Annotated in this window: 54 protein-coding genes, 1 tRNA gene and 3 pseudogenes (1 of these 58 only partly in view); 31 read left to right on the top strand and 27 right to left on the bottom strand. The window is 62.1% G+C overall.

Annotated features, from left to right (window positions below):
• Positions 1-188: hypothetical protein (locus NCHOL11_RS18245; RefSeq protein WP_176502315.1), on the bottom strand; the 188-nt coding region annotated here is incomplete at its 3' end.
• A gap of 400 nt (positions 189-588) precedes the next feature.
• Between NCHOL11_RS18245 and groL the strand changes: the two are divergent.
• From groL to NCHOL11_RS15475, 9 genes and pseudogenes are all read left to right on the top strand, one after another.
• Positions 589-1,935 (top strand): annotated as a pseudogene (gene groL / locus NCHOL11_RS15440) (chaperonin GroEL); the annotation flags it as partial.
• A 107-nt stretch (positions 1,936-2,042) separates the two neighbouring features.
• Positions 2,043-2,402, top strand: coding sequence for a hypothetical protein (locus NCHOL11_RS15445; RefSeq protein ID WP_097093473.1), 360 nt, complete (start codon positions 2,043-2,045; stop codon positions 2,400-2,402).
• Complete coding sequence (locus tag NCHOL11_RS18670) at positions 2,402-2,536, top strand: hypothetical protein (RefSeq protein WP_255254870.1); 135 nt, start codon at positions 2,402-2,404, stop codon at positions 2,534-2,536. The genes NCHOL11_RS15445 and NCHOL11_RS18670 overlap by 1 nt, the downstream gene beginning before the upstream one ends.
• 145 nt (positions 2,537-2,681) lie before the next feature.
• A complete protein-coding gene (locus tag NCHOL11_RS18675; RefSeq protein ID WP_255254886.1) occupies positions 2,682-2,801 on the top strand; it encodes a DUF2924 domain-containing protein in 120 nt (39 codons plus the stop codon).
• Positions 2,798-3,342 (top strand): annotated as a pseudogene (locus NCHOL11_RS15455) (recombinase family protein). Before NCHOL11_RS18675 ends, NCHOL11_RS15455 begins: the two are co-directional and overlap by 4 nt.
• 862 nt (positions 3,343-4,204) lie before the next feature.
• The gene (locus NCHOL11_RS15460; protein ID WP_097093474.1) at positions 4,205-4,678 is read left to right on the top strand and encodes a hypothetical protein; all 474 of its coding nucleotides are present in this window, start codon (positions 4,205-4,207) and stop codon (positions 4,676-4,678) included.
• 7 nt (positions 4,679-4,685) lie between these two features.
• Positions 4,686-5,147, top strand: a complete 462-nt coding sequence (locus NCHOL11_RS15465; protein WP_097093475.1) for a DNA methyltransferase — start codon at positions 4,686-4,688, stop codon at positions 5,145-5,147.
• A gap of 2 nt (positions 5,148-5,149) precedes the next feature.
• Positions 5,150-5,389, top strand: a complete 240-nt coding sequence (locus NCHOL11_RS15470; protein ID WP_176502316.1) for a DNA methyltransferase — start codon at positions 5,150-5,152, stop codon at positions 5,387-5,389.
• A gap of 50 nt (positions 5,390-5,439) precedes the next feature.
• Positions 5,440-5,781, top strand: a complete 342-nt coding sequence (locus NCHOL11_RS15475) for a DUF5681 domain-containing protein (protein ID WP_097093477.1) — start codon at positions 5,440-5,442, stop codon at positions 5,779-5,781.
• Between the two features lie 710 nt (positions 5,782-6,491).
• Here the strand turns inward: NCHOL11_RS15475 and NCHOL11_RS15480 are convergent.
• From NCHOL11_RS15480 to NCHOL11_RS15505, 6 genes are all read right to left on the bottom strand, one after another.
• Positions 6,492-7,577, bottom strand: a complete 1,086-nt coding sequence (locus NCHOL11_RS15480) for a PepSY-associated TM helix domain-containing protein (protein ID WP_097093478.1) — start codon at positions 7,575-7,577, stop codon at positions 6,492-6,494.
• Positions 7,574-9,784, bottom strand: coding sequence for a TonB-dependent receptor (locus NCHOL11_RS15485; RefSeq protein WP_097093479.1), 2,211 nt, complete (start codon positions 9,782-9,784; stop codon positions 7,574-7,576). Before NCHOL11_RS15485 ends, NCHOL11_RS15480 begins: the two co-directional genes overlap by 4 nt.
• A 159-nt stretch (positions 9,785-9,943) precedes the next feature.
• Positions 9,944-10,960 (bottom strand): sugar phosphate isomerase/epimerase family protein, encoded by a 1,017-nt coding sequence (locus tag NCHOL11_RS15490; RefSeq protein WP_097093480.1) that lies wholly within the window; start codon positions 10,958-10,960, stop codon positions 9,944-9,946.
• 10 nt (positions 10,961-10,970) lie between these two features.
• Complete coding sequence (locus NCHOL11_RS15495) at positions 10,971-12,104, bottom strand: Gfo/Idh/MocA family protein (RefSeq protein WP_097093481.1); 1,134 nt, start codon at positions 12,102-12,104, stop codon at positions 10,971-10,973.
• Positions 12,105-12,107: 3 nt separating this feature from the next.
• The gene (locus tag NCHOL11_RS15500; protein ID WP_097093482.1) at positions 12,108-12,944 is read right to left on the bottom strand and encodes a 3-keto-disaccharide hydrolase; all 837 of its coding nucleotides are present in this window, start codon (positions 12,942-12,944) and stop codon (positions 12,108-12,110) included.
• A complete protein-coding gene (locus NCHOL11_RS15505; protein ID WP_097093483.1) occupies positions 12,941-13,528 on the bottom strand; it encodes a TetR/AcrR family transcriptional regulator in 588 nt (195 codons plus the stop codon). The genes NCHOL11_RS15500 and NCHOL11_RS15505 overlap by 4 nt, the downstream gene beginning before the upstream one ends.
• A 102-nt stretch (positions 13,529-13,630) precedes the next feature.
• On the opposite strand from NCHOL11_RS15505, the gene NCHOL11_RS15510 reads away from it, so the two are divergent.
• Genes NCHOL11_RS15510 through NCHOL11_RS15525 form a run of 4 tightly spaced genes read left to right on the top strand, consistent with a single transcriptional unit; the run spans position 13,631 to position 17,606 of the window.
• Entirely contained in the window at positions 13,631-14,515 is an 885-nt protein-coding gene (locus NCHOL11_RS15510; RefSeq protein WP_217991103.1) for a sugar phosphate isomerase/epimerase family protein, read from the top strand.
• Positions 14,512-15,582, top strand: coding sequence for a Gfo/Idh/MocA family protein (locus NCHOL11_RS15515; protein ID WP_097093485.1), 1,071 nt, complete (start codon positions 14,512-14,514; stop codon positions 15,580-15,582). Before NCHOL11_RS15510 ends, NCHOL11_RS15515 begins: the two co-directional genes overlap by 4 nt.
• Positions 15,567-16,361: a hypothetical protein gene (locus NCHOL11_RS15520; RefSeq protein ID WP_097093486.1), complete on the top strand. Its 795-nt coding sequence runs from the start codon at positions 15,567-15,569 to the stop codon at positions 16,359-16,361. Before NCHOL11_RS15515 ends, NCHOL11_RS15520 begins: the two co-directional genes overlap by 16 nt.
• Complete coding sequence (locus NCHOL11_RS15525) at positions 16,362-17,606, top strand: MFS transporter (RefSeq protein ID WP_097093487.1); 1,245 nt, start codon at positions 16,362-16,364, stop codon at positions 17,604-17,606.
• Between the two features lie 733 nt (positions 17,607-18,339).
• Here the strand turns inward: NCHOL11_RS15525 and NCHOL11_RS15530 are convergent.
• The 4 genes and pseudogenes from NCHOL11_RS15530 to NCHOL11_RS15545 form a co-directional block, all read right to left on the bottom strand.
• Positions 18,340-18,792 (bottom strand): hypothetical protein, encoded by a 453-nt coding sequence (locus NCHOL11_RS15530; RefSeq protein ID WP_141397889.1) that lies wholly within the window; start codon positions 18,790-18,792, stop codon positions 18,340-18,342.
• Positions 18,793-19,452: 660 nt separating this feature from the next.
• Positions 19,453-19,839: a hypothetical protein gene (locus NCHOL11_RS15535; RefSeq protein WP_141397890.1), complete on the bottom strand. Its 387-nt coding sequence runs from the start codon at positions 19,837-19,839 to the stop codon at positions 19,453-19,455.
• A 115-nt stretch (positions 19,840-19,954) separates the two neighbouring features.
• Positions 19,955-20,095: pseudogene (locus tag NCHOL11_RS15540) on the bottom strand (BRO-N domain-containing protein); the annotation flags it as partial.
• 326 nt (positions 20,096-20,421) lie between these two features.
• Positions 20,422-20,496: transfer RNA gene (locus tag NCHOL11_RS15545), tRNA-Gln, on the bottom strand.
• Between the two features lie 125 nt (positions 20,497-20,621).
• Between NCHOL11_RS15545 and NCHOL11_RS15550 the strand changes: the two genes are divergently transcribed.
• Entirely contained in the window at positions 20,622-21,143 is a 522-nt protein-coding gene (locus NCHOL11_RS15550) for a MarR family winged helix-turn-helix transcriptional regulator (RefSeq protein ID WP_097093491.1), read from the top strand.
• A gap of 67 nt (positions 21,144-21,210) precedes the next feature.
• On the top strand, positions 21,211-21,525 hold the full coding sequence (locus NCHOL11_RS15555) for a hypothetical protein (protein WP_097093658.1): 315 nt from the start codon (positions 21,211-21,213) through the stop codon (positions 21,523-21,525).
• A 19-nt stretch (positions 21,526-21,544) separates the two neighbouring features.
• Here the strand turns inward: NCHOL11_RS15555 and NCHOL11_RS15560 are convergent, their stop codons facing one another.
• The 4 genes from NCHOL11_RS15560 to NCHOL11_RS15575 form a co-directional block, all read right to left on the bottom strand.
• A complete protein-coding gene (locus NCHOL11_RS15560; RefSeq protein WP_097093492.1) occupies positions 21,545-22,372 on the bottom strand; it encodes a transglutaminase-like domain-containing protein in 828 nt (275 codons plus the stop codon).
• A 147-nt stretch (positions 22,373-22,519) separates the two neighbouring features.
• The gene (locus tag NCHOL11_RS15565) at positions 22,520-24,361 is read right to left on the bottom strand and encodes a response regulator (protein WP_097093493.1); all 1,842 of its coding nucleotides are present in this window, start codon (positions 24,359-24,361) and stop codon (positions 22,520-22,522) included.
• Positions 24,351-25,214, bottom strand: coding sequence for a CheR family methyltransferase (locus NCHOL11_RS15570; protein ID WP_176502317.1), 864 nt, complete (start codon positions 25,212-25,214; stop codon positions 24,351-24,353). The genes NCHOL11_RS15565 and NCHOL11_RS15570 overlap by 11 nt, the downstream gene beginning before the upstream one ends.
• Positions 25,211-28,309, bottom strand: coding sequence for a response regulator (locus tag NCHOL11_RS15575; RefSeq protein ID WP_097093495.1), 3,099 nt, complete (start codon positions 28,307-28,309; stop codon positions 25,211-25,213). The genes NCHOL11_RS15570 and NCHOL11_RS15575 overlap by 4 nt, the downstream gene beginning before the upstream one ends.
• 244 nt (positions 28,310-28,553) lie before the next feature.
• Between NCHOL11_RS15575 and NCHOL11_RS15580 the strand changes: the two genes are divergently transcribed.
• The gene (locus NCHOL11_RS15580; RefSeq protein ID WP_255254871.1) at positions 28,554-29,867 is read left to right on the top strand and encodes an MFS transporter; all 1,314 of its coding nucleotides are present in this window, start codon (positions 28,554-28,556) and stop codon (positions 29,865-29,867) included.
• 189 nt (positions 29,868-30,056) lie between these two features.
• A complete protein-coding gene (locus tag NCHOL11_RS15585) occupies positions 30,057-30,347 on the top strand; it encodes a hypothetical protein (protein ID WP_097093496.1) in 291 nt (96 codons plus the stop codon).
• 109 nt (positions 30,348-30,456) lie between these two features.
• Here the strand turns inward: NCHOL11_RS15585 and NCHOL11_RS15590 are convergent, their stop codons facing one another.
• From NCHOL11_RS15590 to NCHOL11_RS15605, 4 genes are read right to left on the bottom strand one after another with little or no spacing between them, the layout of a single operon-like run.
• The gene (locus NCHOL11_RS15590; protein ID WP_097093497.1) at positions 30,457-31,245 is read right to left on the bottom strand and encodes a DeoR/GlpR family DNA-binding transcription regulator; all 789 of its coding nucleotides are present in this window, start codon (positions 31,243-31,245) and stop codon (positions 30,457-30,459) included.
• 19 nt (positions 31,246-31,264) lie between these two features.
• The gene (locus tag NCHOL11_RS15595) at positions 31,265-32,509 is read right to left on the bottom strand and encodes an MFS transporter (protein WP_097093498.1); all 1,245 of its coding nucleotides are present in this window, start codon (positions 32,507-32,509) and stop codon (positions 31,265-31,267) included.
• Positions 32,506-33,660: an FMN-dependent L-lactate dehydrogenase LldD gene (lldD, locus tag NCHOL11_RS15600; protein WP_097093499.1), complete on the bottom strand. Its 1,155-nt coding sequence runs from the start codon at positions 33,658-33,660 to the stop codon at positions 32,506-32,508. Before lldD ends, NCHOL11_RS15595 begins: the two co-directional genes overlap by 4 nt.
• A 12-nt stretch (positions 33,661-33,672) precedes the next feature.
• Positions 33,673-35,091 carry an FGGY-family carbohydrate kinase gene (locus tag NCHOL11_RS15605; RefSeq protein WP_097093500.1) on the bottom strand — a complete coding sequence of 473 codons (1,419 nt, stop codon included), beginning with the start codon at positions 35,089-35,091 and terminating at the stop codon, positions 33,673-33,675.
• 89 nt (positions 35,092-35,180) lie between these two features.
• Between NCHOL11_RS15605 and NCHOL11_RS15610 the strand changes: the two genes are divergently transcribed.
• On the top strand, positions 35,181-37,292 hold the full coding sequence (locus NCHOL11_RS15610) for a bifunctional rhamnulose-1-phosphate aldolase/short-chain dehydrogenase (RefSeq protein ID WP_097093501.1): 2,112 nt from the start codon (positions 35,181-35,183) through the stop codon (positions 37,290-37,292).
• Between the two features lie 23 nt (positions 37,293-37,315).
• Positions 37,316-38,608 (top strand): L-rhamnose catabolism isomerase, encoded by a 1,293-nt coding sequence (gene rhaI, locus NCHOL11_RS15615; RefSeq protein WP_097093502.1) that lies wholly within the window; start codon positions 37,316-37,318, stop codon positions 38,606-38,608.
• Between the two features lie 117 nt (positions 38,609-38,725).
• On the opposite strand, the gene NCHOL11_RS15620 is transcribed toward rhaI, so the two are convergent.
• A complete protein-coding gene (locus NCHOL11_RS15620; protein ID WP_097093503.1) occupies positions 38,726-39,076 on the bottom strand; it encodes a winged helix-turn-helix transcriptional regulator in 351 nt (116 codons plus the stop codon).
• Between the two features lie 101 nt (positions 39,077-39,177).
• On the opposite strand from NCHOL11_RS15620, the gene NCHOL11_RS15625 reads away from it, so the two are divergent.
• The 6 genes from NCHOL11_RS15625 (at position 39,178) to NCHOL11_RS15650 (ending at position 44,407) form a co-directional block, all read left to right on the top strand.
• Positions 39,178-40,086: an NAD-dependent epimerase/dehydratase family protein gene (locus NCHOL11_RS15625; protein ID WP_097093504.1), complete on the top strand. Its 909-nt coding sequence runs from the start codon at positions 39,178-39,180 to the stop codon at positions 40,084-40,086.
• A complete protein-coding gene (locus NCHOL11_RS15630) occupies positions 40,083-40,868 on the top strand; it encodes an SDR family NAD(P)-dependent oxidoreductase (RefSeq protein WP_097093505.1) in 786 nt (261 codons plus the stop codon). The genes NCHOL11_RS15625 and NCHOL11_RS15630 overlap by 4 nt, the downstream gene beginning before the upstream one ends.
• Before the next feature lie 7 nt (positions 40,869-40,875).
• Positions 40,876-41,712, top strand: coding sequence for an SDR family NAD(P)-dependent oxidoreductase (locus tag NCHOL11_RS15635; protein ID WP_255254872.1), 837 nt, complete (start codon positions 40,876-40,878; stop codon positions 41,710-41,712).
• 8 nt (positions 41,713-41,720) lie between these two features.
• Positions 41,721-42,143 carry a nuclear transport factor 2 family protein gene (locus tag NCHOL11_RS15640; protein ID WP_097093661.1) on the top strand — a complete coding sequence of 141 codons (423 nt, stop codon included), beginning with the start codon at positions 41,721-41,723 and terminating at the stop codon, positions 42,141-42,143.
• Between the two features lie 114 nt (positions 42,144-42,257).
• Positions 42,258-43,328 carry a type III polyketide synthase gene (locus NCHOL11_RS15645; protein WP_097093506.1) on the top strand — a complete coding sequence of 357 codons (1,071 nt, stop codon included), beginning with the start codon at positions 42,258-42,260 and terminating at the stop codon, positions 43,326-43,328.
• The gene (locus NCHOL11_RS15650; protein WP_097093507.1) at positions 43,328-44,407 is read left to right on the top strand and encodes an NAD(P)/FAD-dependent oxidoreductase; all 1,080 of its coding nucleotides are present in this window, start codon (positions 43,328-43,330) and stop codon (positions 44,405-44,407) included. Before NCHOL11_RS15645 ends, NCHOL11_RS15650 begins: the two co-directional genes overlap by 1 nt.
• Here NCHOL11_RS15650 and NCHOL11_RS15655 read toward each other — a convergent pair.
• Positions 44,394-45,110: a methyltransferase domain-containing protein gene (locus NCHOL11_RS15655; protein WP_097093508.1), complete on the bottom strand. Its 717-nt coding sequence runs from the start codon at positions 45,108-45,110 to the stop codon at positions 44,394-44,396. The genes NCHOL11_RS15650 and NCHOL11_RS15655 overlap by 14 nt on opposite strands.
• Here NCHOL11_RS15655 and NCHOL11_RS15660 point away from each other — a divergent pair.
• On the top strand, positions 45,109-45,609 hold the full coding sequence (locus NCHOL11_RS15660; protein WP_255254873.1) for a DUF2147 domain-containing protein: 501 nt from the start codon (positions 45,109-45,111) through the stop codon (positions 45,607-45,609). The two genes, NCHOL11_RS15655 and NCHOL11_RS15660, sit on opposite strands and share 2 nt — an antisense overlap.
• Here NCHOL11_RS15660 and NCHOL11_RS15665 read toward each other — a convergent pair.
• A complete protein-coding gene (locus NCHOL11_RS15665; RefSeq protein ID WP_097093509.1) occupies positions 45,606-46,442 on the bottom strand; it encodes an SAM-dependent methyltransferase in 837 nt (278 codons plus the stop codon). The genes NCHOL11_RS15660 and NCHOL11_RS15665 overlap by 4 nt on opposite strands.
• A gap of 5 nt (positions 46,443-46,447) precedes the next feature.
• Positions 46,448-46,648 carry a hypothetical protein gene (locus tag NCHOL11_RS15670; protein WP_097093510.1) on the bottom strand — a complete coding sequence of 67 codons (201 nt, stop codon included), beginning with the start codon at positions 46,646-46,648 and terminating at the stop codon, positions 46,448-46,450.
• A gap of 412 nt (positions 46,649-47,060) precedes the next feature.
• On the opposite strand from NCHOL11_RS15670, the gene NCHOL11_RS15675 reads away from it, so the two are divergent.
• Positions 47,061-47,564 carry a hypothetical protein gene (locus tag NCHOL11_RS15675; RefSeq protein ID WP_255254874.1) on the top strand — a complete coding sequence of 168 codons (504 nt, stop codon included), beginning with the start codon at positions 47,061-47,063 and terminating at the stop codon, positions 47,562-47,564.
• A gap of 146 nt (positions 47,565-47,710) precedes the next feature.
• Complete coding sequence (locus NCHOL11_RS15680; RefSeq protein WP_097093512.1) at positions 47,711-49,735, top strand: elongation factor G; 2,025 nt, start codon at positions 47,711-47,713, stop codon at positions 49,733-49,735.
• Here NCHOL11_RS15680 and trxC read toward each other — a convergent pair whose 3' ends face one another.
• The 4 genes from trxC to NCHOL11_RS15700 all read right to left on the bottom strand — a co-directional run bounded on the left by trxC (position 49,736) and on the right by NCHOL11_RS15700 (position 54,532).
• A complete protein-coding gene (trxC, locus tag NCHOL11_RS15685) occupies positions 49,736-50,173 on the bottom strand; it encodes a thioredoxin TrxC (RefSeq protein WP_097093513.1) in 438 nt (145 codons plus the stop codon).
• 17 nt (positions 50,174-50,190) lie between these two features.
• Complete coding sequence (locus tag NCHOL11_RS15690; RefSeq protein ID WP_097093514.1) at positions 50,191-52,227, bottom strand: M3 family metallopeptidase; 2,037 nt, start codon at positions 52,225-52,227, stop codon at positions 50,191-50,193.
• A gap of 94 nt (positions 52,228-52,321) precedes the next feature.
• Positions 52,322-53,653, bottom strand: coding sequence for an amidohydrolase (locus tag NCHOL11_RS15695; RefSeq protein ID WP_097093515.1), 1,332 nt, complete (start codon positions 53,651-53,653; stop codon positions 52,322-52,324).
• A 78-nt stretch (positions 53,654-53,731) separates the two neighbouring features.
• Positions 53,732-54,532 carry an SDR family NAD(P)-dependent oxidoreductase gene (locus NCHOL11_RS15700; RefSeq protein WP_097093663.1) on the bottom strand — a complete coding sequence of 267 codons (801 nt, stop codon included), beginning with the start codon at positions 54,530-54,532 and terminating at the stop codon, positions 53,732-53,734.
• A gap of 112 nt (positions 54,533-54,644) precedes the next feature.
• On the opposite strand from NCHOL11_RS15700, the gene NCHOL11_RS18445 reads away from it, so the two are divergent.
• The 3 genes from NCHOL11_RS18445 to NCHOL11_RS15715 all read left to right on the top strand — a co-directional run.
• A complete protein-coding gene (locus NCHOL11_RS18445) occupies positions 54,645-55,454 on the top strand; it encodes an SDR family NAD(P)-dependent oxidoreductase (protein ID WP_217991104.1) in 810 nt (269 codons plus the stop codon).
• Positions 55,455-55,651: 197 nt separating this feature from the next.
• Positions 55,652-56,116, top strand: coding sequence for a hypothetical protein (locus NCHOL11_RS15710; RefSeq protein WP_097093517.1), 465 nt, complete (start codon positions 55,652-55,654; stop codon positions 56,114-56,116).
• Positions 56,116-56,182: the beginning of a phage holin family protein gene (locus tag NCHOL11_RS15715; protein WP_097093518.1), read on the top strand. The gene runs 389 nt beyond the window's last position; only the first 67 of its 456 coding nucleotides appear in the window; its start codon is at positions 56,116-56,118; its stop codon lies off the right edge, out of view. The genes NCHOL11_RS15710 and NCHOL11_RS15715 overlap by 1 nt, the downstream gene beginning before the upstream one ends.

The raw sequence follows: 56,182 nt of genomic DNA on the forward strand, positions 1-56,182 counted from the left end.
CAAGACCTATCCGTCCAAGGCAGCCAACTCAGCGATGCATCGGCCCTTTTCGAGGAAAGCAAGTCGAAGATCTGATCACCGATAGTGCCCGCGGCGGCCGGATGCTTGCGGCGTGCCGGCTCACTGATCGCGTCGGCGGCGTGCATGAGCAAAATCTGATGATCGAAATAAAGCTGATTGAGATCCATGTGTCACTCCCTGGGTAAGCGGGAGCGCGATGGTCTCTCAGTCAAGAGCGCCTACGTTGCTATGCACTTGATGACTTCCATATAGGCTTAATCGACAATCATACAACATGACGTGCCCTCAAAAATTCGAGAGAAACATCCCTGCTGGAAGTGCCTACTATTCCATCTGCGACACAAAATTATTTCTGCTCATGGCAGTGATGGCGTCACCCATTCTAACGGATCGCTGATCGGCGCCGACATAGCGGGTCCAGCTTGTCTTCGATTGCCGCTGGGCGCATAGCAGGGTCATCGGCGGCCTGCATTTAGGCCTGCCAGTTCGCTATTTGGTAGCGCTGGCTTCCGCTTGTGAAAGCGACATTCCGTCGCGGACCAGCGCCAGGAAAGTCGGACTCAAACCATGACTGCCAAGGACCTGAAATTCGCGCACGAGGCCCGCGAAGGCATCGCGCGTGGCGTCGATATTCTCGCCAATGCCGTGCGCGTGACCTTGGGGCCCAAGGGGCGCAATGTCCTCATCGACAGGAGCTTTGGAGCGCCGCGGATCACAAAAGACGGCGTCACCGTCGCAAAGGAAATGGAATTCAAGGACAAGTTCGAGAATATGGGCGCGCAGATGATCCGTGCCGTGGCGTCCAGAGCGCATGATCTTGCCGGGGACGGCACCACGACAGCGACCGTCCTTGCGCAGGCGATCGTTTGGGAAGGGACGAAGTCGGTATCGGCGGGCATCGATCCGATGGACCTCAAACGCGGCATCGACCTGGCCGTTGCCGCCGTCGTCGCCGAGCTCAAGGCGCGGTCCAAGCCGGTATCGAACAATCAGGAAATAGCCCAGGTCGGCATCGTTTCGGCCAATGGCGACGAGGTGGTGGGCAACCGGATCGCCGAGGCGATGGAGAAGGTCGGCAAGGAAGGCGTCATCACCATCGAGGAAGGAGCGAGCGTCGAGTTCGAACTGGACGTAGTCGAGGGCATGCAGTTCGATCGAGGCTATCTGTCGCCCCATTTCGTCACCAACAGCGAGAAGATGACGGTCGAGCTGGAGTACCCGGTCATCCTGATCCACGAGAAGAAGATGGGCAATGTGCAGGCCATGCTGCCGCTATTGGAAGCAGTTGCGAAATCAGGCCGTTCGCTGCTCATCATCGCCGAGGATGTCGAGGGGGATGCGCTGTCGACGCTGGTCGTCAACAAGCTGCGCGGCGGGCTGAAGGTCGCCGCGGTCAAGGCGCCGGGCTTTGGCGATCGGCGCAAGGCGATGCTGGAGGACATCGCCATATTGACGGCAAGCGACGTTGTAACGGAGGATCTTGGCATCAAATTGGAGGATGTCACGCTGGACGGGCTGGGCACCGCCAAGCGCGTGACGATCACGAAGGATACCAGCACGATTGTCGACGGTGCCGGCAGCGCGGAAGCCATCAAGGCGCGCGTCGCCGCGCTCCAGGCGCAGATCGAGACCAGCAGCAGCGACTATGATCGCGAAAAGCTCCAGGAACGTCTTGCCAAGCTGGCCGGCGGCGTTGCCGTCATCAAGGTCGGCGGATCTTCGGAGCTGGAGGTCAAGGAACGCAAGGATCGGGTGGAGGACGCTCTGCATGCGACCCGGGCCGCAGTGGAGGAAGGCATTTTACCCGGCGGCGGCACCGCCCTTCTTTATGCTTCGAAGGCATTGGACGGCCTTGATCCCGTCAAGGACGACCAGCGGCGGGGCATCGACATCATCCGCCGAGCCACCGCCGCCCAGCGTGACGATGGCAGTTTGCTCCCACCACCCGACACGCTAGGGGAGGGGCCCGCGCGCATCCGCAAGGCGGTGGAGTCGCTCATCCGCCAGGTCTTGCGCAAGAGGTGCCGATCAAGAAGAGCGCTGATGCCTGGCGCAGCGAGGGCCGCCGCGCGATCGGCGTGGTAATCACCGACGCCGGTCGCGCTGGGATCGCGGTTGAGGTGGAGAAGCCGGAGCTGAGTGGAGCGCCGACGCTCGCACCGGTGACGGCGCCCAACGTGGCCCCATCTCTGCCAGAACAATTTGCAACGACTGATGCAGTGTCCATGGCACCGGTTGCTCACACCAAGACCGCGCTGGTGCTACAGATGCTGGGGCGAGAGAGTGGCGCCACCCTGGGTGCGCTGACCGGCGCCACGCATTCGATTGACAAACGCAAGCGGGGCGAGGTCACCTGCTATCATCTTGGGAGTCAGGCCTGATGCGCGGGGTTGCGGCGCGTGTCGCTGAGATCGAAGCCATGAAGCCGACCGCGCTCAAAGCGGAGTGGCGCAAGGTCCATGGTCAGGATCCGCCACCGGTCGCCCCCAGCCTGCTGGCCCGCGCTCACCTATGATGTTCAGTGCAGGGACCAAGGCGGGCAGGGGAACGCATGCGCCAGCGGCTAATGGGTGCGGTAGACGGGCGAGTAGCACCCTGCCAGCGCTTCAGCCTGGCACCCGGCTGGTGCGGGAATGGGGGGCGATAGCCGCCATGTGCTGATGGAAGAGAAGGGAACGTGCACCTATAGAGGCAGGAGCTTCACTTCCCTGTCGGTGCTCGCCCTGCACATCACCGGCGCCCACCGGTCAGGGCCGCGCTCCTTGGGGGTGAAGCCATGACCCAGAAGAAGCGCCTGCGCTGCGCCATCTATACCCCCAAATCGACCGAAGAGGGGCTCGACCAGGCGTTCAACAGCCTGGACGCACAGCGCGAAGCCTGCGCTGCCTATGCGCTCAGCCAAAGGGGCGAGGGCTGGTCGGTGCTGCCTGCCCTCTATGATGATGGCGGCTTCTCAGGCGGCAGCATGGAGCGCCCGGCACTTGTCCGGCTGCTCGCGGATATCAGTCGGGCAAGATCGACATCGTCATCGTCTACAAGGTCGATTGCCTGACCCGCAGCCTCAATGACTTTGCCCGCATCGTCGATGTGTTCGACGCGGCAGGCGTGTCGTTCGTGTCGGTCACCCAGCAGTTCAACACCACCACCAGCATGGGGCGGCTGACGCTCAACGTGCTCCTGAGCTTTGCTCAGTTCGAGCGCGAGGTGATCGCTGATCAGCATCTGCCCAAGGTCAATCCGACGCTGGTTGCGCTGCTCTGCAAGGCGGAATCTGCCCGGGTACAGCTTTTGCGGATGGCGAGGCAGCGCCGCGCGATCTGAAACTGGAGCGCCTGGCCCGGCTCGCTTTCCTCGCGCCCGACATCGTCAGCGCAATCCTGGATGGACGGCATCCGCCAGCTCTAACGACGCGGCGCATGATGCAGCTGCCACGCATTCCGCTCGACTGGCGCAGCCAGCGTCAGGCGCTGGGGTTCTGAAACCCCGCTTCGCAAAATCCGGTACCACCTGAAAGGGCCCCGTGAGACGCGGGGCGTTTTTTATTGGAATGTCGTGCGAAAGTCCGGTCTTGAGTACCAAGTTTCTGACCGCAAAGGAAAAGGCCGCGGAACCGCGCCCTTCTCCATGCGAGTACAAGGACTGCGATTAACATATTGAAAAGAAAGAATGCTTTGGCTGAGGACCCAGTCCTAAGCGAAGCCGTCTACCTGTTCCACCTGTTATTCGCGAAAGAGGTGTTCAGCAGCTTGTCAGTTGCCGCAGTTTTAGCACCCTGGAGCGCTAAGTGTCCGCGGAATTACGGGCATTGTTGCGCATTGCATTTCAGTCTCTGATCTGCCCAGAAAACAGGTGCGGAACAGGTGAATAACAGGTGTCATGCAGCATCTCCGCTCCTCCGCTCGGCAAGGCTGCCGCCGACCTACATTTTAGCTTTGTCTTCAAAAAGAGCTTGTCACAAGACCCTCAATTGCGATTTATAGGTCCTGCTGAACGCGAGACGAGACTTGCTCTCTTGGCTCAGTGCAGGTGGCCATGCGCTGCCTGGGAGCAGCACCAAGGAAGGTAGCTCATAGAAATTGGACCGGTCAAGGGCCGGGAGAATGGATGTGCGCGTGCCTTCCTTCTTTCCTTCCGGGCCATTTTGGTCTGCCGACGAGCCTGCTCGCCGACTTGTGGGGGAAAGATGATGGGCTACACGATTGTTAATAAGGGGAGGCAGTCGGTCAAGGAGGCGGTCAATGCCAGGTCGCGCGACCGCCGGCGGCAGTTGGCCGATGAGACGAAGCTGAGGTCGGCAGTCAGCGTCATGGGGCGTGACGACCTCTTGCCGGAGCTAGAATTGAAATATCGCGCGCCTGCCACCCTCAAGGCCGCCAAGCGGCGGCTGCGTAAATCGGAATGCGGACATGTTGAAAATCTGTGCCGCTCGATTTCCGTGATGGGTTTTTGCGTCCCAATTCTCATTAGCGCAGACGGCATCATCATTGAAGACGAGGCGGACGCTGAAACTGATTTGCCCATAGTCACCGTTCCTGGCGACCTGTGGCAGTTTGGCAAGCACCGGCTCTTTTGCGGCGACGCGCTTCTGCACGAGTGTTATGCCGGGCAGCTTGGCGATGAGCGTGCGCGCATGGTTTTGACGGACCCCACCATATAATTGCAAAATTGAAGGATTCGTCAGCGGCAATGGCAAAGCACAACATCAGGATTTTGCCATGGCCTGCGGGGAGATGTCCCCGCCCCAGTTCCAGGAGTTCCTGCGCCAATTTCTAGACTATTGCCGTAGCTTTACGCAACCGGCTTCAGTCATCCTCGCATGTATGGACTGGCGGCAGAGCCATACTCTCGTCCTTGCAGCTCAAGACGCCAAACTTCAGCTGATCCAGATGGTCATCTGGGACAAGGGCAGCGGCGGTATGGGCTCGCTTTACCGCAATGCATTCGAACAGATCCATGTTTATTGCGATGGTCCCACGCCTGTAGTGAACAATATTAAGCTCGGCAAAACTGGTCGGGATCGCGCAAATGTGCAGCATCATCCTGGTGCCAACAAGCCTGGCAGTTCAGCGGCGGCCCCGCTCAAGACCCATGCGACGCCCAAGCCTGTGGAGCTGGTGGAGATTTGATTTTGGACGTTTCGCATGGCGGCGACATCGTGCTCGATCCATTCACGGGTTCGGGCACCGCCATCATCGCTCCAGAGCGGACCGGCAGGCGCGCCTATGGCATCGAACTTGAGCCTCGCTTTGTCGATAGCGCCATCCGCCGGTGGGAGACGCTGACCGGACATGAAGCAATCCATCTCGAAAGCGGCCTCAGCTTTGCTGATGTTGCCACTGAACGGGCAAAGAGTGACGCCGAAGAATGAATACGCGACCAGCAACAACTTGAACAGCAACACATAACCGGGGGATTATTATGGCGAAGGGGCAGTCGGGAAATCCCAATGGCCGGCCCAAGAAGCAGGCGCCGCCGCCCGATGATTTCCTCACCACCTTGATTGCCGCGGCTAATGAGATTGTTGATGTCAATCCGCCCGGTCAACCGGCTCAGATTAAGGCCGTCCAGTTGTTAGCACGTCAAATGATGATGCAGGCTCTGAAGAGCAAGGGGCTTGATCAGGTGCGACTGGTTAATTTCTTCGAACGCTTGGGGCTCTTTGCGGCCTTGTCCCAGCAAAGCGAAGAAGCGGCAAAGGAAAAAGGAGGGGGTTGCGTTTTACTGGACCGGCGAGATCGAACGGCGCTTCCAAGAGCTTGAAGCGGAGTTCGCCGATCCACCAGAGATCAACCCTGATGAGGCGTCGGGAACTTACGTTCAGACGCGCGACGAGGATGAGGATGCCGTCGATTTTGACCCTAAAGAGGAGGATGGCAGTCCGGCGTAGAAATGACCGTAGAAAGTAGCTCCGACGACTACCGCCCCCATTTTCGCTAGTAGCGCCTTCGATAAGATGAACGCCAGGGCCGCGCATCGTCGGATACGCGGCCCTGATGCGTTCGGATGGACATCGATCACTGAGGTTCATTGGTTTTTCGTCCCGGCATTTCTACGACCCATATGCCGGTGAAGCTCTCGCGCCATCTCTTCGATTTTCGTCCGCCAAGCTATCCCCGATTTCCGCTGAAGGGCTCGCGTTCGGCCAAGTTGGTCTGCCAGTGCGGCGCGAGCTTGCCTGTAAATGCCGGACCTACTTTAGGGCTTCAGGGGCGTGGTCGCGCGGGCACGTACGCGGTAGAGATCAGATCTTAGTCGGAGATCAGCGGGGAAGGCTGGGGTTGAGACTTTCGCGAATGTCGGCTTCAAGATCAGAAACCGAGGTAAGCCGAACGTTCGCAGCGCCCACATTTAAAAAATGGTAACAGCAATGCGCCACTTTTTGCCTTTACCTCGCGAGGTTGTCGTTCCTCGAAACGAACATCAAAGTGGCGTGAACTCGCTCCCCCGCCGGCGGTGGTCATGGGCCGCGCTCAACGATGTACCTTGATCAATTGCGGCACCGGACGTTTGACGCGTTTTCTCGCGAACCAAAATGACCAGAGGGTCAACGTCCCCAGCAGCCCCAATGCCAGTCCAGCGAAGGTCATTACCAACCGATAGCTTAGACCGCCGACTTTGGCGGCGTGAAGCGGGTAGAGCATGTTGTAGATCTTCACGACCTGAGGCAGGCGGGAAGCATCCCGAGCCTTTATCATACGGCCATCATCCGCCGCGAACCACAGGGTTGTGCGCCCGTTTGGCAGCCATTCGTCCGGCCGCTTCATCCGCAAGGTTATGAGGCCGCTGCCTTGCCGGGGGAGCGACAGGCTGCGCACTTCGGCGCTTGGGAAAAGCGCCCGGGCCTCCTCGATAAGAACACGCCAGTCAGGCTTTGCCGCAAGCGGAACATGCGGAACGGAAGGCGCCTTGAGACTGGCGTCGATCTGGGCGGGGGCGGCGGGTCCTAGGACAAGGGCCGCCATCGGGCGGAAGACCAATATGGCGCCGGTCAACAGCGCCAGTACCAGCAGCGGTGCCGCGACCACCCCCAGATCACGATGGTGGCGCAGGATTGCCGGCCGGCTCATCCGCTTGGGCAAAAGGCGGAACTCGAACGTCTTGCGCGTGCGGGTCCACAGGATGATGCCCGAAATGATGAAGAACAGCCCGGCGATTGCGGCGATGCCGATCACCGATTCTCCCGTGTCGCCTGCAAACAGATGATGATGAAGGTCGAATAGCCAGAGTTCCGGCCGCTCCCATTGGCTGTTCCAGCGCGCAACCAGATTGCCCGCTTGATCGGTATAGGCGCCACGACCATCCGCGAAACGCAGCCGGTTGAGGCCGAAATCCTGTCCGGCGAAGGTGATCATCTCTGGACGGGTGGCAGGATCCGCCATGATGCGTTCGACGGCCGCAGCGATGGCGTTCGTTTCCTGCACCTGGGTGTCGGATGCATGCGGCAGCAGCACCCAGGCGTCCTTATGCACCAGCAAAGCACCCGAAAACCCTAACACCGCCAGAACAAGGCCGATCAATCCGCCAAGCCAGCGATGCAGGAGATCGAGCGTCTTCAAAAGCTATAATCCCAACTCAGGGTGAAGGTGCGACCGCGTCCCGCGAAATAAGCGAGATTGTCGGTCGGCAGCCGCGTGTCGCTGCTATAGTCGATGTAGAATTTGTCGAACAGGTTCTGCACGCTCAGCCGCAGCCCGCCAAAGCCGGTCTGATAGCGGAGGCTGGCGTCCGTGACGTGATAGCCTGCGAAATTGTTGCGCCGGTCGGGCTGCGTGAGCCCCGGATCGGCATGAAAGGTGCGCGACAGGAAATATTGCGTCTGGACGATCGCCGAAACCGCCCCGCGATTGAATGTAGCCAATAGGTTGACGCGATCGGGTGAGATGTTCACGCCATCTAGATCGGTATCCACCACGCCATCCGCGTTATTGTCGTAGCGCCCCTCGATATGAGCGTAGCCGATGCCGAGCTTCAGCCCTTCGATCGGTGTCTCGCTGCGCAGATTGACTTCGATGCCTTCGATCTTGATGCGCTGACGTTGCACGTCGAAGTTGCGCCCGAGGCCCGGGACCAGAAGCTGCCCCTTGTCGCTTGACGACCAGAAATAGGTGGCCGATGCGTCGATCGGTCCGCGCTTCACTTCAACGCCGATCTCCCGGTTGTTTGACACTATCGGTTCAATGGCAAGGTAGCTGTCGATATCGACGCCGGGAAGATTGACGGAGCGTGCGATGCGGCCCACGTCGGGGGCGGTATAGCCCTCGGCATAGCTGGCATAAGCGCGGATGCCTTCCCATGGTTCGATGATGACGCCGCCGTTCAGCAGAAGATCGTCAAATTTCGGCTTGCCGCCCGCAACAGCGACGCCGCCATAGGTCGACGTGCCGCAAGGCGTGCCAGCCGGCAAGCTGGCCGAGCAAGCGACAAAGGTTGTTGACGCCAGCGTGTGATAATCGTCGATCTTGATCTGGACATTTTCCCAGCGTGCGCCACCAGCGATGCGCACCAGACCATCGAACAGCTTGAGATTGGCCTGGGCGAAGGGGGCGAGGCTCCGGAACTCGGCCGGGGGCACCCAGACGCGGTCCGTGGCGATCAGCCGCTGCTCGGTCTTGTCCCACAGAGCGTCGAAGCCAAGCGTCGCAGTCAGCGCTTCGAAGCCCGGAATCGCGCGCTCATAGCTGAACTTCGCACCGACTTTGCGCGAGCGGTTTTGCGACTGGTCGAACAACGTGTTGACGGGCGCGAGAGCCGGGTCCTGGAAGGTCGCGATGGGCGCTATCTCGCCGCCGAACGTATCGCGCGAGCGGTTGAAGAATATCTGGCTGATGAAATTGCCGCCGAGCAGCTCAGTGTCGGTGTAGGACAGCGCGATGCTTTCGGTGCGGTTTGCGGCCGGATCGCCCGGAGGAGCGCCGCGGACCGCACTGGTCGGCAGGCCGGCGTTGCGGTTGCCCGCGACCGCTACGAAATCCCCGTTGCCCTTCAACTCGAAGCGGCTGGCGATCAGGTCGATCCGGCCTGTCGCTGAAGTCGCGTAGCCAAGGCGTGCGAAGAAATTGGTCGTCCGCGAGTCCTGCGTCTCGCCCTGCGTCAGGTTCAGGCCGACGCGACGGCCCTGACCGTCATAGAATACGCCCCGCTTTTCATAGGTAGCGCCGATCGTCGCGTCGAAATCGCCGGCCTTGTACTGGAACAGGCCGCCGGCCTTCCAGCCGAGCCCGTTGGAGTGCAAGCTGTTGTCGGCCGTGGCCTGCAACAGAACCCGGCCGCCTAGGCCTTCCGCGGTCGGCGCGCCGACCGTGACCTGGTTAACGATGCCGCCTGTGCCGCCGATGCCCTGTAGCGCGTTGGAGCCGTAGATCAGTTCAACCCGGTCGACAAAGAAGCCGTCGATGGTGAAGCCGTCGCGGGCGCCGTCGCGCAGCGGGGTCGATTGTGGGATGCCGTTGATCGCGTAGAGAGGCGAACGACCACGCAGGGTTTCGCCCGCGCCGGAAAGCTTCTGGCGGGTGGGCGAGAAGGACGGGGTCAGGGTTGCTATCGCGTCGGTCACTGAACCGGAAATCGCGAGCTGCTGGTCGAGCGTCTCCTTGTCGACCACGTCGATCGTCAGCGGCAGTGCATTAACAGGAAGGATGCTGCGAGCCGCAGTGACGACAATCCGCCCTTCGGCCTCGGCTTCAGCAGACGCGGGTTGCGCGTTAGCGGTTATGGCCGACAACAGTGTTGTCGTGGAGAGCAGAGTAGAACTGATGATGCGCATGAACAAACCCCTAGCTTGCTGCGCTCGCTAGTGGATCAAATATACTAATGCAAGTCAGTCGCAGCCAGTCTAGCTTTGGATCGGTTCTTGCGATCGCGGGTCATCTCAGTCGATCGTGTCCGATCAGCGGCCGTTCGGCTGAGCGCCAAAGCCAGCCTGTTAACCGCCCTTGGCAAAATCGTCGAAAGCCCGGTCGGTAACAGGGATGATATGCCGCGCGATAAAGGGCGCCCCCTCGCTGGCGCCCTGCTCGGGGTGCTTCAGCGCGCACTCCCATTCCAAGACAGCCCAGCCCGGAAAATCATATTGCGCCATCTTCGAAAAAATCTGCCCGAAATCCACCTGCCCGTCGCCAAGCGAACGGAAGCGGCCCGCGCGGTCGATCCAGGATTGATATCCGCCGTAGACTCCGGTTCGGCCGGAAGGACGAAACTCGGCGTCCTTGACGTGGAAGCTCTTCACCCGCCTGTGATAGATGTCGAGGAATGCGAGATAGTCGAGCTGCTGCAGCACGAAATGGCTGGGATCATACAGTATGTTGGCACGCGGGTGCTGATCGACGCGGTCCAGGAACATCTCGAACGTCGCACCGTCATGCAAATCCTCCCCGGGGTGGATTTCAAAGGATACATCCACCCCATTGTCATCAAATGTGTCAAGGATCGGCCGCCACCGCCGAGCCAGCTCGTCAAAGGCTTCCTCGATCATGCCTGCGGGCCGTTGGGGCCAGGGGTAGAAATAGGGCCATGCCAGAGAGCCTGAGAAAGTGGCGTGGGCGGTTAAGCCCAGCCGCCGACTGGCCTGCGCCGCCAACTTCAGCTGTTCCACGGCCCATTCTTGTCGCGCATCTGGACGCCCCCTGACATCAGGCGCTGCGAAACCATCGAACAGCGTGTCATAGGCAGGATGCACCGCGACAAGCTGCCCTTGGAGGTGCGTAGAAAGCTCGGTGATTGACAGGCCCTTGCCGCCGAGCTTGCCCAGGATTTCGTCGCAATAATCCTGGCTTCGCGCCGCAGTGGCCAGATTGATGAAGCGCGGGTCGTTGGTCGGTATCTGCAACCCCTTGTAGCCAAGGCTCGCCGCCCAATCCGCAATGGCGTCCAGCGAGTTGAAAGGTGCGTCGTCACCGATGAACTGCGCCAGGAAAATCCCAGGCCCCTTGATCGTTCGCATTTAAGTTCCTTCAGACGATGAGAGGGACCCAGCCGCTTTCATCGCGGCTGGCGTAAACGGCGGTTTCGATCAGCGCCATGCCGCGCAGACCATCGGCAATGCCTGGTAACAGCGGCGCTTTGCCCCCGCGTAGCAACATGGCGAAGTCACGATAGAGGTTGGCGAAGGCTTCTAGATAGCCCTCCGGATGCCCACCGGGCGTCCGCAGCCTGGCCGTTGCGTCCGCGCCCAGCGACGCATCGCCCGCCTGGACCAGCTCCGTGCGCCCGTCGCTATGATGAACGACCAGCATGTTGGGCCTTTCCTGCCGCCAATCGATCCCGCCACGATCGCCATGGATACGCAGGCGCAATCCGTTGCGTTCACCGATCATGATCTGGGAGGCGAGCAGCGCACCCCGCGCGCCGTTTTCAAAGCGCAGCAGCAGCTGGCAGTCGTCGTCCAGCGCACGGCCGGGCACCACCGACCCAAGATCTGCGAGCAACTGCGTCACCCGAAGGCCGGTCACGAACTCCGCCAGATGAAAGGCATGGACGCCGATATCCGCGATGCAGCCACCCGGTCCTGCGCGCTTGGGGTCAAGCCGCCACGCCGCCTGCTTGCTGTCGGTCGCGGTGGCAAGCCAGCCTTGGGGATATTCGACGATCACCTTCGTCACGCGGCCGATCGCGCGGTCCGCGACGCGCGCGCGCGCCTCGCGGACCAGCGGATAGCCTGAATAGGTGTAGGTCAGCGCATAGGGTACATCGGCTCCGGCCACGATATCGGCCAATTCGCGCGCTTCCTCCAGCGTCGCGGTCGCCGGCTTGTCGCTCATCACTGCAATGCCAGCCTCCAGCGCGGCGCGCGCGGCAGGCAGGTGATGATGATTAGGGGTGGCGATTGTGACGAAGTCTATCCCGTCGGGCCGCACCGCCTCCGCGTTCAGCATCGTCGCCACGTCGGGATAGGCGCGCGCCGGATCGACCCGGAAAACTGCCCCCGCTTCCGCCGATCGCGCAGTGTCACTGCTGAAAGCGCCCGCGACTAATTCTATCTCTCGGTCCAGTTCGGCGGCGATCCTGTGCACACTGCCGATGAAGGACCCGGGGCCTCCGCCGATCAGGGCAAAACGCAGGCGCCGGCCATCTTTTTCGTTCTTCACTCTTTAGCCCTCTTTGATCCTGATGTTCCGCCATCGGCAGGCCGCTCCAGGTCCCCAACGCGCCTCGCCAAAATTGGAATCATGGTCGTGCACTTCGAATGCGATATGTCCGCGCTCTCCCAACAGGGCACCGACTGCGGCGGGGTCATAGCCGGGCGATTGAAGGGCGGCGGTATCCACCTGCGCAATCTGCAGTCCATTGACCCATGTCGTGATGACCGGCAACGCGCCGCCCACGCAGCGGATGCGCAACTCGTTCCAATCGCCCCATCGCCAGACGGTCAGGAAATCCTCCACCTTCGCGGCATAGGATAGACGCCTGATCTTGTCTGGCGTCACCGGTTCCGCGCTGGTCGCAGGATCGTCGACCTTAAGACCGATTGGTAGACCCTTGCTGTCCAGCACGGCGTCGATCGCGAAAGGCACGGCGGAAAAGCCGGCCAGCCCATTGCCGTAAAAGCCGCCGATGCCGCCCGATGGACGATGATCCACCAATATCTGGAAACCTTCCCAGCTGTCGCGCTGGCGGCGCACCATCACACCGGTATCGGCAGGCCAGTCGGGGCGCATCTCCAGCACTAGTTCGAAATCGCCGAACGTCTCTTCGGACAGCAGATAACCGCCATAGCCCAACCTTGCCTGACGGCCTACGATCGCGCCGTCCTCGACCGTCCATATCGCCGGATGCGCCTCCGGGTCGGCAGGCGTTTGGATCCCATATTGCGCCATCAGGTCAGTGACGGCCGGTCCGCCGGGATTCCAACGGCCATAGACGCGTGGAATCGCCCGCCATCCGGCAAGCGTGCTCCCATCGAACAATGTGCGAAATTCGTCCGTCATTTTCGCCCTTCGCCATTTCCAAGCAGCAGTTCAATCTCGGTTTCCAACGCCGCGGCCATGTCGATCGAACGATCGACCAGCCAGCGCACCTGCAGGCCGTCCGACTGGGCAATCAGCATCATCGCAGCGTGATCGGGGTCCAGCGCGGCCGCCACAATTCCCGCCGCCTGACGCCTGCGGATTTCATCGGCGATATAGGATTGCAGGACGGCAAAGCGCGCCTGGAAAAACTCATGCGCAGGGTGGGACGCGTCCACCGCTTCGGCTGCAAAAGCGGTATAGAGCTGCACAAGCCCGGGACTGTTTGTGTTGCGCCTGGCCCCTTCCACCAGCCCCGCAAAGACATCCTCGCCTGTGGTCAGTTGAGCTGCATTGTCCTCGTCCCACATGCGCAGCACTTCCTGCAGCAGCATCTCTCGGGACGAGAAATAATAGATGATATGCGCGCTATCGATGCCGATGCTGCGGCCGATCTGACTGAGCGACGCGCCCCGATAGCCTTCACGACTGATAACCTCGACCGCCGCGCGCAGAATCTCGTTCCGCCTTTCCTGGCCTTTTGCATAGGGTCCGCGTTTCTTCATTCGGTGGCCATAACAGCAGCATTTCCGAAAATATAGTTGTCCTTAATTTTTAGTATCGCTATAGGTTCAGGCGGCGGGCCGAGCCGCAAGGGAGGATGTTCATTGAAACGCGTCGCAATCAACCCGCTCCCCTGGGTAACTGGCCCGATGGGGCCGCACGTTACTGAACAGAATTTACGAGAAGCCCTGACTGATCTGGTGCAGACAGGCTTTCGCTCGCTCCACACCGATGTTCCCGCGAGAATGAACGTCGCGGAATATAGGTCGATCTTGGACGAATTCGGCTTCACTCCCGCGCCGGGCTATTTCGCCGGGGACTTTCATGTCGCCGAAAAGCAGGCGGCCATTGTCGAACAGGCAAAGGCGCATGCTGGCACCCTTGCTGCGCTGGGCGTCGACAGCACCTTCGTCGCGGGCAATATCGACATGGCGCGCTTCACCAATCCTGCCGTTGGCTACAATGCGTCCGCCGACCGGACCAAGCGGATGGCCGAAACGCTCGCTCGCGCGGCGGATGCGGGCTTTGCGGAAGGGGTCCGCTTCGCCCTGCACCCGCATGTCGCGATGATTATCGAAACCGAGGAGGAAACGCGCGACGTGCTCGACATGACCGCCGGGTCTCACCTTGGTTTCGGACCTGACACCGGCCATCTGCTGTGGGCTGGAATGGTGCCGGAACAGATCATCGCCGACTATGCTGATCGGTTGGTCGCCGTGCATCTGAAGGACGTGGACCAAGCCGGCTTCCGCCGAGCGCTTCGCTATGAAGATGATTATATGACGGCGATCGGCACGCGGCACATCTGGAGCGAGCCGGGCCGGGGAATCGTGAATTTCGATGCCGTCTTCAACGCGCTGCCTGCCGATTTCCACGGGTGGTTCGTGGTGGAAGTCGACATACCGAACCTGCCCACGCCGCTGGAAAGCAGCCGCGCTTCCTATGACTTTCTCGCGTCTCATCCCTATTTTGCTGGAGCCACGGCATGAATATGGTCAAGCCACTGGGCGTCGGCTTTGCAGGCGCGGGCCCCGTCACGCAGGCGATTCACCTGCCGACGCTCGCCCATCTGCCGGATCTCTTCACGCCCGCCTGCGTGATGGACGTCAACGGCGATCTGGCTGCGGCGGTCGCGGTCAGCGCGGGCGCGCGTTCCGTCACGTCGCTCGACGCGATGCTCGCCGATCCGGCGGTGGATGTCATCGCGGTCTGCAGCCCCCAGCAGTTCCACGCCGATCAGGTGATCGCGGCCCTGCGCGCAGGCAAGAAGGCCGTGCTATGCGAAAAGCCCTTGGCGAACAGCGCCGATGAAGCGCGCGCGATCGCGGAGGTCTCGGCGGAAACCGGCATCCCCGTAATCCTGGGTGCGATGCATGTCTTCGATCCCGGCTGGATCGCGGTGAAGGATATGCTCGGAGACCTGGTCCCCAAGGCGCGCAGCATCCGGTCCAGCATCGTGCTGCCGCTGAACGACCGTTTCGAAAACTGGGCGACAGAGGTGACCGGGCGGCCTGACATGGCCTTCTCCATGCCCGACGAAATTACGCCGGATGTGATCCGCCAGATGTTCCACACCTTGATCCTGGGCTTGGCGGTGCATGATCTGCCGTTGGTGCGCGCCTTCCTGCCGGACTGGCGCGACTTGGAAATCTGGTCGGCGCGCCAGCTCGCACCTTTCGGCTATCTGATCGCCGGTCAGGCGGGCGGGCGCGCGGTGCAGCTTGCCGGGACCATGCATGGCCATGGCGAAGCCTATTGGGACTTGGAAGTCGCTGCCGATGCGGAACTGCTCCGCATTCGCTTCACCCCCTCCTACATCCACGGCGGTTCAGCCGTCGCGACGATCACCGACGCATCGGGCGCCGTTCGCCAGATCGGACCTTTCGACCGCAACGGCTATGTCGAAGAATGGCGCGCGCTTTATGCGGCTGCACATGGCGACCATGGCGCCATACCCTCGCTCGACACCGTCGCGGAGGATTTCGACTTTGTGATCGATGTCGCCAACAAAGCCAGTGCCAGTGCGATCGGAGAACTGTCATGCCCCTGCCACTGACCATCGCCGCCGAAGCGCTCGGCCTTCAGCACAGGCTACGTAAGACGCTGGCCACCCTGCCACTGTCCTATCGCGCTCCAGCAGACAGCGCCGCCGCCTCAATCATGTTCATCGCTGGAACCAGCGACTGGGCGGCACGCGCGACGGCCGCGGTAGAGGCGGGAGCGCGCGGCGTCATCATCGCCGATCCGGGCATCACCGACCCAGACGCGATCCTCACCCTCGCCGATCGGGCAGACCAGGCGGGCGCAGTCGTGGAACTGGCGGAACGCTATGCGGGCGATCCGACGCTACTACGTCATCGTGCCGACCTCATCCAGCATCTGGCGGCGACGTCGACCATCCTGATCAGCCAAGTGGGTGACTTCGCTACGCCCGCCAATGCCGCGTTGGACATGGTGCGCACGGCGCACGCCCTCGGCCAGCCGCTTTCCCTCACCCATATCTGGCAGGCATCCCACGCCGTTGTCGTGCGCGGCACGGCAGGCGAAAAGCTTTTCGAAGCGATTGCCACGAGCGGCACCGGCGGCGCTGGCCAGCGGATCGACGCGCTGGGCTTCGGCCGCACCTTACGTTTCTCGCTCAGGGGTGACGGATCGGCCAGACCTTCGGATCTCAGAATTGGGAACGCAAAGGGCGAGCGGAAGCTGTCGCCGGTCTACGAAAGCGTGGATCGTGCGGCATGGTTGCGGGTTCATGCCGCACTTGATCGCGGCGAACCGGACGGTCTGGCATTGCGGCAGTTCGCAGCCGACATCACCATGATCCAGGCTCTCTGAATGGCCAGCACGGCCGACGGTCGCGCAAGCGGCGCATTCATCGCGGCCTATTGGATCGCACAATGCGGCAACTGGCTGGGCCTCATCACCCCGGTCACGCTGACGATCGCCATGCGCATCGCGCAGATCGCTGATCCTGCGCACAAGATGAGTCAGCTCGGCATGATCTTGGGCATCGGCGCGCTTGCCTCGATCATCGCCACCCCTGTTTGGGGCCATATTTCCGATCGCACGACCGCGCGCATCGGTCGGCGCAAGCTGTGGATGATCGTGGGCGTTGCAGGCGGCGGCGCAGGCCTGCTGCTTATGAGCGCCACGAGCAACATCATGTTGTTCGGATTGGGATGGGTCATCGCCCAGATCGGCTTCAACGCCAATCAGGCCGCGCTCAACGCCCTGTTGCCTGATCAGGTGCCAGAAGCGCAGCGAGGCCGCGTGTCCGGGCTGTTGGGCCTCACCATCATCGTCGGCGTAATGGTGGGCACATTCCTCACCCAATTCACGACGGGCAGCCCTTATCTGCTGTTCATGGTGCCATGGTTGGGCACCGTCCTAAGCCTCGCGGTGATCCTGCCGATGTTCAAGGACGGGCCAGCCGCCGCGATGGTCGAGGCCTGTGGCGGCGTCCGGCAGTTTTTGGGCTCGTTCAGCATCAGCCCGGGCGAACATCCCGATTTCTACTGGGTATGGATCAGCCGCTTCCTCGTCATCATGGGCATGTCTTATATCCAGGTTTACGCCGTCTATATCCTGTCCGATCGGCTGCATCAGCCAATGTCGGACGTCCCACGGCTGATGTTCATCAATGGGAGCATCGGCGCAACCATCACTATCGCAGTTTCACCGCTCTCCGGGTGGCTTTCGGACAGGATCGGCAGGCGCAAACCCTTCGTCATCGTCGCCTCTATCATTGGGGCCATCGGACTCATGACGATCGGCATGGCGCAGACCGTGCTTCAATTCCTGATAGGATCGGCGATCGCGGGGGTGGGCATGAGCGTTTATTATGCGGTCGACCTTGCCTTGGTGGCGGCCGTTCTTCCCGATCCGGACAACAGCGCCAAGGACATGGGCATTTTCCAGATCGCCAACACCCTGCCGCAATCGCTCGCCCCGCTCATGGCACCAGCTTTTCTGGCGATAGGTGCGATGCAGGGCGGCAATTATCCGGCCGTGTTCATAGCTGCCTCGGCGTTCGCGTTGCTCGGCGCCGGAGCTATCCTGCCGATCAGGAAAAGCTCTTAAAGAGGCTGGTCCAAAAATCCGGCAAACTGATTGGCTACTCGCCGACGACATGACAGGCACTGAAAAAACTGCGCTCTACACCGCGGTGCATACGACCTTCAAATACGCGTTAACGCGTTAAGCTGCTTGGGCGGGACATAGCTATTCAGCGAGGAGCTGGAACAGCCACACGTAGCTTTCGAGGGAACTCTTAGCCTTCTCCAGTGCCTCGGTTGCACGGCGCTCTTCCTGACCGGAAAGGCGGGCTGCTTTTTGTGCAGCTTCCAAGTCCTTTTCGGCTGTTGAGATAGCACGGGCTAATTGCGAACTTGTTCGGATCAATGAGTTTGGTGTGGGTCATATTAGGTCTCCTACCGGGCGCGCGAAGGAGACCGACGGAACGCCGGCGGGGCCTTGCGGCTGAGTTCGGGATAGATGGAGGTAGGCTGCGAGTGCGCCTTGAGGCCACGGCCATCGTGGCGGCGTGGTCACACGGCTTGCAGATAGGGCGAAGGCCGTCCCACTTGATCCGATCAGCGTAGAACTCGCTTCGGGGCTTGGCTGTGCAACAGGCTGGGCAATACTTTTCGCCGTGCTTCAGAGGCACTGGCGATGTCGTCTTAGGTCTGGCCAAAAGGCACACTCATGGAAAGGAAGGCTCCCGCCAGTTTTTTTCCGCAGTCTGGGATGAAGTCCAGCGGGAGCCTAAAAGTTGATTAGATCGTGTTCTTCAGCATGCGGGTCGTCGCCTCGACTACAGCAGCGATGCGCTGTTGGCGGGCATTAACGGCGCGACTTGGCGGTCGATCTCAGCGAGATCCTCCCGCAACTCCTTCGCGGCCCGGATGTCGGCCTTGGTCTGTTCCATCGCCTTTGCGAGCCGAGACTTTGCTTCGACCGGGAGGCGCAGTTCCAGCCGCTTCTTCTGGGCCCGCAGTTCCATCTCCACATCATGGCGGGTATCGCCGGTGATGCGCAGGACAGACTCCCCGGTCTCGCGGTTGTAGTGACTGACATCGGCCAGCCGGTTCTCAATCTGGGCAATCTCCCGCTCGATCTGGTCAGCCTCGCGGGTGATGGCAAAGACCTCGCCCTGATAGGCGTTCGCGCTTTCGCCCACGCCAGCGATCACCTTGGAATCCCGGCTGTAGGCTTTCAGTTCGGCTTCGATCGCATCCTGCTCCGTCAACCGGCGGTTGGCCTGCATATTGGCTCTGACCCTTTCCCGCATCTCTGGGGCTAAGGCCGAAAGGGGCATGTTGCGCTGATGCCCCTGCAGCTTCCGCTGAAGGTTAGCCGGTAACGACAGCGGATGAAGGAGCATCCAAGGCGGTCGATAGGATGTGTGCTTCCAGTTCATTGTCTGGGAGGTCGGCAAGGTCGGACATGTGATGGTATTTCTCGGGTGTGACGACTGGGCACATTGCCTCGGTCGATCCTACGCCATGGCGGGAGCGCTGGATTGGTAATGGGAGGAGGGACGGCCCTGCGGTGTACATGGCACCCGCAGCCCCGCAGGGCCGTCACAGTCACCAGCACTGGAGAGGCTGGGCTGCTTAAAAGAAGGAGGGAGGAGGGATAAGGACAGGGTTCACGAAAGAGCGCCTGCGGTGTCCTGAAGATCACCTACAGTTATCTTAGATATGTGAACCGGGGGATCATTCTCCGAAAGTGCGGGCTAATCGGAGGACCTCCATCTCAATGAAGTAGCGGCGGGCCTCGCGGCCCCGCTCCGTCGAACATCTGGACCCCTTCGCGCTCTCGCGAGGGAGGGCTGTTATTTGCTCCAAATCCTGCCGAAATGCAGCGGCAAGGTCTCACGGCTCCACATGGTTCACCGGCAGCGCCCATAGCGCTCCTGCCGCCATTATGACAGTCTAAACTCACCATCTTCGGTCATCGCAGCCGACTGCTCCCCGGCGACTGCCGCAGCTAAAACCTTCTCCATAATCTCCCGGCCCTTTGGCGTCAGCTTCACCAGCTTCTGACGACCGCCCCGTGTGATCTCATGTTGCAGCCACCCCGAGCCGTCCCGCCGCTCTTTTGAGGGAGACAGGAAGACCCTGTAGCTGTTCTGGACGCTACGGCCCGACCGGTCGCCAAGCGCCTCCCGCAATTCGGTGATGTATCCCGGTCTTCCTGCACGGTCGCAAAGCGCGGCAAGGGCGAAGAAGGAGGCCTGAGGCAGCGACAGGCGGTTAGGAGCATAGTTCGATAAGATGCAGATGCCCTGCGACCACTGCCGAAAGGTCATCCGTTCGTCCAACATCCTTGCTCGCTCCGATCGTTACGTCAGCGAGAAGATTGCAGCGAAACTGTGCCATGTCACTTGTGGCAGAGGAGAACAAGATTGCTTCTGTTACATTGGCTTACCCCGCCAGCAGTAGCGGATAAGGTGCCATTCGAACGACGGGAATCCCGCCGGTCTTTCGGATGCTCGGTAGGACGACCTTGGTCACCCAGTTCTGGAACTCCTTGGCCTCCGGTTTGTCGGATCGCATGATGAGCTTGTAGAGGCCGGGACTCGGCTATGCCGGTTACATGAGCCTCGCCTTTCTGCCACCCAAACCCATCCCCCCGGCTCAGGATCAGGGGGTATCAGCCTGACTGCCACCCCTATTCGGCATGTTGCGGGAAACAGCCGCCGCTCCTCGGCGTCCAGCTTCGAAGTATACTGAGTAGTGCCGCGTTCGTATCAAGGTTAAGGTGTGGCGAACGCACCACGAGTCATGGGTGATTGGTCAAGCTTCGGTAAGAGCCAATTGCCCTCTCTAGCGGATCCCACAGAAGGTTCCAATTGCCCGCTAACTAACTGAAAACATTAGAAAATTGAAACTGGCTGGGGCGGCAGGATTCGAACCTGCGCATGGCGGTACCAAAAACCGCTGCCTTACCGCTTGGCTACGCCCCAGCATGCGCGCGGCGGTGCCGGGCGCGGGGACGGCATATAGCGTCTCTTGCGCGAAAGGAAAGCCTAGTCATCACAGACTTGCTCCGCCAATATGCGGGCGTCAAACGCTTCCTGGAACGCCCGGCATGAATGCAAATAGTTCGCCCGCCAATGCACCGGCTTCGCAGGTCACGCCTGCCTCTCCCCTGTTCCTGCGGGAGGACGAAATCCGGCGCGGGATCGAGATGTTGTATTTCGGCTACTCCGCCTTGACGCGGTCCATCGATGATGGCCTTGCGGCGCAGGGGCTGGGGCGCGCGCATCACCGTGCGCTGTATTTCATCTCGCGCCAGCCTGACCTGACGGTGAAGGAATTGCTGCGCCTTCTCTCCATCACCAAACAGTCGCTCGGCCGAGTACTCAACGACCTTGTGGAGCGCGGCTATATCGAAACCCGGCAAGGGGCGAATGACCGGCGGCAAAAACTGCTTCGGCTGAGCGCCTCGGGCAAGGCGCTGGAGGCTGAATTATTTCGCGCCCTGCGTGAAAAGATGGCGGCGGCCTATGCGCAGGCGGGGCAGGGCTCCGTCACCGGCTTTTGGCGCGTGTTGGAAGGATTGATCCCCGATGCAGACCGGTCGATGGTGTTCGGGTTGCGCAGCCGCTGACTAGCGAGCAACCATAATGTCTTGCGGTGGTTAAGTTCAGGCACTCCACGGTAAGATGAGGAACATCATGAGATTATCACTTCTGGCTGGCCTGGCGATCTCGGCGGGTATGAGCCTGTCCGCCTGCTCGGAAAAGGCAGCCGACAGCCTTGAGAATGCGGGATCGGCGATCGGTAATGATGTCAGCCGGGCAGTGGATGGGGCGGGCGAGAAAATCGACAACGGCCTCGACGATGCGGGGCGGGCGTTTGATGAGGGCGCAAATGAAGTCGGAGCTGCCAGCCGCAATGCAGCTCAGGATGCCCGGCGCGAAGCACGGGAAGCCAAACAGGACGCGGGCGCCGCTATGGAGCGCGCCGGGAATGACCTCAGGCGAGATTGAACCCGCACCGGGCAGGGCTTTAGGCCTGAGATTGGCCGGACAGCTGGCTAAGCGCCGCTGCGACATAGCGGCGGCGTTCAGGGTCGCGGCTGATCTCCAGCATGGCGCATAGGCTCGCGCGCGCCGCCTCGACCTCGCCATGCACCAGCTGCAAGCGGGCAAGTGCCCACCAGCCGACGTCATGTTCAGGCGCGACCACGGTCATCCGCTCATATATGGTGCATGCCCGCCATGTATCACCCGCATCCTCCGCTCGCGTGGCTTGGTTCAGGAGGAGGCGAACGAGGGTCATGCGGTTCGACATCGGCTCGACGGCGGATTGGGCTTGGGGACCGGAAATGGCGGCCCTCGTCAACAACTCTGACAATTGTTCAGCCTGCACCAGTGCGCCACGCCGGAAGGGATCGATGATCGCCGGAGCATCCTCAGGCCCGATGCTGACCAGGACATGTCCAGGGGTATTGAGGGCGTGGGAACGCCATCCCGCCCGCCGCGCGGCTGCGACATAAAGGATGGACAGGCTGACAGGCAGCCCCAGCCGCCGGTCCAGCACCCGCACCATGTCCGCGTTCAGCGGCGCATCATAGCTCTCACTATCACCCGCAAAGCCGAACTGCGTGCCGATTACGCGCGCGAGCAGGGCGCCTTGGGCCTCACCCGTTTGCAGCTCATCGTCCCGGGCGCCGGACCGCTCCGCATCGATGGCTTTGCCGATCCCGCGCAGCAGCTCCAGATAGGGTTCAACGTCGATCCCGTCATGATCGAGCGCACTCAACATAAGCGCGGCGCTGTCGAGTTCGATCTCCTCATCGGCCAGCAAACCGAGATAGGCGATGCTCTCGTTCATCGAAGCACCGATGCTGCAGGAATGGAGGGAACCCGCGGCTCCCGGAAACTCACGGTCGAAAAACTTGCCATGCCCTGTAGATGGTGTCGCTCGCGCCGCTTTCCACCAACCTATGAGGAAAAAGACGCTGGCGGGACAGGAAAGACATTATTGTACAGCAATGGGTGGCGCTGCGAGGAGGACGATGTCGGCATCTTCGCAAAGCTTCGCCGCACAATTCAATAATGCCTTGGGATCAAAGGGTTTGCCTATCAACATCCGGTCCTGAAAGTCCTCGGGCAGGCTTTCCCGGCCATATCCAGTCACAAAGGCGAAGGCGATGTTCCTCTGCGCCAGTGCCGCGCCAACATGATCGACGGACATGCCCTGCAAATTGCCATCGAGCAGCGCAGCGTCGAAGTCGGCGCTCTTGATCAATGCCAGCGCTTCTTCGGCCGAGCCAGCGATCGTCACCCCTGCGGCCCCGCCATCCTCCAACAGGCTTGCAATCTCCATCGCCACCAGCGGTTCATCCTCGATCACCAGGAAAGCGCGCCCGGTGATCGCGCCGCCTTCAGCAGCATTCAGCTCTTCGCCAAGATTGATCCCCGGACTTGCGATGTTGACCCGGCTGATGCGCGGCCCCCTGGGCAATGTCATGGTCCAGCAAACGCCGCTTTCCTCATAGCTCACGCGCGCCTGCCCGCCTTCCGCCTTCAGGCTGCGTTCGATAAGGGCCGTGCCAAATCCTCTGCGCGTGGGCTCAGCAACGCGCGGACCACCGCTTTCCGCCCAACGGATCGACAGATGCTCACGCTCCATCTTCCACGAGAGCGACACGGTGCCCGCCGGTGTGCAAAGCGCGCCATATTTATGAGCATTGGTCACAAGCTCGTGCAGGATGAGAGCGACATGCAGCGCCAACTCGGGCGCCAGCTCCAGTTCCGGCCCCTCTATCAGCAGCTGCCCCAGATCGATGGCGCCAATGTCGATCTGGCCATTGACCAGTTCGCGCAAGGACGCGCCCTGCCATGTGGTGCTGCTGAGCAAGGAGTGCGCGCGCGCAAGGGCATGGATGCGCCCCGTGAAGGTGGGGGCAAAGTCGGACGGTCCCGATGAATGGCGCAAGGTTTGCACGGCGATGGCCTGCACGGACGCCAGCGTGTTCTTGACCCGGTGGTTTAGTTCCCCGATCAGCAGGCGCTGCGTCTCTTCCGCGCGCTTCCGTTCGGTCACGTCAAGTATCTGGACATTGACGGACACGATCCGTCCCTGCCCATTGAGCAGTGCCGAACAATAGCATTCGCATTCCAGCGTCAGCCCTTCGGCCGTGCGCATGCGCAAATGCTGGACGGCGCGAACGCTGCGCCCGGCGATCAGGTCGCTCATCAACCCGTCAAACGCGGCCTCATCATCGGGGTCGATCCATTTGAGTTCGCTCGTCTTGAACCCGGCCACTTCGGCCGATCGCCATCCGAACAGCCGCTCGGCGCCATTGGACCAGCCTATGATATGGCGTGCCGCGTCAAATTCGATGATCGCGAGCGGCGAATTGTCACTATGCGCGTGCAGCCGGGCGAGGGCGGCGGCAATCTCGTCACGCTGGCGCGCCAGTTCCTCCCGCTGCCGGAAAAGCTCGACGAAGACGGCGGTCTTGTTCCGCAGGATATGGGCATCGACGGGCTTCAGCAGATAATCGACGGCACCCGCCTCATATCCCCGAAATCGCCGCCTTTCATCGGTGGCGACGGCCGTCAGGAATATGATCGGCACCCGCCGGGTCCGCTCGGTCCCGCGCATCAATTCGGCAAGTTCGAAACCATCCATGCCCGGCATCTGCACGTCCAGCAGCGCCAGCGCGACATCATGCACCAGCAGCAGTTCGAGCGCCTGCACGCCGGACCGCGCCCTCAGCAGCTCTACGCCTTCTCCAGCGAACAGAGCCTCCAGCGCGAGCAGATTCTCCTCGACATCATCCACCGCCAGGATCTTGGGCTTTTCATGCTGCATGGCGCAGATCCTCCAAGTCCTTCACATTGCGCCGGTAGATTTTCTCCGCCTCATGGAAATCGGCAAAGGCTGCGGAATAGCGGGAGAAGCGGAGCGTCTCCTTCGACCCCAATCCCAGAAATCCGCCGCGCACCAGCGATCCGCCGAACAGCCCGAGCGCGCGGTCCTGCAATTCGCGATCGAAATAGATCAGCACATTGCGGCTCGACACCAGTTGCACTTCGGCGAACACCTGGTCACTGGCCAGATTATGTTCGGCAAACACCGCGCGGCGGCGCAGCGTCTTGTCGAACACGGCCGCGCCATAGGCAGCGGTATAATAATCGGACAACGACTGCTTGCCGCCTGCCAGCCGGTGATTTTCCGTAAACTGTGCGATCCGGTCGAGGTCATAGATCCCGGCCTCCGCCTTCTTGAGCGCGGCGGGGCTGATGTCCGTGCAATAGAAGATGGTTCGATCCTCCAACCCTTCTTCCCGGAACAGGATCGCCAGCGAATAAAATTCCTCGCCATTGGCGCAACCTGCGATCCAGATCTTGAGCGAAGGATAGGTGCGAAGGTGTGGCACCACCAATTCCCGCAACGCCCGGAAATAGGCGGGGTCGCGGAACATCTCGCTCACCTGGATGGTCAGGAAGCCCATCAGGTCGGCGAACACCGCCGGGTCGCGCAGCAGGAGATGCTGAAGCTGCGACAGGCTTTCGCACCCATGCCGCTGCTGTGCCCGCGCCAGCCGCCGGTGCAGCGACCCACGCGAATAGCCGCGAAAGTCGTAATGATAATGCCGCCAGAGCGCCTCCAGCAGCAGGTCAAGCTCCAACTCCTCGTGGGGTGCGAATATCTCCTCGCTCATCGCGGCATCCACACGCGGGTGAGGCTGAGCAGCTTGTCCACGTCCAGCGGCTTGGCCAGATAGTCGTTCGCGCCAGCGTCCAGGCAGTCCTGCTGGTCTCGCGCCATGGCCTTGGCGGTGAGCGCGATGATGGGCATCTGCCTGCCCCATGGCTGGGACCGGATTTCCCGCGTGGCGGTGAGGCCATCCATCTCCGGCATCATCACGTCCATCAGCACCAGATCGACAGGATCGGAAAGGCCGCGCGCCGCCTCGTCCAGCGTCTGGAGCGCCTCGCGCCCGTTACGTGCGATCCGCACCTTGGCCCCATGCGGCTCGAATATGGAGGTGAGGGCATAGACGTTGCGGATGTCGTCCTCGACCACCAGGATTTCGCGTCCGTCCAACGCGGCGTCGCGGTTCAACGATTTGGCGATCAGCGCCTGCTGCGGTTCGGGAAGGTCGGACACCACCTGATGCAGGAACAGCGTCACCTCATCCAGCAAGCGCTCGGGCGATTTAGCGCCCTTGACGATGATCGACTTGCTGTAGCGCCTCAGCCGCATTTCTTCTTCGGGAGCAAGGTCGCGGCCGGTATAAACGATGACGGGCGGGAAACCGACAGCCTCATCAGCGCTCAGTCGCTCCAGCAAGTCCAAGCCCGAAGCGTCGGGCAGGTTGAGGTCGAGCACCATGCAATCGAATGTCTCGCGGCCGAGCAGATCGAAACATTGCGCGGCGGAATGCGCCTCGACCGTCTCGACATCACGCGACGCGAGCAGCAGCTTCACGCTCTCGGCCTGCTGCGCATCATCCTCGACCACCAGAACGCGGCGCAGGCGCTGGGACATGCGCGCTTCCAACCCTTCCAGCATATCAACCAGAGCGTCGCGCTTCACCGGCTTGAACAGATAGCCGATGGCGCCGCTGGACAGCGCCGCCTGACTATCGTCATCGACGGATACCACATGCACCGGGATATGGCGCGTACGCACGTCGCGCTTGATCCGGTCGAGCACCGAAAGGCCGGTATGATCCGGCAGGTTCATGTCCAATATGACGGCATTTGGCACATATTGCCGCGCCATCAGCGCGCCTTCGTCAGCGGTGGTCGCGATCAGGCACTGAAAATTCAGCTCATGCGCGACGTCGCAGAGGATCTTGGCGAAGACCGGATCATCCTCGACGATCAGGATGACTCGCGCATCGCCCGACAGCGTTTCCCGGTCGTCCTGCGCGGCCGGGCCTTTGCGGCGGCGGGCAGGCTTGGGGTTGGACGGGGCAGGGCGGAACTGTTCGACCGGCCGCAACATCTCTGCGGAACTGCTTGCTGCATCATCATAGCGCTCGGGCAGGATCAGCGTGAAGGCGCTGCCTTCGCCAGCGATACTCTCCACCTGCACTTCGCCGCCAAGCAGGCGGGCGAGTTCGCGCGAAATGGAGAGACCAAGGCCGGTGCCGCCATATTTGCGGCTGACGGTGCCATCCGCCTGGCGGAAGGCTTCGAATATCACCTGCTGCTGTTCGGGCGGGATACCGACGCCCGTGTCCCGCACGGTAAAGGCGATCCTGCCGTTGGCGGCTGCGTTCACGGCCAGAGTGACTGATCCCGTCTCGGTGAACTTGATGGCGTTGGACAGGAAATTCTTCAGCACCTGTTCGATCCGCTGGGGATCGCTGTCCATTTCCGCAGGCGCGCCCGGCTCCTGCTTCACGCTGAACGCAAGGCCCTTCGATTTTGCGGACGGCGCAAAGACCGCCTCCATCTTTTCGGTGAGCGCACGGATGCTCATGCGGCGGGTGTGCAGTTCCAGCTTGCCCGCCTCGATCTTTGAAATGTCGAGAATGTCGTTGATCAGCGTCAGCAGGTCATTGCCTGACGTCTCGATCGTTTCGGCATGCCGTACCTGCTCTGGCGACAGGTTGCCGCCGCGATTTTCCGCCAGCAATCGCGCCATGATAAGCAGCGAGTTGAGCGGCGTGCGCAGTTCGTGGCTCATATTCGCCAGGAACTCGGACTTGTAGCGGCTAGCCTGTTCCAGCTCGCCAGCCTGGTTTTCCAGCGATCGCTGCGTCCGCGTCAAGTCGTCGCGCTGGATTTCCAACTGCCGCGCCTGTTCTTCAAGCTGGGAATTGGTCTGTTCCAGCTCCGCCTGCTGGGTTTCCAGCCTGGCCGCCGATTCCTGCAACTGGCGGCTTTGCTGCTCCAGCTCTTCATTATTGGCGCGCAGCTCCTCGCTTTGCGCCTGCAATTCCTCGGCCTGCTGCTGCGTTTCCTCCAGCAGTTCACGCAGGCGCGCACGATATTTGCCTGACCGAATGGCGACGCCAAGCTGCGCACCGATCCTGTCCAGCAATGCCTGTGCTTCGCTATCGGCGTCCTTGGGCAAGCCCAGTTCGATGACGGCGTTGATGGTGCCATCGGCCTGCGTCGTGCTGATAAGCAGGCTGTCGGGTTTGGATTGGCCCAGTGCCGACCCGTAGGACAGATAACCGTCAGGCACGTCCTTGAGGAAAAAGCTGCGCTTGTCGCGCACCGCTTGGCCCAACAGCCCGTCGCTCAGCGAAAATCGCTCCGGCAGCGGCGCGTCCGCAGGCACCGCATAGGTGGCATAGCGGCGAAAACCTTCCCCATTGGCGATGTACAGCGCGCCCGCCTGCGCCTTAAGATAATCGGCCAGGAATGTAAGCGCACTCGTCGCCAGCGTATCGAGCGGCTGTTCGCCGCCGACCGCCTTTGCAAGGCCGACCTGTCCGCCTTGCAGCCACTCCTCCCGCGCGATCGCCAGCCGGTTGCGGATGAACAGCACGCCGATGATGGCCAGGACCCAGCAGGTCACGCCTGCCAACGCACGGTTGGTGATCGCGACCTGGGGATCGACGCCCGCGGGCGCCAGCGTGAAGCCGACGATGGTCAGCAGCGTCGCCAGCGCGGTAACGATCAATGGAGCCTGCTGCCGCCGCGCCACATAGGAAAGAACGATGGGAAGCAGATAGGCGACCCATACCGCCGTCCCGAGCGGGAAGATGATGTCGGCTGCGAAGGGCAGGGCGAGAAGAACGGCCAGCGCACCATAAAGCCAGGCCTGCGTGATCGGCGATTTAGACTGCTGCATCCGTTTAAAAAAAGCCCCTGTCGCGCAGTCCGCGCCACAGGAAGCCTACTTCCCCCCTTTTTGCCCTTCGCCCGACATGCACGAATAGCCCCTAAAAAGGGTTTTCGGGCGTGCCTTGAAGGGCTGCAACGACCGGAGTGGCGAATGGTTCCCTCACAAAGTTCGCCGCCCACTCAACTCGCGCTTGTTCCTTGAAGCGCTTCGCCTCTATGCAGATGACCATAGCGAACAAGGGGGAGGGCGGATGAACGCGCAAATGGATGCCGCCGATAGGGCAGTCAGCAAGCGGGAACTAAGGACGGTCGTCGGCGCGAGCCTAATCGGTACGATGATCGAATGGTTCGACTTCTTCATCTACGGCGTTGCCTCCGCTCTGGTGTTCAACCGCCTGTTCTTCCCGTCCTTTGATCCGTTGACGGGTACGTTGCTCGCCTTTTCAACCTACGCGCTCGGCTTTCTCGCCCGGCCCTTGGGTGGGATCGTGTTCGGCCATTTCGGCGACCGCATCGGGCGCAAGACATTGCTGATGATCAGCCTTCTCACCATGGGTCTTTCGACGACCGCCATCGGCCTGCTGCCCACCTATCAACAGATCGGCACCTGGGCGCCGGTCCTGCTCGTCCTGCTCCGCCTGCTTCAGGGCTTTGCCGTGGGCGGCGAATGGGGCGGCGCGGTGCTGATCGTGGCGGAGGTCGCACCCGCCTCGCAACGCGGCTTCTGGACCAGCTGGCCGCAAGTCGGCGCGCCCGCGGGCAATCTGCTCGCCGCCGCCGTTTTCGCCATGTCGTCGGCGCTCCTGACGGAAGCCGACTTCATGGCCTGGGGCTGGCGCATACCTTTCCTGCTGTCGATCGTGCTCGTGTTCGTTGGCTGGTGGCTCCGCCGCGCCGTGTCCGAAAGCATGGTCTTCGCCCGTGAAGCAGCCGCTGGCGGCGTCGAGCGCTTCCCCGCGATCGAGGCACTCCGCCGCAAGGGCCGCGCCCTCCTCATCGGAGCGGGCCTCCGCTTCGGAGAGAATATCTGCTACTATGTCGCCGCCACTTTCGCGATCACCTATTGGACGGAAATCAAGGGCGGAGACCGCTCGCTCGTCCTCAACGCCGTGCTGATCGGCTCCGCGCTCGAATGTCTCACCATGCCCCTGTTCGCCGCCTTGTCCGACCGCATCGGGCGCAGGCTCGTCTATGGCGCGGGCGCGCTGTGCGTAGCCGCCTGGTTCCTCATCTTCTTTACGCTGCTTGATGGGGGCACGATCTGGAGCGTTGGTATCGCCATAACCGTCGCGATGGTTGCCCATGGCGCCATGTATGCCCCGCAGGGCGCGATGATCACCGAGCTTTTCCCCACCCGCCTGCGCTATTCGGCCGCCAGCATAGCCTATCAGGCGACATCCATCATCGCGGGCTCGCTCGCCCCGATCATCGCCCTGTCGCTCTACAAGGCGAGCGGGGGCACCGGCATGGTCGCCGCCTATGTGATCGGCGGCCTGCTTATCACCCTCATCGCCGTTGCGGCGGCACCCGAAACGCGCGGGGTGGATCTCAACAAGGTGGGGTGATCGTGAACATTATCGTAGCCCTAACCTATGTACGCGCACCCCTGTTTCCGCTCGCCTAAAGGGAAGATGTTCAGGGAAGAGATGGCGAGAGACCCGGCAGCTACCAGCCCGTCTCTCGCCACCCTTTGATACTCTTACGGAACAAGCTGAAGCTCCATCTGTTCACTATCCACCAAGAGGAGGATAAAGATGGCCGAAGTTCACAGAGATCCCTATTCCGGAGACCGGACGGTCGTTCACAAAAGCCGCGGCGGGCGCACGCTTGCAATAGTATTGATCCTGATCCTGGCAGTCGTCGGCATCCTGTTCGCCACGGGCTTCTGGAAGGCCGATGTCAAGGGCGGCGACATGCCGGAAGTCAGCGTCCAGGGCGGCGACCTTCCCAAGGTGGACGTCGACTCGAAGGAGGTTGTCGTTGGCTCGAAGAAGGAAACCATCGACGTTCCGACCGTCGGCGTGAAGGATAATGGCGAAGAATAATCTTCGCTAAGAAGCCGAGAAACAGTTCAGCGGGTGAAACGCCATGGCAGCGTCAAAAGGCTGACACGGAGTTTCACCCGCTTTTATTTCAATCAAAAGCGTCGCGGCATCATGCGTCCGCGATGATGACCTCAGCGCCTGCATGTTCCAGCATGGCGATGGCACGCGGCTCGACGCCACGATCCGTGACCACGACATCCACCTCGTTCAGGCCGCAAACGATCGCTCCTGACGACGACGTGAATTTGGAACTGTCGACCAGCAGGATGACCTGCTCCGCGCGATCGATCAGGCGGCGTTCGGCGGCGACCAGAATGACATCCTGCTGCATCACCCCCTGAGGCCCCACGGCCGCTGCGCCCATGAAGAGCTTGGGCGCGTGAAATCGCGGCATTGATTCTTCACCCGCAGGCGCAAGGATGATGTTCTGTTCCCTGAACAGCGTGCCGGACGGTAGGAGTATCTGCGTGCCACTCTGCGGCAGCAGCGCGTTGGCGATGTGCAGCGAATTGGTCAGCACCGACAGGTCCAGCCCATCGATATGCGGGCACATCTGCAACGTCGTCGTGCCGCCATCGATCATGATGCCTTCGCCATGCTGGCACAATTCCGCGGCAGCCCGGCCGATCGATCGCTTCTGCGCCAGATTTTCGGTGATGGATTGGGCAAAAGGCGTGCCCGCCAGCCGTGCCCCGCCATCCGGCTTGCCGCCATGGCTTTCCGTCAGCCGCGCCCCGCCCCGGACGCGGTGGATCACGCCCTCGTCCTCGAGCCGGGAAAGGTCGCGGCGGATTGTGGCCGGGGACGCTGCAAGCCGCGATTCCAGGGCGCGATAGCTGACGAAGCCGGTAGGGCCCATTGCTTCGATGATCAGCCTTTCGCGTTCCTCCGCGTGCATTGTCCCCGAACCCCCTTGATCAGGCAGCCGCCCGTTCAGCTTCAAGCTGTTCCAGCGACTTGCCTTCGTTGCGCGGCGCCCAAAGGGTGCCGATGACGCCGCTTATGACGAGGAAGCCTGTCAGAATCCACGCCAGCGTCGTGAAGCCCGTAGCGCTCAGCATCGGAACGAAGAAGCTGAATATGCCAAGGCTGATGCGAACTATCGCAAAGCACAGGCCCTGCGCGGTCGACCGCAGCATGGTCGGGAACATCTCCGAACTCCACAGCTGGAAGAAGCTCTGTGCGCCGAAACCGCCGCCGAACTGAAGCAGGAAGACGTGCAGCAGCGCGATCGGGATGGTCAGCGGGAAGATGGCCAGCAGGACCATGCCGATCACCTGGATGATCGCCGAAATCGCGAACAGCGTCCGCTGATTGACCTTGTCGGCATAGCGCATGAAGACCAGGCCGATCGAAGCCATGCCAATCGCGAAGGACAGCGCCTGAATGGCGACCGACTGCGCCTGCGTCGCCGCGCCCACCGTGCGCAGGATGTAGGGGAAGAAGAAGCCGTTCGTCCCCGCCCACAGGTTCCAGAAGCCGTACATGCCGACCAGGCCCAGGATGGACGCCAGATATTTGGGCTGGAACAGCGTGGACACTGGCAGCTTGGTGACGCCTTCCGCCTGCGCGGCTTCCCACCGTTCGGATTCCTTCATCCGCGAACGCAGGAAGGTGAGGCCCAGCGCGATCACCAGCAGATGGGCAAAGACGATCCGTGCGCCAAGTTCGCCAAGGCTGGTCAGCGCCAGGCTGAGCAACAGCACGACCACGGGCCCCAGATACCAGAGCACTTGCGCCACGCCGGAATGCTTGCCGCGCCGGTCATCGGGCGCTTGTTCGGCAATCAGCGACCAGGACGCCGGAATATCCGCGCCCACGGCTACGCCGACGATCAGGAAGCCGACCACGATCATCCACGGCGCGAAGGCAAAGACCAGCATCGCCATGCCGATCGCATAGACCAGCATGTCCCACTGGTAGATCTTCTTGCGGCCCAGCTTGTCGCACAGCCGCCCGCCGACATAGGCACCCACGCCCGCGCCGATCGCATTCGGCCCGAAAGCGCCGATCAGGCCGATGAAGTCGTTCGACAGCCCATAGCTTTCCTGCCAGAGCGCGAGTGCGGCAGAGCCAGCGACGATAGACCCCGCGTCGATATAGTTGGCAAGTCCAGCAAGGATCGTGTCCCGCCAATTATCCTTCTGTGCTCCCGCACTCATACCATGTCCCTCCCGGTCAAAATGCTCTGGTTTATGTCGGTGACAGTGGAGCAGCCGGTGAGCGCCATCGCCACCCGCATCTCCGCTTCGATCAATTGCAACATCTTCGTGACGCCCGCTTCACCCTGCGCCGCCAGCGCATAGGCCCAGGCGCGGCCGAGCAGCACGCCCTTCGCGCCCAGCGCCAGCATGCGCACCACGTCCAATCCCGAACGGACGCCGCCATCGGCAAGCACCGTCAGCTTGTCGCCGACCGCGTCCGCAATCGGGGGCAGGGCGCGCGCGGTCGACAGAACGCCATCCAGCTGCCGCCCGCCATGGTTGGACACGACGATACCGTCCGCTCCCAGCGCAGCCGCCTCCCGCGCGTCCTCGGGGTCAAGCAGCCCCTTGATGATCAGCGGGCCCTTCCATTCGGACCGGATGAAATCCAGATCGCGCCAGTGGATCGACGGATCGAAATTATTGCGCATCCAGGCGAAGAAATCCTCGATACCGGTCTTGCCCTGCAACACCGGCGCGACATTCCCCAGCGTATGGGGACGGCCGCGCACGCCCACGTTCCAGGCCCAGCCCGGCCTCATCATCGCTTGCGCCGTGCGCCAGATCGCGCCCTTCAACCCATCCGCGCCAGCAAGGCCGCTATGATAGTCGCGATAGCGGCTCCCCGGCACCGGCATGTCGACCGTGAAGACGAGGGCGGAGCATTGGGCGGCAGCTGCCTGCGCCAGCAGGTCCTTCATGAAGGCGCGGTCGCGGATCATGTAAAGCTGGAACCAGAAGGGCTGCGACGCGGCACGCGCGACTTCGGCCAGAGAACAGGCGCCCACCGTCGAAAGAGTGAAGGGCACGCCCGCCGCTTCGGCAGCACGCAACGCTTGCGTCTCGCCGCGCCGTGCATTCAGTCCGGCCAGGCCGATCGGGGCGAGCGCCACCGGCAGAGCCTGCTTCCGGCCGAACAGGCTGGTGGATAGTTCGAGGGCCGACACGTCGCGCAACACCCGCTGGCGCAGCGCGATGTCACTCAACTCGCTCACATTCTTGCGCAGCGTCACCTCGGCATAAGAGCCGCCGTCGATATATTCGAACAGGAAACGGGGCAGGCGGCGTCGGGCGGCCTCACGAAAATCGGTGACGCTGGCTATCGGCATGCACGAAACCTTTTAAGAAACAAGCTCACCAATTCCAGCTAACCATCTGGAACGGTAGGAGGAAAGATCCTGGTCAAGCGGCTCTACCCGGCTCAGCGATCCTTGCGGCTTCAAGCTGGGATCGATCAGGCGGAGCGCGCCGAAGGACACGTCATTATGGGCGTTGGCGGTATAGACCTCCATATCCGGCCGCAAGGAAGCCAGCGCCCGCACGAAAACTTCGGCATCGGCAAAGCGTCCCTCGACCAGCAGCCGGTCTCGCGATCCAATCAGGTCCAGCATCGTGTCGGCAACCAGCGCAGCGTAGAGGCAAACCGCCGCCCGCCGCTGATACCAGTCATCCGGGCGCTCCGTCCAATTGCCGGAACCGGCCGGGTAGGGGCCAAAGCCGGGCGCGAGCGTCGGCAGCAGCATCGTCCCGGATTTCAGCACGTCCGGAACCGCCGCGATCAAAGCTGGCTGATCGGGCTTGATGTCGACCCGGCGCGTGTCAAATTCGATCACCGTCTCGATTTCCCGGCCGCCCATGAAGCGGGCTGATGGAACGGCGCTGCCATAGGCGTCGACATTGACCAGGCAATCCCGCCCTTCGGCAAGGCTGCTCGTTGCCAACGCTTCCTGGGGCAGGCGCATGGCGATGAACCAAGTGCCGGTAGAGAGGATGGTTGAATCGCCCTGCGCGATCTCATCAAAGCCGCGCGCCGCCAGCAGGGCCGCATTGGAATCATGCAGCCCGGCAAGGACGCGGATGTCGGCAGAAAGGCCGGTGCGAGCCGCAAGATCGGGCCGCAGCGTACCGATGCTGTCGGCCGCCTTCACCAGCGGTGCGAAGCGTTCAGCCCAGCCCATCCGCTCGGCCAGCGGAGAGAAGCGGCCAGTATCCGGCGTCCAAAGATCGCTATGGCAACCAAGGCTCGTCACCTCGGTGGCCGCCGTGCCGGACAGGAACCAGCCCCAATATTGCGCCCAGGGCAGCAACGTTGCTGCCGCCATTTCGGCCGGGTAGAGGCGATCGAGCCAGAACAGCTGAGATCCGATGTTCAGGCCATCGGGCAGGGCGGGTGAACCTGTGACCGCAAAGGCGTCGCGCTCCTTGCGGTAGGCGCTCATGATGTCGTCCGGAATGGACTGTTCATAATCGAGCGGCGGGAAAGCCAGCTTGCCATCGGTCAGGGCAGCGACGCCTGCACCATGGGCTACGGGCACGATCACTTCGACATTGCTGGAGGCGTAGCGTGAAAGTGATTCGACGAGCCAGCCGCCGATGCCGTCCGTGTCGAGGCGGCGGATGCCGTCCTGCGTTCGCACCTCGTTCGGGCGCACCTGACGGTCCAGAATCCGGCCGTCGCGCGACCATAGGGACACTTTGCTCAGCGTCTTGCCGATATCGACGATAATGGCGAAGCCGAGGTTCAGTTCGTCCTCCCGCATGAAAATTTTCTCATCTTGTTTGATCGAATATGATCGATTAATAACGCAAAGGATTGATTGAGGAAAGCGCAAATGATAATAGGAGCGCCATGAACATGCAAAATCCCGTCTCGTCCTCGGCACTTCCCTTTGCCGTTCCTTCCAGCCGCTGGGATGACGGCGTCGCCGCGACTCTCAGCCCCGCCGAACTGCTCCTTTACCGGTCGAATCTGCTCGGTTCGGACCTCACGGTGACCAATTTCGGCGGCGGCAATACCTCCGCCAAGATCGTGGAGACCGATCCCCTGACGGGTGAGAAGGTGGAAGTGCTCTGGGTCAAGGGCTCGGGCGGCGACATCGGATCAATGAAACTCGACGGCTTTTCAACGCTCTACCAGGAAAAGCTGCTAGGCCTTGAGAAGCATTATGGCGGCCCGGACGACGATGACAAGATGGTCGGCTACCTGCCCCACTGCACGTTCAACCTCAATCCCCGCGCCGCGTCGATCGACACTCCGCTGCATTCGCTACTTCCTTTTGCACATGTCGATCACGTCCACCCCGACGCCATCATCGCGCTCGCAGCTTCTTCGGGTGGCGAAGCCGCAACCAAGGAAATCTGGGGCGGCAAGATCGGCTGGCTGCCCTGGAAGCGTCCCGGCTACACGCTCGGCGTCCAGTTGCGTGACTTCGTCAGGGCAAATCCCGGCGTCGAAGGGGTCATGCTTGCGGGTCACGGCATCATCTGCTGGGCCGACACCGCCAAGTCCTGCTACGAACATACCGTTCAGCTGATCGCGGACGCCGCCGAATATCTGAACGCAAAGTTGGCTGAAAAGCCAGCCTTCGGTGGTCAGGTGGTTGCGCCCAATACGGACCGTGCAGCGATCGCCGCCGACCTGATGCCGCGTCTGCGTGGCCTGATGACCGGCGCGCGCGCCAAGGTCGGACATTATTCCGACGACGCCGAAGCTTTGGAATTTGTGGGTTCAGCCGATTTCCTGCGCCTCGCCGCGCTGGGCACGTCCTGTCCCGATCATTTCCTGCGCACGAAGATCGCACCGCTGCCGCTCGATCCTGCAAAGCTGCAGGATGACGCTTATCTTGCTGGCCAGATCGCCGCCTATCGCGATCTCTATGCCGCTTATTATGAGCGGTGCAAGCGATCCAATTCGCCCGCCATGCGCGATGCCAACCCGATCGTCATCCTCGTTCCCGGCGTCGGTCGCATCACCTTCGCCGGTGACAAGACCACGGCGCGTCTCGCCGGTGAGTTCTACGGCAACGCCATCAACGTGATGCGCGGCGCCGAGGCGATCGGCGAATATATCGCGCTCGATGAGCAGGAAGCATTCGACATCGAATATTGGCTGCTGGAGGAAGCAAAGCTCCAGCGCATGCCAAAGCCCAAGCCGCTGGTCGGCAAGATCGCACTGGTGACGGGCGGCGCGGGCGGCATCGGTGCCGCGACCGCCGCGCGGCTGCTGGCGGATGGCGCTTGCGTAATGCTCGCCGATCGCGATGCCAATGCGATCGAAGAGGTTCGCTCAGGTTTCGCCAAGCAGTTCGGCAAGGATGTTATCCGCGCCGCCGTCTGCGACGTGACCGATGAAGCGCAAGTCCAGGCCGCATTCGACGATTGCGCCCGCGAATTTGGTGGTCTCGATATTCTGGTCGCCAATGCAGGCATCGCTTCCTCGGCTCCGATCGAGGAGACCACGGTCGCGCTGTGGCGCAAGAATTACGACGTGCTGGCAGAAGGCTATTTCCTCACCGCCCGCGCTGCCTTCCCGCTGATGAAGCGGATGAAGGAACAGGGCGGCGCGTCGATCGTGTTCATCGGCTCGAAGAACGGCGTTGCCGCCGCGACCAACGCGTCGGCCTATGCGTCGGCCAAGGCTGCCGCCAACCATCTGGCGCGGTGCCTGGCGCTGGAGGGCGCGCCCTTCGGCATCCGCGTCAACACGGTGAACCCGGACGCGGTGATCAAGGGCAGCAAGATCTGGGACGGCGACTGGCGCAAGGAACGCGCCGGCGCACATGGGATCGACTCCGGCAAGGAACTGGAGGAACATTACCGCCAGCGTTCGATGCTGAAGCGGGACGTGCTGCCGTCCGACATCGCCGAGGCGGTTTACTTCCTGGCTGGCGACATGTCCGCCAAGTCGACCGGCAACATGATCAATGTCGATGCGGGCAATGCCCAGGCGTTCACGCGCTGATCGGCAACGGAGAGGTTATTATCATGAGCAACCTGCCCATTTCCGCGGAACTGATCGCGGAAGCCAACGCCCGCGATGCGAACGCGCTGGACGAAGATTATGCCGCGCTCGGCCGCAAGCTGTCGCGCACCGGCATCGACATCGAAGCAATCAAGGATCGGGTGGCGGGCTTTTCCGTCGCCGTGCCCAGCTGGGGCGCGGGACGGGGCGGCACGCGCTTCGCCAAGTTCCCGATCGCTGGCGAGCCGACCAACATCCATGAGAAGCTGGAAGATTGCGCCGTCATCAACCAGCTGAGCCGCGTGACGCCGCGCGTGTCGCCGCATTTCCCATGGGACAAGGTGAGCGACTACAAGGCCTTGCGCGAGGAAGCTCAGAGCCTTGGCCTGGGTTTCGATGCCGTCAATTCCAACACCTTCCAGGATCAGGCCGGGCAGGCGCAGACCTACGCCACCGGATCGCTGTCCTCGACCGTGGAAGCGACGCGCCAGCAGGCGGTTGAGCATAATATCGAGTGCATCGAGATCGGCCGGCAGTTGGGTTCGACTGACCTGACCGTCTGGGTCGGCGATGGCACCAACTTCCCGGGTCAGCAGGATCTGGGCCGCAGTCTGGACCGCTATCTGGAAGCTGCCGCACAGGTTTATGCCGCGCTGCCCGACGACTGGCGGATGCTGCTGGAACATAAGATGTTCGAGCCAGCCTTCTACTCGACGGTCATCTCTGACTGGGGTTCATCCATCCTCGCCGCGCAGGAACTTGGCCCCAAGGCGAAGTGCCTCGTTGACCTTGGCCACCACGCGCCCAACGTTAATATCGAACAGATCGTGGCGCGCCTGCATCGCTTCGGCAAGCTGGGCGGCTTCCACTTCAACGATAGCAAATATGGCGATGACGATCTGGATAGCGGTTCGATCAATCCGCACCAGCTGTTCCTGGTCTTCAACGAACTGGTGGAGGCAGAACTGCACCCGCGCGACGGGTTCAACCCCAGTTACATGATCGACCAGTCGCACAATGTGACTGACCCGATTGAATCCATGCTGTCATCGGCGGAAACGATCACGGCCTGCTTTGCCAAGGCACTGCTGGTCGATCGCGAAGCGCTGCATGCGGCGCAGGAAGCCAACGATACGATGATGGCGTTCCAGGCGCTGCGTCGCGCTTATAATGTCGATGTGGCGCCGATCATCGCCAAGGCGCGACTGGAAGCTGGCGGCGCGATCGACGTGCTGTCGACTTATCGGGCCAGCTTGTGGCGTGAGCGCAAGGCGCAGGAGCGCAAGCCTGTAGGCCTCGGCGCAGGCATCGTCTAAGTTCAAGCAGATTTGGGGCGCTGGCAATATTGTCAGCGCCCTTATCCCCCCTCTGCTATTAACATAATCCTTATTATCAATCGATCTCGTTTGTAAAACGATCTGGCTTTTCATACCTCACGCAGCAATAGCCTCTCTTCGACGCGCCTCCTCCAGCGCTTCGTGATTGTCGCCGATCCAGTCGCATATCCCGCTTACCGTTCCCAAGAAGCTTCGGCCCAGATCCGTCAGCCGATATTCCACGCTTGGCGGCATCGTTGGCAGCACCTCGCGTGAGACCATTCCGAAGCGCTCAAGTTCGCGCAGGGTCTGCGTCAGCATCTTGGAGCTGATCGGTGCAGCACATCGCTTGAGATCAGAAAAGCGCATCGCGCGCTCCCCCAAACGATAAGTGACAAGCATTGTCCATTTGTTTCCGACAAGCTCTAGAATCTCGAGGGCAGTCTGGGGGTTCACTCTGGTATCCATAAGATACCTAATACCCGATCGGTGCCTTGTTGCAAATCGAAACTCGAATCGATACCTCTCTCGATCAAGAGGCGCGGCGCGCCCATGGAGAGGACCCTATCATGAAAATTCTCGTCGTCGGCGGCACCGGTATGATCGGTGGTCATGCAGCCCTTCATCTTGCTTCCAAGGGGCACGATGTCACGGTTTCAGGCCGCAAGCCTCCCCAACAAAGCACAGAAGTTTCTCGCATGCCGTTCCTTCAGGGCGATTATGTGGAGGGCAGCTTCACAGGGCAGGATCTAGCGGGATTTGACGCAATCATCTTTGCTGCGGGCAATGATATTCGTCATGTTCCCGAAGGCACTGATTATGACGCCCACGTCTATCGCGCCAATGCAGAGGCCGTGCCGCAATTCGCAGCGCTCGCCAAGCAGGCCGGGGTGCGCCACTTCATTCATGTTGGCAGCTTCTACCCCCACGTCGCGCCGGAACTGGTGGAAAAGAGCGTCTATGTTCGTGCTCGGAAAATGGCGACAGACGGAATTGCCGCGCTGGCGGATGAAAGCTTCCATGTCGTCAGTGTGGATGCGCCCTTCGTGGTTGGCACTGTCCCCGGCATGAGCCTGCCGATGTTCGAGGCCTATACCCGCTACGCCGAAGGACAACTCGGCATTCCGCCCTTTGGCCCTGCTGGCGTAACCAACTTCATTTCGACCCAGTCCTTGTCTGAAGCGATCGAAGCCGCGCTCGAACGAGGAGAAAATGGCAAGGCCTATCTCGTGGGTGACGAAAATCTGAGCTTCGCCGATTACTTCAAGCTGTTCTTCCAGGCTGCCGGTAACGACGTCGATGTACCTTCGCTCGACCAGGAACATCCGATGCTTCCCGATGTCGCGATCTTCACCGGGCGCGGCAATGTCGTGCAATATGAGCCTGACGCGCAAACGATGGCTGACTTGGCGTATCGCCGCAATGATGTCGCTCGCGCGGTGAAGGAAGTTGTTGACCAGTTTCGGTCAGTCAAATGAGCGCCGCTCCGCTTGCGGGTATGACAGCAGTCGTCACTGGCGGCAGCGGTGGGATCGGTACTGCCTGCGCCAGGGCCTTGGCGGCTGATGGCGCCCGCGTGCTCATCATGGGCCGCAGGGAAGAGGCCCTTGAGGCCGCACGCAGCCGGATCGTCGCGGACCTACCCGATGCGCAGGTCGCTGTCTTCGCTGGCGATGCCTTATCCGAAAAGGATGTCGGGGATGCTCTGGCGAAAGCCTATGCCCTGGCCGATCGGCTCGACATATTGGTTCCAGCGGTCGGCGGTGGCGGCTTTGCGCCCTTCCTGTCGAGCAGCGTCGCGGATTTGCGCCGGGATCTCGACCTCAACATCACGAGCGCGTTCATCGCTATGCAGCTCGGGGCGAAATTGATGCGAGAGGGAGGGTCGATCATATGCATATCGTCGACCGCCGCGACACTCCCCTTCCCCGCGCTTGCGACCTATTGCGCGAGCAAAGCGGGGCTCGAAGGCTTGATCCGCACCGTGGCGGATGAACTGGGGGAGCTCGGCATTCGCGTCAATGCAGTGCGTCCAGGTCTTACCCGCAGCGACGCGACCAGGGATATGTTCGCCAGCCCAGCAGTCATTGACCGCTTTTTGGAGCAGACGCCGCTCAAGCGGACGGGAGAACCGGAAGATATAGCAGCCGCGGTGGCCTATCTTGCCAGCCCTTCTGCATCCTGGGTCACCGGCCAGTCTTTCGCTGTCGATGGCGGGCAGGAATTGCGGCGCAATCCCGATCTGTTGGGCGCGGCGTGATCAACGCATGAATGAAAGCAAGGATTGGATGATGCTGGATTTTACGGGCAAGTCGGTTTTGGTGACCGGAGGAGGAGCGGGCATCGGGCGCGCCTGCGCCGATGCTTTTGCGCGACAGGGTGCGCGGGTTTTCATAGCGGAAATCGATCCGGAGCGCAGCGCCGGTTTCACGGCGGGCACGGCCATTCAGTGCGATGTTACGAAGCCGGAACAGGTTGACGCGCTGGCCAGGAGATTGGAGCAGGAGACAGGCGGGAAGCTCGATATTCTTGTGAACAATGTCGGGCATTTCCTTCATTCCAGACCGTTTTCTGATCTCAGCGGGAATGAGATTCAGGACATTATCGGCGTCAACCTGATCAGCCTCATGCAAGTGACCAACCGTCTGCTGCCGCTGCTCAAAGCTTCGGCCCCCGGATGCTCGATTATCAACATCACCTCGATCGAGGCCTATCGCGGCATTCCCAACTGCGCCGTCTATGCTGCCGCCAAGTCGGGCATCACCGGCTTTACCAAGAGCCTGGCCCTCGAACTCGCGCCGCTCGGCATTCGGGTCAACGACATCGCACCTGAAACCACGGACACGCCGCAGACGCCGATCGACTATATGGTGCCGCCGGAAAATCGCGAGCATGTCGAAAGATGGGTCCCGCTTGGACGCTTTGGCCATCCTGATGATTGCGCTGGCGCTGCCCTCTACCTCGCCAGCCCGCTGGCGTCCTGGGTGACGGGCACGGCGATCCATGTGGATGGCGGTTCATTGGCGGCGGCGGGGTGGATTCGCGACGTCAAGGGCGTCTGGACCAACATGCCGATCGTCACCGGCAATGGCATGAACCTGTGAGCGGCACCATGAACAGACTGGCGGATGAAGCGGCGCTGCGGCGCACAGCCGACCTTTATGCCCAAGGAGCCGATCGCAAGGACAAGCAATTGTGGCGATCCGTGCTGGCGGAAGATTGCCGGATCGAAGGCCCCGGCTTCGTGACCGAAGGACTGGATGCGACGCTGCAATCCATCGATGCGCTAGGGCAGATGTTCCGATCGACCTTTCACAAGGTCCATAATCAGATGGTTATGATTGATGGCGACAGAGCGAGCGGAGAAACCTATTGCACCGCCGATCATCTCCTCAATGACGCGGATCAACTGCTGCGCTGGACGATCCGCTATGTGGATGAGTGGCGCCGCGACGGCGAGGACTGGCGGTTCACGCGCCGCAAGCTGGAGCTGCTTTGGGAGGAGACGGTTCCCGTAACCGTCCGCCAAGGTTGATGTAGTTGCCAGTTTCATTTGGCAGCAATCACGATCGCGCTACACTGCCGCAAACGGCCCGGATCATCTGACGCACCGTCGGCGTTAAGAGTCTGAGCAACAAAGTGGAACGCGATGAGCGACAGACGTGCCTGCATAAACGCCATCGGCTGCGCCGTTCCTGATCAGGATGTGCACGTCGCTTTCATCAACTGGGCCAGCCGCCAGATCACGGATGAACGGGCCCGCAGCCTTTTCACCCGGATGGCGGAACGGAGCGGCATCAACCATCGCTGGTCGGTCCTGCCGCCAGTCGATGCGGGCGGGTCGCCGGTCGATCCCGGCGGCTTCTATGCGGATGCCATGCCTTCGACATCGAAGCGCATGCAACTTTATCACCGCTTCGCGCCGCCGCTGGCCCTGCGTGCGATCGAGGACCTGCGCGCCAGGACAGCGCTGGACGGCATCACTCATATGGTGGTGGCAAGCTGTACCGGCTTCGTAGCGCCCGGCATCGATCAGATCATAGCGGATGCGCTTGGCCTGGCGGGTGTCGAGCGGACGCTGGTCGGCTTCATGGGCTGCTACGCGGCAGTCGCGGCGTTGCGGACGGCGCGGCATATCGTCCGGTCGGAGCCACAAGCGCGTGTGCTGGTCGTCACGGTCGAACTATCCTCCCTACATCTTCAGCCCGAGCAGCAGGTCGAAAGATTGCTGATGATGCTGCAATTCGGCGACGGCGCGGCGGCCGCCCTGGTCAGCGCGGAGGATCATGGTTTCGCCATGGATGCGCCCTTTGCGATCAACCTGGAAGCCTCTGCCGACCTCATTCGATGGGAAATCGGCGACACTGGGTTTGTGATGCACCTGTCGGGCGAAGTTCCGTCGCGTATTCAGGCAGCGCTGCGGGACGATGGCATAAGAGAGAAGATCTGCGGTTCGTCCGATCCAGCGTCGATCGGGAACTGGGCGGTTCATGCCGGAGGCCGATCGATATTGGACGCGGTGCAGAATGGCCTGGATCTGGGGCCTGATGCCCTGTCGGTCTCGCGCGGGGTGCTCGGCCGGAACGGCAATATGTCATCCGCCACATTGATGTTCATTCTCCATGACCTGCTTCAGAAGGAGCGGCGCGGCAATGGCGTCGCGCTTGCCTTTGGCCCCGGCGTCGCTGCCGAGGGTTTCCGCTTTTCCAGAGCAGGCTGATGCCGGAAACGCTGATCATCGGCGGCGGTCCTGCTGGCTCTGCAGCCGCCATCACGCTGGCGCAGGCGGGCATGCGGCCGCAGTTGATCGAGCGCCACCGGACGGCCCCGGCTGGCGTGTGCGGCGGCTTTCTGGGCTGGGATGCCATTGCGGGACTGGAGGAACTGGGAGTCGATCCCTGGAAACTTGGAGCGCGGCCGATCACACGGTTCCGGCTGTCCACGCCCAAACGCTGCATCGAAGCCTCCCTGCCCGCAACGGCTGCCGGAATTTCCCGCCGCACCCTGGACAACGCATTGATCGAAGCTGCCGGAAATGCTGGCGCTCTCGTCAGCCGGGGCCGAACCGTACGGGCCATGGATCCAGAGACACGCACGGTGCGCTTCGACGATGGCCAAGACAGCGCGGCCGACGCTGTCTTCATCAGCGTGGGCAAGCATGAGTTGCGGGGCGTTGGACGGGATTTTTCATCTTCGTCCGTCGGTTTGCGAACCACCCTGCCCCCGTCCCACATCCTGCATGATGCTTTGGCGGGCATGGTGGAATTGCACCTGTTTGACAGAGGCTATGCCGGGCTGCTGTTGCAGGAGGATGGATCGGCCAACCTTTGCCTGTCGGTCAGCCGGGAGAGGTTGACCGAAGCGGGCACCGTTCCCTCGCTGATCGATCAATTGCGGCAGGAGGCACCGCTGCTGAAGGCGCGGTTGGAGGGTGCGTCCTCCTGCTTCGACGCGGTAGCGGGCGTCCCCTATGGCTGGCGTGCGAGCGTGACGCACAAGGGCATCTTTCGTACCGGCGACCAGAGCGCCGTCATTGCATCCCTTGCAGGCGACGGCATCGCCATAGCATTGGCCAGCGGGACGAGCGCCGCCCGGGCGATGCTGACGGGGGGACCTGATGCCGCCCCGGCATGGCAGCGCGCGTGGCGCAGGCAGTGCGGCATGCCCGTTGGCATTGCCGAAGCGCTGCGCCACGGCGCCGCCGCGCCGCTTTCGCGAAGCCTGCTCATGACGGTGCTGAATTGCGCCCCAGCGCTAGGAACGAGCGCCGCCGCCCTCACCCGGATCAGGAGAGTGTGAGCGGCTCTTCCCTCACCCGCTCGACACACAGGCGAAAGGCGAAGCGGCGCACGATGCGCACCTGATCGGCCGTGATGCCCGCCTCCGCCAGCGATCCGATCCAGTCGGCACGGCGGAAGGAGCGGGCGATCGAAAGCTGGCCATCCTCGCGCACGATCCGGTGGACGCGCAGCAGCCGGGCCAGGATGGGATAGCCCCAATGGGCAAAGCCATGGCGGTGCAGATCACAGATCAGCCAGCCCATCCGCGCCTTGGCCTCCATATGATGGAGGAAGGTCATAAGCTGTGCATCGGTCATGTGATGCGTGACCTGGCTGGAGATGATGAAGTCGAAGGATTCAGGCTGGTCCTGATAATCTCCTGCTCGATAGTCGATGGATAGCTCGGGAGGCGTCGCGCTCCGAGCCGCCGCCAAGCTCTTTTCATTGAGGTCCACGCCGACAAGCTCGGCATCGATGCCCTGCTTCCGCGCCCAGCGCGCTATCGCGCGGAGGACATCGCCATCGCCGAACCCGACATCAAGCAGGCGGAACCGTCTGGCGCTTCCCACCGCCCGCCGGAGGAAGGCGATGCTTGGCCAGGCCGTGAAGGTCCAGCGGTTCACCCGGGCGAGATCGTGCAGCACCCGCTCATATATGGCGGGGTCTAGGTCAGGCGCGTCCATCTGCTCTTCATGACGCGATCTTGTGCTTAGGTCGGCCATGGTTCATTCACTCCCCTCACCCACCTACACCGGGAACGGGGTTGATGCGCCAGACTTTTGGGATCACCGTGAAGGCGAAATGATGGGAATGACGATGTTGGCGGCTGCCCTGCTCATGCTGGCATCTTCGGCAGCGGCTCCTGCTGCCGACGTGACCGGGCTTTGGATGACGGACGATGGCAAAGGGCTCGTCCGGATCGCGCCTTGCGGCGCAAAGCTGTGCGGAAGGATCGTCAAGGTGCTGGACACAGGGCCTGATGTCCCAAGGACCGATGTGCATAATCCTGATCCGCGCCTTCGCACACGTCCTTTGGCGGGTCTGCTCACGCTTTGGGATTTCACCCGGTCGGGATCGGCCTGGACCGGAGGGCGGGCCTATGATCCCAAGAGCGGGAAAAGCTATCGCTCGTCGCTTGCGAGGAACCCGGACGGATCGCTGAAGCTCACCGGCTGCGTGCTTTTCATCTGTGAATCGCGGCGCTGGACGCGAGGCGGCTAGATCGCCTCCCACTGAAATATCCCATAGCGCATCGCCCCCGTTCGCAGGGCGAGGATGAGGCGCGGCAGGCTCAATATGAAGTCGCGGCTGGTGGTGGCCCGGCTGAGCGCCAGCTGGCGGATGCGGCGGTCGCTGAACAGGCTCTGCGAAAAGCGCGCGAGGCAGATCGACCAGGTGCGCCGGACCTCTCGGCTGATGTCCTGATAATCCATAAGGCGAAATCCAGCGGTGGAGGCCCACTCCAGATAGTCTTCCCGGCTCCCCATGCTCGGCAGCCTCCCCTCGCGGCAGATCGGCAGCAGCAGGTGCCGCACTTGCCAGGCAGGAACGGCCTCTCCTTCCAGCCAGGCGCACACGGCCAGCCGGCCGCCCGAGCGCAATATCCGCCTGGCTTGCCCGAAGAAGCGCGGCTTGCTCGTCATATGTTCCGAGCTTTCGATGGCATAGGCGCCGTCGAATGATCCCGGATCGAGGCCGTTGTCGAGCCAGTCCCGCAGCAGGCAAGTGAACCGGGGCGAGCGGGCGCTCCCGATCCTGTGCTGCGCGGCCGAAAGGGTCAGGCCGGTGATCGACACGTCATGGCGGCTCAACAGATCGGCTGCGGTCGCGCCATAGCCGCAGCCGATGTCGCAGAGCCTGTGCCCCGGTTCGATGCCAAGCCTCCGCTCCACTTCGGCCACCAGCTGCCCAGCCGCCTGCTCCGGTGTCTCGTCGCCTCGGCGCCAATAGCCATGATGGACATGATCTCCCCAGATGCGGCGATAGGCGAGGTCTAGCTCGTCATAATGAAGGGCGACGCTCGCCGTGTCTGACGGTTGATCGGGGACGATCATGCCGGTCAGGGCACCGGCCGGTCTGCATGCGTAGTCGTCAGGAAAGAAGGATAGAGCAGCGTCACCGAAGCTGCCGCTATGATGATCAGCGCCGCGATCAGCGCGATGCCGCTATTCACCCTGCCCCTGTTGCGCGCGTAGAGCACCAGGCCCAGCAAGGCCGCGGCGATCAGGATGATGATGGCAGTAAGACCTGTTAGCGACATCGATCACACTCCTGACGTGGGAAGATCAGCTCGCCGGGATCGCAAACACCGCAATCACCGAGCAGCCAGTTCGTTCCCGCCCGCCTCCCCTGGCTCCGCTGCCGTGGACGCAGGAATTGCAGCATCTGACGTCCGGGATGCCGGGTCCGGCGCCCTGAGGCTCGTATAGGCGATCAGCGCAGCAAGGGCCAGGCACGCAGCCACGATCGCCCATAGCCATCGCTTGGCACTGCGCCTTTGTCGTCGCTCTGGATCGCGGGGCATTGTCTCACCTTTCCATACATCGGCGCGCGGATGATCGGGCGAAAGATCCTGATGTCCTAACCTGGGTTAGTGATCGAAGCGGATCAGCGGCTTTGCCCACGCGTTTCCTCAATCGAACGACGGGCGAACCAGTTCCCGGCTGATGAGGATGACTATTATGAATGACCGCAACGCATTTCTTCAGGGGCAGGGCTCTCCGATCAAGGACGATGCCGCGCCGCCCGAACAGGGTTGGCGCGGGGAACGATCGGCCAATGAGGTGGCAGGCGCGCAATCGCAACGGCGCCATATTCCGGGCGTAGGGCCCGAAGTGGAGGAGATTTCCGGCACAGCCTTTGCCGAGGCGAAGGGGCTCGATCAGCCCCCCCAGGATGAGGACGGGGAAGAAAAGCGGACCTTGCCTGAATCAGGATCACGGGGCGAGCAAGGCGGCGATGGCGTCAGCGATCTCAGCATGGCGGGGAGCAGCCCGGGTGGCGAAAGCGCAGGAGCCCCCTACCCGCACGGCCGCCGCAAGACCGGCAATGATCCGGGCAGCATCATGGGCCATGGCGGGCAGAGCGAGATCGACTATCACGGTCCCGGCCACCTCGGATCGACCAACACGGGCCACGACGACAATCGCAACGGCGTCGCCGAAAAGGACGACTGACAGGCTCATCCACAATAACCAAGCCCGGCTAGGCGGGCGGTTCGGCAATCGGGCCGAACCCCCCTTGCCTTCCCGGCGCGATAGGCAGAACATCCCTCCCTTACATAGACCGTCTTGCCCGACAAAGATGGATAAGGAGAGCAAGGATGAGCGGCACTCAATCGCGCTCCATTGCGCTGATCGGCCCCGCCGGCGCGGGTAAAACCAGCCTCGCTGAAGCATTGTTGCACATCAGCGGGGCTATCACGCGACAGGGATCGGTAGAGGCGGGCACCAGCGTCGGCGACGCGAGTCCGGAAGCGCGCGAGCGGGGAAGCTCGACCGAAATCAACTTCATGCAGTTCGAATGGATGGGCGATCCCTTTTCGCTCATCGACATCCCCGGCTCCCCGAGCTTTGCGGACGATGCGGCGATCGCGCTCAACGCTGCCGACCTGGCCGTCGTCGTCATCGATCCGGACCCGGCGCGAGCGCCCCTGGCAGAGCCCGTCCTGCGCAAGCTCGAACGTGCAGGCGTCCCGCACGCGCTGTTCGTCAACAAGATCGAGCAGGCCCGGGGCAGCATCCAGGAATTGCTTGCCGCCCTCTCGCCAATGAGCGCCGCCGCCCTGGTCGCGCGGCAGATCCCCATAAGGTCGGGCGATCGGGTCGATGGTTTCGTCGATCTCGCACTGGAACGCGCCTATCATTATGAGGCAGGCAAGCCATCGCAACAGATTGCCCTGGCCGAAGAGTTGAAGGCTGATGAAAGCGACGCGCGCTTTCACATGCTGGAGCAGCTTGCCGACCATGACGACGTCCTGCTCGAACAGCTTCTTTCGGATGAGCAGCCAAGCCTCCAGACCATCTTCGCCGATCTGGCGCAGGAGACGGCGAGCGGCCTGATCGTGCCGGTGCTGTTCGGCTCCGCCGCCAATGGCTTCGGCATTCGCAGGCTGCTCAAGATGCTGCGCCACGACACGCCTTCACCGGAACAGACCGCCGAACGGCTTGGGATCGACGGCGCGGGGGCGCAAGTGCTGAAGATTTCCCATGCAGCCACCGTTGGTCGGCTGGCGATCGCGCGGCTGTTTGGGGGCAAGATGACAGACGGCGCGGAGTTGCAGGATAGCGCGGGCCAGACCTTGCGCGCAGGTGGCCTGTTCGCCCTTCAAGGCAGTGCCACCGCCAAGATCGCCTCCGCCGATCCCGGCGCGGTGCTGGGCATTGCGAAAGTCGACACGGCAAAGGCGGGCGATCTGATCGGCATTTCAGCAAGGCCGGGCGGCGGCGCTCTTCAAGCCGATCGCCCCGCGACCAATTGCGCCATCGCAATTGCCGCCAAGGATCACAAGGATGAGGTGCGCCTGTCCACCGCCCTCAATCGGCTGGCTGAGGAAGATCACGCCCTTCACTGGACGCAGGACGAGGCATCGCGCGAGACGCTGCTGCATGGGGTGAGCGACGAGCATCTGAACGTCGTGCTGGCTCGCCTCAGGCGCCGCTATGGCGTGGCTGTCACGGCGCAGCCACCGACGATCGCCTACCGGGAGTCGATCCGCAAACCCGTCACGCAGCGCGGACGGCACAAGAAGCAATCCGGTGGCCATGGCCAGTTTGGCGATGTGGTGCTGGAGGTGCGTCCGCTGGAGCGCGGCGAGGGCATTCGCTTCGAAGAACGGATCACGGGCGGCGCCATTCCCAAACAGTGGATACCCGCCGTGGAAAAGGGCGTCCAGGACGCCACCGCCAAAGGTCCCGTCGGCTTTCCGGTGGTGGATGTCGCGGCTATCTTGGTCGATGGCTCATTCCACAGCGTCGATAGCTCCGAGCTCGCATTCCGTACGGCAGGGCGTATCGCGATGAGCGAGGCGCTGGCCGCGGCCTCCCCCTATCTGCTGGAGCCGATCGCACATGTGACGATCATGACGCCCGGCTCGGCATCGTCCCGCATCACCTCCGCCGTCGCAAGCCGGCGCGGCCAGATGCTGCGCATGACGAGCCGGGAAGGCTGGTCGGCCTGGGACGTGATCGAAGTGCTATTGCCGGAAGCAGGGCTGCAAGGGCTCGAAGCGGAGGTCCGATCCATGAGCCAGGGCATGGCTTTCTTCGAAACGCATTTCGATCATCTCGCTGAAGTGGCGCCAAAGCTCGCCAGCAGCATCGTCCAGCGCGTCAAGGAACCGGCCTGATCACACCGGGAGATGCTGCCGTGCCCAGTTGACAATGGCAGCCGTGGGCATCGCCCCGGCGTTGCGGGCAATTTCCCGCCCCTTGTGCACGATGACGAGCGACGGGATGCTGCGGATCGCATAGCGGGCGGCAAGATCGGCTTCCGCCTCCGTATCGACTTTCGCGAGCCGGACGCGCGGTTCCAGCTGCGCGGCGGCAGCTTCGAACGCGGGCGCCATCTGGCGGCACGGCCCGCACCATCCAGCCCAGAAGTCGATAAGAAGCGGAATGTCGCTGCTTGCGGCATGCTGGGAGAAATTGCCGCTGGTGAGCGTGATCGGCCGTCCTTGAAACAAGGCCTGCTTGCACCGTCCGCAGCGCCCCTCCCCCAGCCGCTCCTTCGGCACGCGATTGAGCGCGGCGCAGGAGGGGCAACTGACGAGGAGAGGGCTGGTCATGCTGGACAGCCTTTCCGTTACGCTGCCAGCCCGCGCGAGCGGAGCAGGGCGTCGACCTCCGGTGCGCGGCCCGCAAAGGCGCGGAAGTTGTCCGCGGCCGGGCGGCTGGCACCCGCCGCCAGGATTTCCCGGCGGAACGCGCTGGCCCCGCCACCTGGCAGATCAGCGTGCGAGAAAATCTCGAAAGCATCTGCCGACAACAGTTCAGCCCAGAGATAGGAATAATAGCCCGCCGCATATCCGCCCGCGAATATGTGGCTGAAAGCATGAGCGAAGCGGTTCCACTCAGGCGGACGGACGACCGCCACCGCCGCGCGCACCCGTTCCAGCGTCTCGATGACCCGCGCTCCCTGGGCGGGATGATAGTCGCGATGCAGCGTCAGGTCGAAGGTCGCGAACTCGATCTGGCGCAAGATTGCGAGCCCGGCCTGAAACTGACGCGCGGCCAGCAAACGATCGAACAGTGGTTCAGGCAGCGGCTCGCCTGTGTCCACATGTCCGGACAGACCGATCAGCGTGTCCTTTTCCCACGCGAAATTCTCCATGAACTGGCTGGGCAACTCGACCGCGTCCCATTCGACGCCGGAAATGCCACCGACCGAAGGCAGATCGACCTCCGTCAGCAAATGATGCAGCACATGACCGAACTCGTGGAACAGCGTCACCACGTCATTATGGGTGACAAGCGAGGGACGATCCCCCGCAGGCGGCGCGAAATTGGTGGTCAGATAGGCGATCGGCCGGTGGAAAGCGTCCGCGTCCCGGAACCGCGCCCGGCACACATCCATCCAGGCGCCGCCCCGCTTGCCCGCCCGCGCGAACAGATCGAGATACACGCCCGCGACGACCTCGCCGCTCGCATCCTGCACATCATAGAACAGGACATCGGGATGCCAGGTCGAAACACCGCTCCGCTCTACCAGACGTACATCGAAAAGCCGCTCGATCAGCTTCTGCGTCCCCGCCAGCACGCGCGGCAGCGGGAAATAGGCCTTCAGCGCTTCCTGATCGACGCCGTGCAAGGTCCGCCGCATGGCTTCTGCCACATAGGACAGGTCCCAGGGATAGAGTTCGGTCAGGCCGAAATGTTCAGCGGCAAAAGCACGCGCCTCTTCCAGCTCCTTCTCGCCCACCGGGCGGGCGCGCCTGGCAAGGTCGTCAAGAAAGGCCAGCGCTTCATCCGCATCCGCCGCCATCTTGGTTTCCAGCGAATGCGCGGCAGAATCGTTGAAGCCCAATATCTGCGCGGCTTCATGCCGCAGCGCCATGATCTGTTCGATCCGATCGCTATTATCATGGCTGCGGTCGTCCGACTGATCAGACGCGCGCGTATTATGGGCGCGATAGACACGTTCCCGCAGCGCGCGATCATCGGCATGCAGCAGGATCGCCAGCACGCTCGGCTGGCGGAGGGTAATCAGCCAGCCGGGCAGGCCCTTTTCCTGCGCATAGGCGGCCAGTATCGCCTTGTCGCTTTCCGGCACGCCGGCGAGTGCCGCTTCGTCAGTGACATGCTCGCTCCATGCTTCCGTCGCGTCGAGCACGGCGTTGCCGAAGCGGGTGCTAAGGTCGCTCAGCGCCACGCCGATGTCGAGGAAGCGTTGCCGGGCTTCGCCTTCCAGCGCCACGCCAGCCAGGCGGAAGGCCCGCAGCGCCAGATCGACGGCACGCTTCTGCGCAGGCGGCAGGCCGGCAAAGTCCGGCCGTGCAGCCACGCGCGCGACGGCATCATGATGCGCGCGGTTCTGCCCCGCTTCCATCAGGTAACTGGTCATCAGCGCCTGCGCCGACGCATGGGCCTCCCGCAACTCGGGGGTGTCCGCAACCCCTGCGAGGTGGCCGACGGGCGACCATGTCCGCGACAGCAGGAAGTCGGCCCGCTCCGCCGCCAGAATGACGCTGCCGAAATCGTCCGCCTGCTCTTCGGTGATCTGCGCGATCGCAGCGCGATGCTGCTCTATCGCTTCTTCGATCGCGGGAACCACATGGGCCGCCTTGATGGCGGCGAAGTCGGGCAGGTCGGTGTCGGCAAGGAGGGGATTGGGGGAGGTCATGGCTACTCTTGGCTGGGGTGTCCCGAAGGACTGAAGAGTTGCCTAATTGGGCGATCCCCCTCCGCTGTTCAAGCTCCCATCCTGCCCAAGAAGCTTAGCGCTCCGTGATTCCGTTGATCGCCAGCACTGACAGGGCAAGAGCCATGGTCCCGCTGCGGATCGCGGGCGCGGCGGCTGGTGCATAAAGCGGTGAATGGTTGGTCGGCGGCGCGACACCCTTCGCCTTGTAGTCCGCCAGCTTTTCGGGCGTGTCGCCACCGATCATCAGATAGGCCGACGGAATACCGGCGGCTCCGAACTCCGAAAAATCCTCGCTTCCGGAAAAGCCGGGTGCACTCGCGGGAATGGAGACCACGCCCTGCCCGAATGCGGATTTGAGCGCGGGCGTAATCCGGGCGACCAGCGCCGGATCATTGAGCGTGGCGGCCGCGCCATTCAGGCGCGTGATCGTCGGTTCGGGCGCGCCCGCCATCATCGAGGCGGCCTGAGCGGTCTTCTCCACGCCGTTCAACAGCAGCTTGCGCACCTCAGGCGTGAAGGACCGCAGGCTAAGCTTCAGACGCGCTTCATCAGGGATGATGTTGCCGACCGTGCCGGATTGAAAGGCGCCGACCGTGATCACGCCGAAGGTAGCTGCATCCTTCTGGCGGCTGACCACGCTTTGCACGTCGGACACGAAATGCGCGCCCATGACGATTGGGTCGATCGACGAACTTGGCGCCGAACCATGCGCGCCCTTGCCATGGAAAACGACCTCCAGCGCGTCGGACGCCGACAGGATCACGCCCTCCTTCATCACCACCGTGCCCAGTGGCATAGCCCCGGCGATGTGGGCGGCGAGCGCATAGTCGGGCTTGGGGAAACGGGTGAACAATCCATCCTTCACCATGGCACTCGCCCCGCCCAGCACTTCCTCGGCCGGTTGCGCGACGAAGACCAGCGTGCCCTTCCATTGCTCCTTCAATGACAGCAGCGTCTGCGCCGTTCCCACCCACCAGGCCATATGCGCGTCATGGCCGCAGCTATGGGCGACGAAGGTCGGCTTGCCATCCAGCACGGCCTGCGCCTTGCTGGCGTAGGGAAGTCCTGTCTTCTCCTCCATGGGCAGCGCGTCCATGTCGGTGCGCACCAGCGTGACGGGCCCCGGGCCATTGCGGTACACCGCGACGACCCCGGTCGTGCCGACCTTTTCAGTGACCTCGAAGCCCAGCGCGCGCATCTTTGCCGCGAGCAGCTTAGCCGTCCGCTGTTCCTGGAAGCCGAGTTCGGGATGCTGGTGAAGATCCTTGTAGAGCGTTTCCAGCGCGGCGATATTTTTGTCCAGAACCGCATCGATCGCCGCCTTGCCCGGAGTGGGCGCAGTCTGCGCCAGCACAGCCGGCGCCAGGAGCAACGATAGTGACGAGATGGTTAGGCTCTTCAACATGCTGACGCGTTTCAACCGCACTCTCCTGACAAGATAATCTGTTTTTGGGCCGAAGCCGGGCAGGATTTTCAGCCGGACTTACTGTTCAGGGCCAAGATCGGGCGCCCAGGCGACCCCGTTGATATGAGCCCCACCGTCCACGAAAAGGGTGTTGCCCGTGACATAGCGCGCATCCTCGCTCGCCAGGAACAGGGCGACGCCACCGATATCCTTTTCCGGATCGCCCATGCGCCCCATCGGGTTGGCGGCGGCGGCCTGCGAAGCCTGCTCCGGCTGAAGCTCTGCAAAATGACGGAAACTGGCGGAAGCGGCGGCCGGGCAGATGATGTTCGCGCAAATCCCATGTCGAGCCCATTCGCGCGCAGCCGAGCGCGTATAAGCGCGAAGCGCTTCCTTCCCGACATTATATTCCGCAGTGCCGATATGGGCGTTGACGCCGTTCAGCGATCCGATGTTGATCACCCTGCCCCAACCCCGCTGGCGCATATGCGGGAATGCCGCCTCCATCGACCATTTGACGGCATACAGGTTGAATTCCAGGCTCTCCGCGAAGATGTCGTCGCTCTTCGTTTCGATGCGGGTCATGTTTTCGCCGCGATAGGCATTGTTGACCAATATATCGATGGAGCCGAACTCCTCGACACAGGCCTCTACGACACCAACGATCATCTCGCGGTTCCTGACATCGCACCGCCGGAAAGCTGCCCGCGCGCCCATGTCCCGGAGGCTCGCGGCTACCGCCTCCCCCTTCTCGACATTGATGTCGACTACCAGCACGGCAGCGCCTGCAGCGGCGAAGCGGCGGGCAATGCCTTCGCCGATGCCGTCACCTGAACCAGTGATGACGGCCGCACGGCCAGCCAGTAGGGCATCAGTCATATTTCTCTCCCTGATACGGCGCGATGCAGCCGTCATTAAAGCAACGCCTATTGTATTAACATGGTCGGGCTGGCACAGCCCATGCAAGCAAAAAAAGACGTTGAGGAAGAAGATGCAGAAGACCGCATTGGTGACAGGCGCCACCCGTGGGATCGGCCGCGTGATTGCCCTGGCTCTTGCCCGCGCAGGATTTGAGGTTGTCGTGACCGGCCGTACGCTGACTGCCGGAACCGGCCATCATGACGCAATGGGCGGCGTCCCGATCCCAGGCAGCATCGAGGAAACGGTCGCCGAGATCGAAGCAGCGGACGGGGCCGCCTATGGCGTACGGCTCGACCTGGCCGATCGGGCGTCCATCGACGCCGCGGTGGAAACGGTGCTCCAGCGGTCCGGACGAATAGACCTGTTGGTCAACAACGGCATCTATCAGGGCCCTTCCATCATGCAGAAGGTCCTGGATATCGACCTGGCCGATGCCGAGCGCGCCACCGCCGGCAATTTCATCAACCAATTTCATCTCAGCCGCCTTGTGCTGAAGGCGATGATCAAGCAGGGCGGCGGCCGCATGATCTTCATGTCGACGCGCTCCTCTGTCGACCCGACCGAGACTGGCGGCGCGCTTTTCTATACCGGCCCAAAAGCGGCCTTCAACCACATCCCCGACTATATCAATTTCGAACATCGCGCCGACGGCATCAGTGCATTCCTGATCGAGCCTGCCTTCACCATGACGGACACGTTGCGATCCGCATGGGCAGATGCCGAGGCGGAGGTGGGTCTTGGCACGAAGGCCCATGATCCGCAGGAAACGGCCGACACGGTGGTGTGGTTGGCGACCAACCCCGAAGCGGTGCGCTTCGCAGGGGCGCAACTGCATAATGCGCCCGACTTCTTTGAAGATCATCAGATCTCGCCCGATTGATGCAGCACTGAGCGTGATCAGAAGCGCTTGAGCGCCAATCCTGAGAATGCTTCCTTATACCGCATGCTAATTGTCACGTCATGAAAATCCCCTGGCCAACAGCATGGATTAACAATTTGCCGCAATAGCCCGGAGGAAGCGGAACTCCACATGATCCTTCCTGTTCACTTGCTGGAGTTGGACAGGAAGGATCATATATGCAGCAGCCCCCCGAAACATCGGGCGATCTGCGCGAAGAATTGCGCGGGGACGCCCAAAAACTCACCAGCACCGCCGCTGAGCGCCTGCAAAGCGAGGCGGATGCCCGCAAGGGTCCTGCGGTAGAACAGGCCCGCTCGGTAGCCTCGGCCCTGAACAAGGCCGCCGAAGACCTGGGTAGCGGGCAAAGTCCCGGCTGGCTCAAATCGCTGTTCGAACAAGGCGCACAGCAGATCCAGCGCCTTGCCGATACAGTGGAACAAAAGGATTCCCGCCAATTGATGAGCGATCTTCGTCAGGTCGCGCGCGATAATCCCACGACCTTCCTTGCAGCCTGCGCCGCTGCCGGGTTCGCCGCAAGCCGCGTGCTTCGGTCAGAACCCACCGTGCCAAGCAGTCAAAGCTTTTCAGCGCCACAGGGTGGTTGGTCCGAGCCTCCAAGTCCAAGCGTAGGGGCGATCTGATGGCAGACACGATGAACAGAACGGCAGGCCCGCCGGTCGAGGGCGGTGCGCCATCGGGACGGGACG

Source organism: Novosphingobium sp. Chol11, assembly GCF_900218065.1.
Classification (GTDB): Bacteria; Pseudomonadota; Alphaproteobacteria; order Sphingomonadales; family Sphingomonadaceae; genus Sphingobium; species Sphingobium agri.

Bases quoted from the DNA above. Each gene is read 5' to 3' on its own strand.
- NCHOL11_RS18670 (WP_255254870.1), top strand. From the start codon at position 2,402: ATGCGCGGGGTTGCGGCGCGTGTCGCTGAGATCGAAGCCATGAAGCCG.
- NCHOL11_RS18675 (WP_255254886.1), top strand. From the start codon at position 2,682: ATGGAAGAGAAGGGAACGTGCACCTATAGAGGCAGGAGCTTCACTTCC.
- NCHOL11_RS15460 (WP_097093474.1), top strand. From the start codon at position 4,205: ATGATGGGCTACACGATTGTTAATAAGGGGAGGCAGTCGGTCAAGGAG.
- NCHOL11_RS15475 (WP_097093477.1), top strand. From the start codon at position 5,440: ATGGCGAAGGGGCAGTCGGGAAATCCCAATGGCCGGCCCAAGAAGCAG.
- NCHOL11_RS15485 (WP_097093479.1), bottom strand. From the start codon at position 9,784: ATGCGCATCATCAGTTCTACTCTGCTCTCCACGACAACACTGTTGTCG.
- NCHOL11_RS15490 (WP_097093480.1), bottom strand. From the start codon at position 10,960: ATGCGAACGATCAAGGGGCCTGGGATTTTCCTGGCGCAGTTCATCGGT.
- NCHOL11_RS15500 (WP_097093482.1), bottom strand. From the start codon at position 12,944: ATGACGGACGAATTTCGCACATTGTTCGATGGGAGCACGCTTGCCGGA.
- NCHOL11_RS15505 (WP_097093483.1), bottom strand. From the start codon at position 13,528: ATGAAGAAACGCGGACCCTATGCAAAAGGCCAGGAAAGGCGGAACGAG.
- NCHOL11_RS15515 (WP_097093485.1), top strand. From the start codon at position 14,512: ATGAATATGGTCAAGCCACTGGGCGTCGGCTTTGCAGGCGCGGGCCCC.
- NCHOL11_RS15520 (WP_097093486.1), top strand. From the start codon at position 15,567: ATGCCCCTGCCACTGACCATCGCCGCCGAAGCGCTCGGCCTTCAGCAC.
- NCHOL11_RS15525 (WP_097093487.1), top strand. From the start codon at position 16,362: ATGGCCAGCACGGCCGACGGTCGCGCAAGCGGCGCATTCATCGCGGCC.
- NCHOL11_RS15530 (WP_141397889.1), bottom strand. From the start codon at position 18,792: ATGCAGGCCAACCGCCGGTTGACGGAGCAGGATGCGATCGAAGCCGAA.
- NCHOL11_RS15535 (WP_141397890.1), bottom strand. From the start codon at position 19,839: ATGACCTTTCGGCAGTGGTCGCAGGGCATCTGCATCTTATCGAACTAT.
- NCHOL11_RS15550 (WP_097093491.1), top strand. From the start codon at position 20,622: ATGAATGCAAATAGTTCGCCCGCCAATGCACCGGCTTCGCAGGTCACG.
- NCHOL11_RS15555 (WP_097093658.1), top strand. From the start codon at position 21,211: ATGAGATTATCACTTCTGGCTGGCCTGGCGATCTCGGCGGGTATGAGC.
- NCHOL11_RS15560 (WP_097093492.1), bottom strand. From the start codon at position 22,372: ATGAACGAGAGCATCGCCTATCTCGGTTTGCTGGCCGATGAGGAGATC.
- NCHOL11_RS15565 (WP_097093493.1), bottom strand. From the start codon at position 24,361: ATGCAGCATGAAAAGCCCAAGATCCTGGCGGTGGATGATGTCGAGGAG.
- NCHOL11_RS15570 (WP_176502317.1), bottom strand. From the start codon at position 25,214: ATGAGCGAGGAGATATTCGCACCCCACGAGGAGTTGGAGCTTGACCTG.
- NCHOL11_RS15575 (WP_097093495.1), bottom strand. From the start codon at position 28,309: ATGCAGCAGTCTAAATCGCCGATCACGCAGGCCTGGCTTTATGGTGCG.
- NCHOL11_RS15580 (WP_255254871.1), top strand. From the start codon at position 28,554: ATGAACGCGCAAATGGATGCCGCCGATAGGGCAGTCAGCAAGCGGGAA.
- NCHOL11_RS15585 (WP_097093496.1), top strand. From the start codon at position 30,057: ATGGCCGAAGTTCACAGAGATCCCTATTCCGGAGACCGGACGGTCGTT.
- NCHOL11_RS15590 (WP_097093497.1), bottom strand. From the start codon at position 31,245: ATGCACGCGGAGGAACGCGAAAGGCTGATCATCGAAGCAATGGGCCCT.
- NCHOL11_RS15595 (WP_097093498.1), bottom strand. From the start codon at position 32,509: ATGAGTGCGGGAGCACAGAAGGATAATTGGCGGGACACGATCCTTGCT.
- lldD (WP_097093499.1), bottom strand. From the start codon at position 33,660: ATGCCGATAGCCAGCGTCACCGATTTTCGTGAGGCCGCCCGACGCCGC.
- NCHOL11_RS15605 (WP_097093500.1), bottom strand. From the start codon at position 35,091: ATGCGGGAGGACGAACTGAACCTCGGCTTCGCCATTATCGTCGATATC.
- NCHOL11_RS15610 (WP_097093501.1), top strand. From the start codon at position 35,181: ATGAACATGCAAAATCCCGTCTCGTCCTCGGCACTTCCCTTTGCCGTT.
- rhaI (WP_097093502.1), top strand. From the start codon at position 37,316: ATGAGCAACCTGCCCATTTCCGCGGAACTGATCGCGGAAGCCAACGCC.
- NCHOL11_RS15620 (WP_097093503.1), bottom strand. From the start codon at position 39,076: ATGGATACCAGAGTGAACCCCCAGACTGCCCTCGAGATTCTAGAGCTT.
- NCHOL11_RS15625 (WP_097093504.1), top strand. From the start codon at position 39,178: ATGAAAATTCTCGTCGTCGGCGGCACCGGTATGATCGGTGGTCATGCA.
- NCHOL11_RS15630 (WP_097093505.1), top strand. From the start codon at position 40,083: ATGAGCGCCGCTCCGCTTGCGGGTATGACAGCAGTCGTCACTGGCGGC.
- NCHOL11_RS15635 (WP_255254872.1), top strand. From the start codon at position 40,876: ATGAATGAAAGCAAGGATTGGATGATGCTGGATTTTACGGGCAAGTCG.
- NCHOL11_RS15640 (WP_097093661.1), top strand. From the start codon at position 41,721: ATGAACAGACTGGCGGATGAAGCGGCGCTGCGGCGCACAGCCGACCTT.
- NCHOL11_RS15645 (WP_097093506.1), top strand. From the start codon at position 42,258: ATGAGCGACAGACGTGCCTGCATAAACGCCATCGGCTGCGCCGTTCCT.
- NCHOL11_RS15650 (WP_097093507.1), top strand. From the start codon at position 43,328: ATGCCGGAAACGCTGATCATCGGCGGCGGTCCTGCTGGCTCTGCAGCC.
- NCHOL11_RS15660 (WP_255254873.1), top strand. From the start codon at position 45,109: ATGGTTCATTCACTCCCCTCACCCACCTACACCGGGAACGGGGTTGAT.
- NCHOL11_RS15655 (WP_097093508.1), bottom strand. From the start codon at position 45,110: ATGGCCGACCTAAGCACAAGATCGCGTCATGAAGAGCAGATGGACGCG.
- NCHOL11_RS15665 (WP_097093509.1), bottom strand. From the start codon at position 46,442: ATGATCGTCCCCGATCAACCGTCAGACACGGCGAGCGTCGCCCTTCAT.
- NCHOL11_RS15670 (WP_097093510.1), bottom strand. From the start codon at position 46,648: ATGTCGCTAACAGGTCTTACTGCCATCATCATCCTGATCGCCGCGGCC.
- NCHOL11_RS15675 (WP_255254874.1), top strand. From the start codon at position 47,061: ATGACTATTATGAATGACCGCAACGCATTTCTTCAGGGGCAGGGCTCT.
- NCHOL11_RS15680 (WP_097093512.1), top strand. From the start codon at position 47,711: ATGAGCGGCACTCAATCGCGCTCCATTGCGCTGATCGGCCCCGCCGGC.
- trxC (WP_097093513.1), bottom strand. From the start codon at position 50,173: ATGACCAGCCCTCTCCTCGTCAGTTGCCCCTCCTGCGCCGCGCTCAAT.
- NCHOL11_RS15690 (WP_097093514.1), bottom strand. From the start codon at position 52,227: ATGACCTCCCCCAATCCCCTCCTTGCCGACACCGACCTGCCCGACTTC.
- NCHOL11_RS15695 (WP_097093515.1), bottom strand. From the start codon at position 53,653: ATGTTGAAGAGCCTAACCATCTCGTCACTATCGTTGCTCCTGGCGCCG.
- NCHOL11_RS15700 (WP_097093663.1), bottom strand. From the start codon at position 54,532: ATGACTGATGCCCTACTGGCTGGCCGTGCGGCCGTCATCACTGGTTCA.
- NCHOL11_RS18445 (WP_217991104.1), top strand. From the start codon at position 54,645: ATGCAGAAGACCGCATTGGTGACAGGCGCCACCCGTGGGATCGGCCGC.
- NCHOL11_RS15710 (WP_097093517.1), top strand. From the start codon at position 55,652: ATGCAGCAGCCCCCCGAAACATCGGGCGATCTGCGCGAAGAATTGCGC.